The organism is Algoriphagus sp. NF (genome assembly GCF_028823735.1).
In the GTDB taxonomy this organism is placed as follows: domain Bacteria; phylum Bacteroidota; class Bacteroidia; order Cytophagales; family Cyclobacteriaceae; genus Algoriphagus; species Algoriphagus marincola.
Window position 1 is genome coordinate 1 of record NZ_JAPEIB010000018.1, and the last position, 57,671, is coordinate 57,671.

At 41.9% G+C, this 57,671-nt stretch carries 55 protein-coding genes (1 of these 55 running past the window's edge); 29 read left to right on the top strand and 26 right to left on the bottom strand.

The features are described 5' to 3' along the window. The 3 genes from OU792_RS10130 to OU792_RS10140 all read left to right on the top strand — a co-directional run. Positions 1-764: glycosyltransferase family 4 protein (locus OU792_RS10130; RefSeq protein ID WP_274670096.1), on the top strand; the 764-nt coding region annotated here is incomplete at its 5' end. Between the two features lie 161 nt (positions 765-925). Continuing rightward, positions 926-2,146, top strand: coding sequence for a hypothetical protein (locus OU792_RS10135; protein WP_222583664.1), 1,221 nt, complete (start codon positions 926-928; stop codon positions 2,144-2,146). 1,255 nt (positions 2,147-3,401) lie between these two features. Next, on the top strand, positions 3,402-4,373 hold the full coding sequence (locus OU792_RS10140; protein WP_274670097.1) for a polysaccharide deacetylase family protein: 972 nt from the start codon (positions 3,402-3,404) through the stop codon (positions 4,371-4,373). A 10-nt stretch (positions 4,374-4,383) separates the two neighbouring features. On the opposite strand, the gene OU792_RS10145 is transcribed toward OU792_RS10140, so the two are convergent. Next, positions 4,384-5,718 carry a glycosyltransferase gene (locus tag OU792_RS10145; protein WP_274670098.1) on the bottom strand — a complete coding sequence of 445 codons (1,335 nt, stop codon included), beginning with the start codon at positions 5,716-5,718 and terminating at the stop codon, positions 4,384-4,386. Between the two features lie 1,429 nt (positions 5,719-7,147). On the opposite strand from OU792_RS10145, the gene OU792_RS10150 reads away from it, so the two are divergent. Beyond that, positions 7,148-8,341, top strand: coding sequence for an ATP-binding protein (locus tag OU792_RS10150; RefSeq protein ID WP_133391067.1), 1,194 nt, complete (start codon positions 7,148-7,150; stop codon positions 8,339-8,341). Between the two features lie 672 nt (positions 8,342-9,013). Here the strand turns inward: OU792_RS10150 and OU792_RS10155 are convergent. Beyond that, positions 9,014-9,271 carry a hypothetical protein gene (locus OU792_RS10155; protein WP_274670099.1) on the bottom strand — a complete coding sequence of 86 codons (258 nt, stop codon included), beginning with the start codon at positions 9,269-9,271 and terminating at the stop codon, positions 9,014-9,016. Positions 9,272-9,605: 334 nt separating this feature from the next. Between OU792_RS10155 and OU792_RS10160 the strand changes: the two genes are divergently transcribed. Beyond that, positions 9,606-10,760 carry an ATP-binding protein gene (locus OU792_RS10160; protein ID WP_274670100.1) on the top strand — a complete coding sequence of 385 codons (1,155 nt, stop codon included), beginning with the start codon at positions 9,606-9,608 and terminating at the stop codon, positions 10,758-10,760. Positions 10,761-10,989: 229 nt separating this feature from the next. On the opposite strand, the gene OU792_RS10165 is transcribed toward OU792_RS10160, so the two are convergent. Together OU792_RS10165 and OU792_RS10170 are read right to left on the bottom strand one after the other, a co-directional pair. Beyond that, positions 10,990-11,115, bottom strand: coding sequence for a hypothetical protein (locus OU792_RS10165; protein WP_262709487.1), 126 nt, complete (start codon positions 11,113-11,115; stop codon positions 10,990-10,992). Between the two features lie 292 nt (positions 11,116-11,407). Continuing rightward, a complete protein-coding gene (locus OU792_RS10170) occupies positions 11,408-12,340 on the bottom strand; it encodes a GNAT family N-acetyltransferase (protein WP_274670101.1) in 933 nt (310 codons plus the stop codon). Positions 12,341-12,619: 279 nt separating this feature from the next. On the opposite strand from OU792_RS10170, the gene OU792_RS10175 reads away from it, so the two are divergent. Genes OU792_RS10175 through kdsB form a run of 3 tightly spaced genes read left to right on the top strand, consistent with a single transcriptional unit; the run spans position 12,620 to position 16,656 of the window. Next, entirely contained in the window at positions 12,620-13,450 is an 831-nt protein-coding gene (locus OU792_RS10175) for a polysaccharide biosynthesis/export family protein (protein ID WP_026947204.1), read from the top strand. Positions 13,451-13,455: 5 nt separating this feature from the next. After that, on the top strand, positions 13,456-15,915 hold the full coding sequence (locus OU792_RS10180; protein ID WP_222583661.1) for a GumC family protein: 2,460 nt from the start codon (positions 13,456-13,458) through the stop codon (positions 15,913-15,915). Between the two features lie 12 nt (positions 15,916-15,927). Beyond that, positions 15,928-16,656 (top strand): 3-deoxy-manno-octulosonate cytidylyltransferase, encoded by a 729-nt coding sequence (gene kdsB, locus OU792_RS10185; RefSeq protein WP_274670102.1) that lies wholly within the window; start codon positions 15,928-15,930, stop codon positions 16,654-16,656. Positions 16,657-17,319: 663 nt separating this feature from the next. On the opposite strand, the gene OU792_RS10190 is transcribed toward kdsB, so the two are convergent. After that, positions 17,320-19,995, bottom strand: a complete 2,676-nt coding sequence (locus tag OU792_RS10190; protein ID WP_134203104.1) for a putative LPS assembly protein LptD — start codon at positions 19,993-19,995, stop codon at positions 17,320-17,322. A 106-nt stretch (positions 19,996-20,101) separates the two neighbouring features. On the opposite strand from OU792_RS10190, the gene OU792_RS10195 reads away from it, so the two are divergent. The 3 genes from OU792_RS10195 to OU792_RS10205 all read left to right on the top strand — a co-directional run bounded on the left by OU792_RS10195 (position 20,102) and on the right by OU792_RS10205 (position 24,387). Continuing rightward, on the top strand, positions 20,102-20,902 hold the full coding sequence (locus OU792_RS10195; RefSeq protein WP_026947209.1) for an N-acetylmuramoyl-L-alanine amidase family protein: 801 nt from the start codon (positions 20,102-20,104) through the stop codon (positions 20,900-20,902). A gap of 826 nt (positions 20,903-21,728) precedes the next feature. After that, on the top strand, positions 21,729-23,354 hold the full coding sequence (locus OU792_RS10200; protein WP_222583659.1) for an acyl-CoA carboxylase subunit beta: 1,626 nt from the start codon (positions 21,729-21,731) through the stop codon (positions 23,352-23,354). A gap of 190 nt (positions 23,355-23,544) precedes the next feature. Continuing rightward, on the top strand, positions 23,545-24,387 hold the full coding sequence (locus OU792_RS10205; protein WP_222583658.1) for a transglutaminase-like domain-containing protein: 843 nt from the start codon (positions 23,545-23,547) through the stop codon (positions 24,385-24,387). Here the strand turns inward: OU792_RS10205 and OU792_RS10210 are convergent, their stop codons facing one another. Together OU792_RS10210 and OU792_RS10215 are read right to left on the bottom strand one after the other, a co-directional pair. Then, positions 24,388-24,957 carry a redoxin domain-containing protein gene (locus OU792_RS10210; RefSeq protein WP_274670103.1) on the bottom strand — a complete coding sequence of 190 codons (570 nt, stop codon included), beginning with the start codon at positions 24,955-24,957 and terminating at the stop codon, positions 24,388-24,390. A gap of 1 nt (position 24,958) precedes the next feature. Next, positions 24,959-25,588, bottom strand: a complete 630-nt coding sequence (locus OU792_RS10215) for a 4'-phosphopantetheinyl transferase family protein (RefSeq protein WP_100629644.1) — start codon at positions 25,586-25,588, stop codon at positions 24,959-24,961. A 34-nt stretch (positions 25,589-25,622) separates the two neighbouring features. On the opposite strand from OU792_RS10215, the gene OU792_RS10220 reads away from it, so the two are divergent. The 5 genes from OU792_RS10220 (at position 25,623) to OU792_RS10240 (ending at position 29,269) form a co-directional block, all read left to right on the top strand. Beyond that, complete coding sequence (locus tag OU792_RS10220; RefSeq protein WP_274670104.1) at positions 25,623-26,546, top strand: WD40 repeat domain-containing protein; 924 nt, start codon at positions 25,623-25,625, stop codon at positions 26,544-26,546. Between the two features lie 103 nt (positions 26,547-26,649). After that, complete coding sequence (locus OU792_RS10225; RefSeq protein WP_274670105.1) at positions 26,650-27,588, top strand: DivIVA domain-containing protein; 939 nt, start codon at positions 26,650-26,652, stop codon at positions 27,586-27,588. After that, positions 27,588-27,953: a dihydroneopterin aldolase gene (gene folB, locus OU792_RS10230; RefSeq protein WP_026947216.1), complete on the top strand. Its 366-nt coding sequence runs from the start codon at positions 27,588-27,590 to the stop codon at positions 27,951-27,953. The genes OU792_RS10225 and folB overlap by 1 nt, the downstream gene beginning before the upstream one ends. Further along, a complete protein-coding gene (locus OU792_RS10235; protein WP_274670106.1) occupies positions 27,946-28,809 on the top strand; it encodes a ChaN family lipoprotein in 864 nt (287 codons plus the stop codon). The genes folB and OU792_RS10235 overlap by 8 nt, the downstream gene beginning before the upstream one ends. 1 nt (position 28,810) lies before the next feature. Beyond that, on the top strand, positions 28,811-29,269 hold the full coding sequence (locus OU792_RS10240) for a DUF4268 domain-containing protein (protein WP_274670107.1): 459 nt from the start codon (positions 28,811-28,813) through the stop codon (positions 29,267-29,269). On the opposite strand, the gene OU792_RS10245 is transcribed toward OU792_RS10240, so the two are convergent. Further along, positions 29,266-29,766, bottom strand: a complete 501-nt coding sequence (locus OU792_RS10245; RefSeq protein WP_274670108.1) for a DUF6265 family protein — start codon at positions 29,764-29,766, stop codon at positions 29,266-29,268. The two genes, OU792_RS10240 and OU792_RS10245, sit on opposite strands and share 4 nt — an antisense overlap. A 34-nt stretch (positions 29,767-29,800) precedes the next feature. Then, entirely contained in the window at positions 29,801-30,115 is a 315-nt protein-coding gene (locus tag OU792_RS10250; protein ID WP_024283086.1) for a HesB/IscA family protein, read from the bottom strand. A 113-nt stretch (positions 30,116-30,228) separates the two neighbouring features. On the opposite strand from OU792_RS10250, the gene OU792_RS10255 reads away from it, so the two are divergent. The 5 genes from OU792_RS10255 to dtd are packed head-to-tail and all read left to right on the top strand — an operon-like array spanning position 30,229 to position 33,015. Further along, on the top strand, positions 30,229-30,753 hold the full coding sequence (locus tag OU792_RS10255) for a DUF7935 family protein (RefSeq protein ID WP_026947221.1): 525 nt from the start codon (positions 30,229-30,231) through the stop codon (positions 30,751-30,753). 5 nt (positions 30,754-30,758) lie between these two features. Further along, positions 30,759-31,172 (top strand): YkvA family protein, encoded by a 414-nt coding sequence (locus OU792_RS10260; RefSeq protein WP_026947222.1) that lies wholly within the window; start codon positions 30,759-30,761, stop codon positions 31,170-31,172. Between the two features lie 37 nt (positions 31,173-31,209). Further along, positions 31,210-31,839 (top strand): thioredoxin family protein, encoded by a 630-nt coding sequence (locus OU792_RS10265; RefSeq protein WP_222583656.1) that lies wholly within the window; start codon positions 31,210-31,212, stop codon positions 31,837-31,839. Continuing rightward, positions 31,836-32,561 (top strand): oxidoreductase, encoded by a 726-nt coding sequence (locus OU792_RS10270; RefSeq protein WP_222583655.1) that lies wholly within the window; start codon positions 31,836-31,838, stop codon positions 32,559-32,561. The genes OU792_RS10265 and OU792_RS10270 overlap by 4 nt, the downstream gene beginning before the upstream one ends. Position 32,562: 1 nt before the next feature. Then, the gene (gene dtd, locus OU792_RS10275; RefSeq protein ID WP_222583654.1) at positions 32,563-33,015 is read left to right on the top strand and encodes a D-aminoacyl-tRNA deacylase; all 453 of its coding nucleotides are present in this window, start codon (positions 32,563-32,565) and stop codon (positions 33,013-33,015) included. 51 nt (positions 33,016-33,066) lie between these two features. Here the strand turns inward: dtd and OU792_RS10280 are convergent, their stop codons facing one another. Next, positions 33,067-34,167, bottom strand: coding sequence for a leishmanolysin-related zinc metalloendopeptidase (locus tag OU792_RS10280; RefSeq protein ID WP_051260854.1), 1,101 nt, complete (start codon positions 34,165-34,167; stop codon positions 33,067-33,069). A gap of 323 nt (positions 34,168-34,490) precedes the next feature. Between OU792_RS10280 and OU792_RS10285 the strand changes: the two genes are divergently transcribed. Both OU792_RS10285 and OU792_RS10290 read left to right on the top strand, forming a co-directional pair. Beyond that, positions 34,491-35,900, top strand: coding sequence for an ATP-binding cassette domain-containing protein (locus OU792_RS10285; RefSeq protein ID WP_246628778.1), 1,410 nt, complete (start codon positions 34,491-34,493; stop codon positions 35,898-35,900). Positions 35,901-35,974: 74 nt separating this feature from the next. Beyond that, positions 35,975-37,219, top strand: coding sequence for an aminotransferase class V-fold PLP-dependent enzyme (locus OU792_RS10290; protein ID WP_274670109.1), 1,245 nt, complete (start codon positions 35,975-35,977; stop codon positions 37,217-37,219). Here the strand turns inward: OU792_RS10290 and OU792_RS10295 are convergent. Both OU792_RS10295 and OU792_RS10300 read right to left on the bottom strand, forming a co-directional pair. Beyond that, complete coding sequence (locus tag OU792_RS10295) at positions 37,202-37,588, bottom strand: iron chaperone (protein ID WP_274670110.1); 387 nt, start codon at positions 37,586-37,588, stop codon at positions 37,202-37,204. The two genes, OU792_RS10290 and OU792_RS10295, sit on opposite strands and share 18 nt — an antisense overlap. A 1-nt stretch (position 37,589) precedes the next feature. Next, complete coding sequence (locus OU792_RS10300) at positions 37,590-38,630, bottom strand: zinc-dependent alcohol dehydrogenase family protein (protein ID WP_274670111.1); 1,041 nt, start codon at positions 38,628-38,630, stop codon at positions 37,590-37,592. A gap of 82 nt (positions 38,631-38,712) precedes the next feature. Here OU792_RS10300 and OU792_RS10305 point away from each other — a divergent pair, with 82 nt between their 5' ends. Then, entirely contained in the window at positions 38,713-39,060 is a 348-nt protein-coding gene (locus OU792_RS10305; RefSeq protein WP_208325326.1) for a nucleotide pyrophosphohydrolase, read from the top strand. Between the two features lie 509 nt (positions 39,061-39,569). Here OU792_RS10305 and OU792_RS10310 read toward each other — a convergent pair. From OU792_RS10310 to OU792_RS10340, 7 genes are all read right to left on the bottom strand, one after another. Then, on the bottom strand, positions 39,570-39,806 hold the full coding sequence (locus tag OU792_RS10310; RefSeq protein WP_274670112.1) for a YdcH family protein: 237 nt from the start codon (positions 39,804-39,806) through the stop codon (positions 39,570-39,572). 212 nt (positions 39,807-40,018) lie between these two features. After that, a complete protein-coding gene (locus OU792_RS10315) occupies positions 40,019-40,918 on the bottom strand; it encodes a hypothetical protein (RefSeq protein WP_274670113.1) in 900 nt (299 codons plus the stop codon). Positions 40,919-41,014: 96 nt separating this feature from the next. Next, the gene (locus tag OU792_RS10320) at positions 41,015-42,562 is read right to left on the bottom strand and encodes a M81 family metallopeptidase (RefSeq protein ID WP_274670114.1); all 1,548 of its coding nucleotides are present in this window, start codon (positions 42,560-42,562) and stop codon (positions 41,015-41,017) included. 74 nt (positions 42,563-42,636) lie between these two features. Next, on the bottom strand, positions 42,637-43,029 hold the full coding sequence (locus tag OU792_RS10325; protein ID WP_274670115.1) for a hypothetical protein: 393 nt from the start codon (positions 43,027-43,029) through the stop codon (positions 42,637-42,639). Between the two features lie 310 nt (positions 43,030-43,339). Further along, the gene (locus OU792_RS10330) at positions 43,340-44,044 is read right to left on the bottom strand and encodes a 2-phosphosulfolactate phosphatase (protein ID WP_274670116.1); all 705 of its coding nucleotides are present in this window, start codon (positions 44,042-44,044) and stop codon (positions 43,340-43,342) included. After that, a complete protein-coding gene (gene gcvT / locus OU792_RS10335) occupies positions 44,041-45,135 on the bottom strand; it encodes a glycine cleavage system aminomethyltransferase GcvT (RefSeq protein WP_134203093.1) in 1,095 nt (364 codons plus the stop codon). The genes OU792_RS10330 and gcvT overlap by 4 nt, the downstream gene beginning before the upstream one ends. Before the next feature lie 285 nt (positions 45,136-45,420). Then, on the bottom strand, positions 45,421-45,747 hold the full coding sequence (locus OU792_RS10340; protein WP_026947238.1) for a HesB/IscA family protein: 327 nt from the start codon (positions 45,745-45,747) through the stop codon (positions 45,421-45,423). Between the two features lie 91 nt (positions 45,748-45,838). Between OU792_RS10340 and mce the strand changes: the two genes are divergently transcribed. The 5 genes from mce (at position 45,839) to OU792_RS10365 (ending at position 50,052) form a co-directional block, all read left to right on the top strand. Beyond that, on the top strand, positions 45,839-46,243 hold the full coding sequence (gene mce / locus OU792_RS10345; RefSeq protein ID WP_274670117.1) for a methylmalonyl-CoA epimerase: 405 nt from the start codon (positions 45,839-45,841) through the stop codon (positions 46,241-46,243). 97 nt (positions 46,244-46,340) lie between these two features. Next, complete coding sequence (gene thiL, locus OU792_RS10350; RefSeq protein ID WP_274670118.1) at positions 46,341-47,369, top strand: thiamine-phosphate kinase; 1,029 nt, start codon at positions 46,341-46,343, stop codon at positions 47,367-47,369. A 113-nt stretch (positions 47,370-47,482) separates the two neighbouring features. Beyond that, complete coding sequence (locus OU792_RS10355) at positions 47,483-48,484, top strand: radical SAM protein (protein WP_274670119.1); 1,002 nt, start codon at positions 47,483-47,485, stop codon at positions 48,482-48,484. Between the two features lie 67 nt (positions 48,485-48,551). Beyond that, positions 48,552-48,977, top strand: a complete 426-nt coding sequence (locus OU792_RS10360; RefSeq protein WP_274670120.1) for a heavy-metal-associated domain-containing protein — start codon at positions 48,552-48,554, stop codon at positions 48,975-48,977. Positions 48,978-48,984: 7 nt separating this feature from the next. After that, positions 48,985-50,052 (top strand): hypothetical protein, encoded by a 1,068-nt coding sequence (locus OU792_RS10365; protein ID WP_274670121.1) that lies wholly within the window; start codon positions 48,985-48,987, stop codon positions 50,050-50,052. Between the two features lie 104 nt (positions 50,053-50,156). Here the strand turns inward: OU792_RS10365 and OU792_RS10370 are convergent, their stop codons facing one another. The 7 genes from OU792_RS10370 to OU792_RS10400 form a co-directional block, all read right to left on the bottom strand. Beyond that, complete coding sequence (locus OU792_RS10370; RefSeq protein ID WP_134203099.1) at positions 50,157-51,062, bottom strand: peptidoglycan DD-metalloendopeptidase family protein; 906 nt, start codon at positions 51,060-51,062, stop codon at positions 50,157-50,159. Positions 51,063-51,188: 126 nt separating this feature from the next. Further along, entirely contained in the window at positions 51,189-51,584 is a 396-nt protein-coding gene (locus tag OU792_RS10375; protein WP_134203100.1) for a response regulator, read from the bottom strand. After that, positions 51,581-54,250 (bottom strand): ligand-binding sensor domain-containing protein, encoded by a 2,670-nt coding sequence (locus OU792_RS10380; protein WP_274670122.1) that lies wholly within the window; start codon positions 54,248-54,250, stop codon positions 51,581-51,583. Before OU792_RS10380 ends, OU792_RS10375 begins: the two co-directional genes overlap by 4 nt. Before the next feature lie 212 nt (positions 54,251-54,462). Further along, on the bottom strand, positions 54,463-55,422 hold the full coding sequence (locus tag OU792_RS10385) for a 2-hydroxyacid dehydrogenase (protein ID WP_274670123.1): 960 nt from the start codon (positions 55,420-55,422) through the stop codon (positions 54,463-54,465). Further along, the gene (locus tag OU792_RS10390) at positions 55,419-55,910 is read right to left on the bottom strand and encodes a VOC family protein (RefSeq protein ID WP_274670124.1); all 492 of its coding nucleotides are present in this window, start codon (positions 55,908-55,910) and stop codon (positions 55,419-55,421) included. Before OU792_RS10390 ends, OU792_RS10385 begins: the two co-directional genes overlap by 4 nt. Positions 55,911-55,915: 5 nt before the next feature. After that, the gene (locus tag OU792_RS10395) at positions 55,916-57,079 is read right to left on the bottom strand and encodes a mandelate racemase/muconate lactonizing enzyme family protein (protein WP_274670125.1); all 1,164 of its coding nucleotides are present in this window, start codon (positions 57,077-57,079) and stop codon (positions 55,916-55,918) included. Then, on the bottom strand, positions 57,076-57,671 hold the 3' portion of the coding sequence (locus OU792_RS10400) for a sugar phosphate isomerase/epimerase family protein (RefSeq protein ID WP_274670126.1). The gene runs 292 nt beyond the window's last position; only the last 596 of its 888 coding nucleotides appear in the window; the start codon falls outside the window, past its right edge; the stop codon is at positions 57,076-57,078. The genes OU792_RS10395 and OU792_RS10400 overlap by 4 nt, the downstream gene beginning before the upstream one ends.

Sequence of the window (57,671 nt, forward strand, 5' to 3'; positions counted from 1 at the left end):
CCAATATGATGAGTCCTTTTGTTAAGAGTACTTGGCAAAAAAAGTATTACCGTTTTTTACTGAACCATACCGATGCGGTGATTTCGGTGGCAGAGGCAACACGCTTGGATTTAATTGATTTTTACGGATATAAGAACGCCACAAAGACCATCTCGATTGGAATAGACCCTTTTGAAATTGACAGGTTAAAAAATCAAAGTGTAGACGTTGGTCTACCCCAAAACTTTTTACTTTTTATGGGAGGCTTTGTACCTGAGAAAGATCCCGAATGGCTTTTAGATACTTTTTTTGAAAACAAGAGGATTTGGCCTGACCTGAATTTGGTTTTTTTGGGCAAAGGTATTTTGGAAAATAGCATAAAATCAAAAATCAGGGAGTATGAGCTGGAGAATCGTGTTTTTATTTTTCCCAACCAATCCAATCCCTTTCCGATTTTAAAGCAGGCTGCTGCATTGGTATTGCCATCCCAAATTGAAGGCTTACCAGCAGTGGTTTTGGAAGCCATGTATTCCAAAATTCTGGTAATCGCCAATGAAGTAGGGGGAATTCCGGAAGTACTGAAAACTGGAAAAACCGGCTGGTGCATTACTCCGCAAGATACCCAAGCCTTTATTCAAGCCATTCAGGAAGTCATGACCATGCCCAAAGAAGCCAAACAAAAAATCCTCGACCAAGCCCATCAGCTCGTTTGTACTCACTATTCCCTCCCCCAAGTCACCCTGCAGTTCGAACAATTCTACCAATCCCTCCTCAAGCAAAATTGAGTACTGTACATTGAACTTTAACCAACAGTTAATCAATTCATCAATTCCACAGTCCCCCAAATCCTCAACCCAAAACGTAGAACTACGAACTCTTTAACGCTTAACCTTTAACACTTAACGTTCCTCTTTTTATATTTGATAATCACTAACCCAATGTTTCCTTGCTCGGCGCAGTCCTTCTAATTCTTTTTCTATTCTTTGCTTCACAGCCTGTTCTGAACAACCTTCAGAAAGAACACAAATGGCTAAAGGCAGGGCTATTGAATCAACTTTACTGGTATCATATGTTCTTTGGATTGGTCTATTGGACCTATGCACAGTTTAACCGTTCGGATTCTTTACATTATTATCAGAAAACTCAGTATTTGTGGAAGAATTGGTTTGATGCTTTTTCCGCAGGTACTGATTTTATTGAGTGGCTTGCTTTTCCTTGGGTTAGATTTTTAGGATTTAATTATGATATGATGATGTTCCTATCCACTTGGTTGGGGTATTGGGGCTTCGTTTATTTTTATTGTTTTATGAAGGAGAATTTGCGTTTCAATCCAAAATTTGAGGGTTGGGATGCGATTACCATTTTTATGTTTTTGCCCAATATGCACTTTTGGACAGCATCATTAGGAAAGGGTGCAGTTATTTTTGCTGGAATTGGATTTTTGACATATGGATTATCTTGGCCAGGAAAGCGAATACCTCATTTAATTTTTGGAGGGTTTTTATGTTATATGGTCCGCCCACATATTCTATTTGCGGTTATGATTGGAATGGGGGTAAGTTTTGTTTTAGGAAGAGAAAAGGTGCCCGTATATCAAAAGTATCTTGTCGCATTTGCTGGTATTGCTGTTTCCTTATTTGTATATGAGGATTTGATCACTTATCTAGGTTATGATCCTAATAACCTTGTTGAGAGCTTTGAAGAGGAGTCGGCTTTGAATGCCCAAAGACTCCAATCAGCAGGTTCAGGTGTTGATATGACTTCTTATAGCCTGCCCATGAAGCTCTTTACTTTTTGGTTTAGACCCTTATTTATAGATTCTCCGAATGCACTTGGGTTGGTAGTTTCCATTGAAAATGCTCTCTACATCTACATGTTCTCCAGGATTTTTAAGAAAAGCTTTATTGATTACATCCGCATTGCTCCAGCTATGGTGAAGATGTCGGCGGTGGTTTTTATCTCTATTTCCATCTCCATGACCTTTGTGATGTCGAATCTGGGAATCATCATCCGTCAGAAATCCCAGATTATGTACTTTATGCTTTTTGTGATCGTGGCCTTTATGGACTGGGAAAAAACCAACCGCATCAAAAAGCGCGCTGCCATCTACAATCGCATCGTCGAAGAAGAGCGGAGGAAGCGGGAGCTCGCCGAAGCAGCTACCTAACCTTTGAGGTCTGGAAGAACTCGAAGGTTATTTTCCCAATAACCGAACTCCTATCCTAGGATTTGTATTCCAAGGAATATTTCATTCAATCCTAAAAACCGTCTTCATCTTGCTGGCATTTTATATTCATTTCCATATTAGGATTATGGGCCAGCGCTAAAAACTTCGCTATTCATTCAAATCCGGGGGTTGTGGTTCGATAAGCTCACCAACCTACCCTCGGCTATTGAGATGTTTGACCCCGATGGGGTCATTTTACCTGCTTATCTCTAATAGGCTGATATAATTGGCGTCCACCAGAGCGGACGGGCACTACAGCGCTTTTATTAACTTTATAGGATAGGTTTTTCTTGAGTATGTAGGATGGCCTTCGGGATTTTCGGTTTTTGGAAGGCAAGGAAATCGTCAAAAAATGGGCTAGTCCCGAACTTGTTTCGGGAATCCGCCCATTTTTAGATTTCTGAGCCTTTCAAAAATCAAATCGTAACGGAATCTATATCTAAAGAATATCCATAGGCGATTTGAAGAAAAGACTGGGCCAGAGCCTTTTGGATACTTTTTGGCTAAAAAGTATCAAGAAAAAGCTCGCAAAAATCAACCATGTCGGGTTAAACTGAAAAAGGGCTTTGATAAACTCATCTAGCGCAAGTCTCAAATTATAGCCGCCATTCCTACCTGCCTTCGGCAGACAGGTCTCCACGCACAGCATTTATTCACGGTATTATGTCCTCTTGCTGGCACAGAATATTCATTTCCATATTAGGATTATGGGCCAGCGCTGGTTAATCTGGCATATTCTTTTTCCCCGGGTTGTACCCGGGGTTATTCACAGTTCGACGCCTTCAGCGTCTCTTTCATTTTTTCGAATTTTTCTTTGTGGCTTTGAGGAAGAAAAAAACCGTACTTCGTCTCTGTCTTTGTGTGCCTTCAGCACTCTTTGTTCAAACATACATTTATCCAGTTTATTTCATCGAACGAAGAGAGGTGTATCTTAGAAGGCAAAGCCAACTTTATTTCTCCGACCCACGGGAGGTGTATTTCTCAAAGTGTATTTCACCACAGGTGTATTTCTTATTAGTGAGAGAATAGATCATCGCCCTGTCGAGTATTATAAATGGTTCTAAAATTCCTCATTCCTCATTCTTCATTCCACATTAAAATCGCCGTATTTCGTAAATCGTACTTCGTAAATTTAAATGCATCAAGGTGTATTTCTTATATTTCCCTATCTTCATTGTTAATTGCAAACACCACCATGCCCGGAACTTTTACGATCTCGCTGGACTTCGAACTCCTTTGGGGAATTTTTGATAAGGTTGGAGCCAACTACCGGCCGGAATACTTTTCCAATACGAGAAAGATTGTCCCTGAAATGCTGGAGCTCTTTGGTAAAAATGAAATAGCAGTTACCTGGGCCACAGTAGGAATGTTATTTGCCGAAAATGAAGAGGAGTGGGAGCATTATGCGCCGGATAATTTACCCTCCTATCGAGACAAGAAACTATCCGCTTACCAATGGGCAAAAGATCATGGGATTCGACCAGAAGTTCACTTTGCACCTGAATTGATCCAAAGAATCTTGGATACACCCTATCAGGAATTGGGTTCTCATTCCTATGCACATTACTATACTTTGGTGAGGGGACAAAGTCCAGATCAGTTTCGATGTGATTTGACGGCTACCCAAAGAATAGCCCAAGAGAAGTTTGGAGTAAAGCTTCGTTCCTTAGTTTTTCCTAGAAATCATATCAATGAGTTGTACCTGCCGATTTGCCTAGAGGAAGGCTATGAATTCGTAAGGGGAAATCCCAAGAATTGGTTCTGGCAGGAAACCCAACACGAAAGTTTGAGTAAAAAATGGTTCCGTTCTGCGGATTGCTTTATTCCTACGGGAGAGAAATCAACTTTTAGGAAAGAGGATATTTTACGATTTCCGAATGAACCTGTGATCATTCCTGCCTCTAGAATCCTCAGGCCTTACGCCTCCGGAGTACCTTTGATCAATCAGGCTCGGCTCAACCGTATTCTTGGTGAAATGGACTGGGCAGCAAAAAATGGAGAATTCTATCATTTATGGTGGCATCCCCACAACTTTGGAAATAGTCCCGAAAACAGCATGAAGGAATTAAAACTCATTATTGAAACTTTCCATCAGTTGAAAGATAGCTACGGCTTTCAATCTAAATCCATGCAAGGGGTAGGGGAGACCATATTGGCGAAAGCTTAAATAGAGCGGTTTAAATTCCTTTTTCAGGCTTAAAATTCTTGTTAATTACCTCTAAATAAATCCTTTCCAAATCAGCTACCATCCTTTTCATACTAAAATACTTTTCTACTTGCTCTCTGGCTGCCTTAGCCATTTTAATATGCAATTCATCATACTCAAGTAATTGCAGGCAATAGCCTTCCAGCTCCTCCCAATCGTCAATTCCAGACAAAAAACCCTGCACTCCATGCTGAATCACCTCACCGATTCCTCCTGCTCGTGTAGCTACAACGGATACTTCACAGGCCATGGCCTCAAGCATGGCAATGGGTAATCCTTCAAATTCCGAACTGCTCAGGTAGATATCCATCAGGTTCAGATAAGGAATGACCTCCTTTTGAACGCCGACTAAATGAAAGTGCCGTGCCTTGCCGGATTCTTCTATTTGCTTTTCAAGCCTAGCTCGCCATTCCCCATCACCGACAAGAAGGAAATGAACGTCATTTCGTTTTTTTAAAATTCGAAGGGCTAGTTCCACCCACAACCAAAGCCGCTTTTGCGAACGAAAAACAGCCACCTTTCCAATCACTTTTGCCCCTTCAGGAATGCCTAAATGGACTTTTAATGAATCGGGGGAAAGAAATTGAACAATCTCTTCTGTATTTTTTTTACCATCATCAATTTCAAAGCCTCCATTCTCCAAACTACTGTCTCCAGGATCTACGATCTTGCTCCTGATAGCTATCGTGATTGCTTCTTGATACTTAGTATTTGGTAATTTGTACGTTGTACTTGGTTCAACTCTCCTAAAGACTTCAGTATTTACTCCATTCTGCACGACCCGAACGCTTGGCTTTTCTCCTCTACGATAGGGGTCCCACATGGAGTTTAGCTGCATGGAAAGGGCGACTTCATTGGATACGGCAATGGCTACATCCTGCTTTTTGAAGGTCAGTCGATTTCCCCAATAAGAAACTTTATTGTACCGGTCCCAAGTATTGTGTTCTGTGTAAACGATAGGAATAGAAACTCGGCTTCCAACTGCTCTAGCCAAGATTCCAGCCCAGGGAAGGTGTGCATGGATAATTTGAAAGCCATTGTCTTCGATAAACTTTTTGACTTTTCCAACTTGGAAAAATAAGCCCAGGTTTCCGGATGGGATTAGGTGTACTTGGATTCCGGCCCTTTCCAATTCATCGACTATATTTTCTTTTTGGTGATAAAAATAAAGGCAATGAAACTCAAAGCGACTTTGATCATGGACGAGTGCTGTTTCCGGGATCAATTTTTCAGCTCCTCCCCGTCCAAGGGATTTGATCAAGTGGAGGATTTTGATTTTTTGGGTCACTTTGGTTTTAGCTTGCATGCAAACCTAAGGAAAGGTGACCTTAGAATAAAATAAATGGGGTTAAAAGGTATAGTGCTCCATAGATTCCAAGGATGGATTCATGATATATCGAGATTGATAACCCAAATGAATCTAAATCAATTAAAATAGCTTTTGAGCTTCACGGAACTATCTCCCTCTCCTTGAGGAGAGGGTCGGGGTGAGGTAGCAAAATTCCGGACTCCTTATCCAAAGATTTGCAATCCGGACAAACCAAAAATGTCCTATTGATTCCAATCGGTCTCGCCGCCGTTCTTGCCTACCCTTCGGTAGACAGGTCATCACGCACGGCATTTATTCAAGGTTTTACGTCCTCTTGCTGGCACAGAGTATTCATTTCCATTTTAGGATTTTGGGCCAGCGCTAAAAACTTCGCTATTCATTCCAATCCGGGGGTTGTGGTTCGACAAGCTCACCAACCTACCCCCGGCTATTGAGATGTTTGACCCCGTTGGGGTCATTTTATTCTTTTTTCTTCTGGAGACGCAGTCCGCTTACCAAGCCCTTATGTGTGGCCACAATCTAGCCGCAAGTCAATGTTCTATTTCCTAAAAGAATAATTCAAAATCTATTATTACTCACGGATCCATCTCCCTCTCCTTGAGGAGAGGGTCGGGGTGAGGTAGTAAAATCCAGGATTCCTTATCCAAAGATTTGCAATCTGGACAAACCAAAATGTCCTATTGATTCCAATCGGTCTCGCCCCCGTTCGTGCCTGCCGTCGGTAGACAGGTCTCCACGCACAGCATTTATTCAGGGTTTTACGTCCTCTTGCTGGCACAAAGTATTCATTTCCATTTTAGGATTTTGGGCCAGCGCTAATAACTTTGCTATTCATTCCAATCCGGGGGTTGGAAACCCCCGGCTATTGAGATGTTTGACCCCGATGGGGTCATTTTACCTGCTTATCTCTGATAGGCTGATAGAATTGGCGTCCACCAGAGCGGACGGGCACTACAGCGCTCTTTTTTTCACTGACCGAAGGGAGATGTATTTCCTGCCAGGGCATGCAGGCGCGAAGCATATTTCGCTACAAGCGTATTTCACCGCAGGTATATTTCGCTGCAAGTCTATTTCACCGAGGGTATATTTCTTTATTAGTGAGAGAATAGATCATCGCCCTGTCGAGTATTATAAATGGTTCTAAAATTCCTCATTCCTCATTCCACATTAAAATCGCCGTATTTCGTAAATCCTAATTCGTAGATATTTCACCGAACGAGGAGAGGTGTATCTTAGAAGGCAAAGCCGACTTTATTTCTTTGAAAGTGTATTTTTTTGTAGTGGGCCTAAACCGTTATGTATTCACAAGCATAAAAATTCGAAATCAAATATTTTGCGCTAACACTAATAATGCTTAATATGGTAAGCAAAATTAAAATATATTTGCTTAATAGAAACAGCAGAAATGGAATTCTTATTTGAGAAATTCTTCAAGAAACTCGAGTTTGTCACACTAAATTTTAAGAGAAGTTTGATGGACGAAATCGATTGGAATAGTCGCTTGATTGGGATAAAGGGTGCTAGGGGAGTTGGGAAGACAACCTTGCTCTTGCAATACATCAAGCAAAATTTGCCGATGGATGGTTCTACCCTATATATGAGTTTGGATAATGTCTGGTTTGCAGAAAATAGATTAATTGATTTGGTAGATTCCTTTGCAAAGAGGGGAGGGAGGTATTTGTTTTTGGATGAAGTACATAAGTATCCAAACTGGTCACAAGAGCTAAAAAATATTTATGATGATTACCCTGAGCTAAAAGTAGTTTTTACCGGTTCTTCCCTTCTTGAAATTCTAAATGCACGTGCGGATTTGAGCAGAAGAGCAACAGTTTATTTCATGCAGGGACTTTCTTACAGAGAATACATTGAGATGGAGACCGGGCAAGTCTTTCCACATTTTGAGCTTGAGGAAATTTTGACCAATCATCTTGCCTTAGCACATGAAGTCAATAGGAAGTTGCAGCCTTTGAAATATTTTATGGATTATCTCCAAAGCGGTTATTTTCCTTTTTATCAGGAGGGGCGCTCACTATATCATCAGCGTATTGAAGAGGTAATAAACATGACTCTAGAGATTGAACTCCCTTTGCTGCGGAAAATTGATGTTTCCTACGTGACAAAACTGAAGCAATTGATGCAGATTTTATCTGAATCAGTTCCTTTTGTTCCCAATGTCTCCAAGCTTTCTGAGCGGATTGGAATCAACAGAAACACCTTTGTGACTTACTTGTATTTTCTTCAAGAAGCACATCTGACAAGAAATCTTTACAAGGACTCTAGAGGTATTACCCAATTACAAAAACCTGATAAAATCTTTTTAGAAAACACCAATTTCAATTTTGCTTTAGCCCCAAAGTCTATTGAAATAGGCGCTATTCGCGAGTCGTTTATAGTCAATCAGTTAAGCTATAAAAATTTGGTTGAATACGGAGAAAAGGGTGATTTTTTAATTGACAGAAAATACATCTTGGAAGTAGGAGGTAAAAAGAAAGGAAAGAAGCAAATTGAGGGCTTGTCAGATGCCTTTGTCGTTTCTGATGATATAGAGTATGGAATAGGAAACAAAATCCCAATTTGGCTATTTGGTTTTCTATATTGATGATTTCTTTGCCACCGTTCGTGCATACCTTAGGAAGACAGGTCACCACGAACGGCTTTTTTATTCAAGGTTTTAGGTCCTCTTGCTGGCACAGAATATTCATTTCCATATTAGGATTATGGGCCAGCGCTAAAACTTTGCTATTTATTCCAATCCGGGGGTTTCCAACCCCCGGCTAGTATATTTCGTGCCTTCAGCACTCCTTAATGGTTCATTTTCCGAGGTTATTGTTTTTTGGGCGCGGTGGGTTGACGCAAAAGCGGGCCAGCGTTCGGCCTTGAGCGTTGAAGCCTGTCTGCCTCAGGCAGGCTTTTTTGCGTCGAAGGCTTTTGGCTACTTTTGGCCTTCAAAAGTAGTAAAGGGTAAAATTTGCATAGAAGTTATAAAGATTCTAAGGCCGTTTCTTTTGCCGCCGTTCGTGCCTGCCATCGGTAGACAGGTCATCACGCACGGCATTTATTCAAGGTTTTACGTCCTCTTGCTGGCACTTAGTATCCGTTTCCATTTTGAGATCAAGGGCCAGCGCTAAAAACTTCGGTATTCATTCAAATCCGGGGGTTGAAACCCCCGGCTATTGAGATGTTTGACCCCAATGGGGTCATTTTACGTGCTTATCTCTGATAGGCTGATAGAATTGGCGTCCACCAGAGCGGACGGGCACTACAGTGCTGTTTATTTCATTGACGGAAGGAAGTTGTATTTCCAGCCGGGGCCTTTAGGCGCACAGCCTATTTCACCAAAGGTGTATTTCGCAATGCGTATTTCGCGAAGCCTATTTCGCTGAAAGCGTATTTCACCAGCTGTGTGTTTCCTGCCACAGCAGACAGGCGCTAAGCTTATTTCACCGACCGAAGAGAGGTGTATTTCCTGCCAGGGCAGACAGGCACAAAGTGTAATTCGCGAAGCATGTTCAAAAATTCCACAATTCATCACAGGAGACAACTTTGAATAATTTTCCAATTTTTCAATTATTCAATCATTCGACATTAAAACAGCCGAGAGACAAGAAGACTGTTAAGGGGATGATTTCAAGTGAATTGAGACATCAACGCCGTATTTCGTACTTCGTAGATATTTCACCGACCGAAGTGAGATGTATTTCATAAAGTTTATTTCGCTACAGGCCTATTTCTTTTTTATAGAAGACTGAAGTTTTAACAACGTTGCACCATTATAAGTACAAAAACTCAAATTTGATGTGTCACTTCATTACTCAACAAAATAAATCATGTATATTGGGAATAATATTCCCATTTTGCATAAAATGATTAAACGTCAACTTTCTCAATTGCTCGTAGAGATGGCTATGAAAATGCCAATTATCTCTATTATGGGACCTCGGCAATCAGGTAAAACAACCTTAGCAAGGTCGATTTTTCCAAATCATCATTACATCAATTTTGAACTTCCGGAAAATAGACTGAGAGCTGAATTAGATCCCCTCCAACTCCTCAAATCCTACCCTCAGGGATTAATTTTGGATGAGGTACAACGTGTGCCTGAGCTTTTCTCTTTTATTCAGGTAGTAGCAGATGAGTGGCGTGAAAATGGAAAATTTATCTTGACTGGATCTCAAAACTTTCTTTTGAATAAACAAGTCTCACAGAGTCTGGCAGGAAGGGTGTTTGTCAGCAAATTAATGCCTTTTTCTATGAAGGAAGTTTATCTTTCCGGCGAAGCAACCAATAATTTCGATAGGTTTATTTTCAAAGGAGGGTATCCAGCCATTTTTGATAGAGATATTGACCCGTCCCTATTTTTTCCTTCTTATCAGCAAACCTATCTGGAGCGTGATGTACTGGATATGATTAGTTTGAGAAACCTGAGCAATTTTCGAAGACTAATAGGATTACTTGCTGGGAGAGTCGGACAATTACTTAACCTTTCTAGTCTTGGAACAGAGCTAGGTGTTGATCACAAAACCGTTCAATCTTGGATTGCAGCATTAGAGGCTTCCTATGTGATTTTTCTTCTACGTCCTTATCACAAAAACTTCAGTAAGCGAATTATCAAAAGCCCCAAAATTTATTTCTGGGATACAGGTCTGGCTTGTAATCTACTTGGAATACAAAATGAAAAACAGGTAGACACTCATTGGGCAAAGGGCTCGCTGTTTGAGAATTTAGTCATAGGAGAGAAAGCAAAATCTTATTTAAATCAAGGAAAAGAGCCCCCATTGTATTTTTGGAGGGATTCAAATGGGGTTGAGGTAGATTTGATTGTCGAATCTGTAGAAGGACTGGAGGTGATTGAGATTAAATCTGGTCAGACTTTTCATAGAAGTTTCCTCAAGAATATAGAGTTATTTGGAAAAAATGCTTCAGCTATTCAGGTAAATGCTCAGGTGATTTATGGTGGAAATGAATCATGGGAATCGGGGGGAGTTTCAATAATTTCATGGCAGAAGTTGATTGGATAGGTTTACTAAATCTTCGCTATTCATTCAAATCCGGGGGTTGTGGTTCGACAAGCTCACCAACCTACCCCGCTGTTCGGGATTTGTAAACCCGAACACTTATCGTAGGATTTACAATCCGGATAGTATTACACGTTCCTTGCCCTAGCATCGAATTTTCATCTCCTAACAAAGATCAAGGCCCAGCGCTGGTTAATCTGGCATATTCTTTTTCCCCGGGTTGTACCCGGGGCTATTCACAGTTCGACGCCTTCAGCGTCTCTTTCATTTTTTCGAATTTTTCTTTGTGGCTTTGAGGAAGAAAAACCCGTACTTCGTCTCTGTCTTGCTGTGCCTTCAGCACTCTTTGTTCAAACATGCATTTATCCAGTTTATTTCACCGAACGAAGAGAGGTGTATCTTAGGAGGCGAAGCTGACTATATCTTTCTGAGCGAAGTGAAGGGTATCTTTTAAACCCAGAGAAGATTTTTTGAAAGATAGCTACGCAGATAAAGAAAGATATGGCTGCGCCAAGAAATAATGGCCTATCTCACCGAACGCAGTGAGGTGTATTTCACAGAGTATATTTCGCTGCAAGCGTATTTCCCCGAAGGTTTATTCCGAAAAGCGTATTTCCCCGAAGGTATATTTTTTTACAAGAGCCAAATAATCAAAAAAGCTCCAAATCCCCCAAACTCCACTTCCAGTTTAAATCCTTTGGGTTGAGATCCTCTCGAAGCTTACGCAGAGTGACCAATGGACCTCGATCTAAAATAGGAACTAAGCCAAGGTTTAATATATCCGAGTCATAGTTTAAACCTGAAAAACTTACCCAAATGGTTCCTGAATACTTACAGATTTGATTGAATTCATTTCTTAAAAGTTCCCTTTGGTTTTTCCCAAAATCCGAGTGATGGAATAAATCGACGATCCGAAGTTCCATACCTTTTTTTCCTTCTTTCAGTCGATAGATCATCAAATAGGTTTCTCCATCACTTGCAAACTGATAATCGACAATCGGACAATCCCGGTAGCGCCAATCAATATATCCCGGAACTAGGCTTGTTCGCACTCCCTCTGTCCACGGAGGACTGTTTTCAATCCTTGCGATCAAACCTGCTATTTCTTCCCAGTCCTTTGTTTTTGAAGCCTTTTCAGATTTGTTGGGAACTTTGAGCTTTACTTTTAAAGGTAGTTTGCCCCATTTCTCCCAACCCATTTTCAGGTAGCCGGGAAGACTTTTTTCATTTGGTGTATTAAAAATCAGGTCAAATCCTTCTTTTTTCACCTCATCGATTAATTGGGTAGTGAGTTTGGTGAAGAGCCCCTTTCCTTGATAGTTTGGATGTACAGCCGTATCCACCGCTCTCAGGGCTTGGTATTTCTGATTTCCTTCTCGATACTCCCACCTGAGAAATGCCCTCACTCCAATAATTTCATCAGCTTCGCAAGCCAGCAAGACTGGTGATTCGCCAAATGGGTTTTGTAGGTGCTTCCAATTCCAAAACTCTACTGACTTGGGAAGTAAGGATTCTCCTAGGGAGCTTTTGAGCAAGGAAATAATTTTTGGAATGTCTTCTGATGAAGCTCTGCGAATTTGCATGCTTGAAAATAACTCAATTGGATTAAACTTATCATTTTAAGCTGGCTGAATATTTAATTTTAGCCATCATTTTAATGAAAAATACTTGGCCTATCCTCAATCGAGACTACAGGCATAGAGGTTTAATTTTTTTTGGATCCAAATCAGGTTCGACCTCGAAGGAAAACAGTTCAAATTTAGAATCCCTTGATTCGTCAGTTTCTAAATACCTTTTTGGTCTTGCAGCGAGTTAAATCGACAATTTATCTATATTTGAATCTTCTGGGCATTCATCTGTTTATGAGAAGACTATTACCTATTTACTTCCTTCTTATTCTTTTTTCGAGTAGCTGCATTAGCAATAAGCGAATTACCTACCTTCAGAATCTATCGGATTCCACTTCTTACGATTTGAATGAATTCATTCCCTTTGCAGAAGTAGATTATGAGTATATCCTTCAGCCATATGATATGGTAGAGATCGATTTTGCCACATCGGATGAGGAACTTACTGAGGCATTTACCTTTATGGGAGGACAGCAAGGTGGTGGAATGGGAGGTATGGGTGGAGGAATGGGTGGTGGAGGTGGCTCAGATCCACTCTACTTTAGAGGTTTTGCAATAGATAAAGACGGTATGGTGGAGGTTCCCAAATTGGGGAAGATCGAAATCGCCGGACTTACGGAAGAGCAAGCAAAACAGAAAGTTCAAAAGGCAATCAATGAGTACTTCAAAGAGGAGGTTTATGTACGCTTACGAATAGCAGGTATCCGCTACACCACTTTAGGAGAATTCAATAGCGTAGGGGTTCAGGTGATTTTCAAAAATAGAGCTACCATCTTTGATGCTTTGGCTAATTCAGGTGAAACAACCCTTTTAGGAAAAAAGAATCAGCTTTTTATCATTCGGCAATACGATGGGGGAGTGAAAATTCATCAAATCAATTTGAATGACCGGGCCTTGCTGGCCAGTCCTTTCTATTTCATCCAACCCAATGACATCCTTTATATGGAGCCGATGAAAATTCGACAGATAGGCACCGCAGATAATTTGACCGCTTCACTAGCACTTTTTGCAGGATTGCTGGCATCCACTTTGTTAATCATTAACTTAGTAACAGGAGGGAATTAATTCAAATGGAGAAGCTTGATCTCAGCCAATTAGATAACGAAGAAAAAGCGCTGGAAATACGCTACGTAGTGGCTAAGTACATTCGCTATTGGCCTTGGTATGTGCTTTTTACTCTAATTTTTTTAATTGCAACTTTTCTCTTCCACCGCTATACGGTAGATGAATACGAGGTTCGTGGATCCATGGTGATCAAGACCAATAATTCGCCTGAAGCCAGAATTTTGGACCGCTCCAATATCTTTAATTCGGGTATCAATCTGGAAAATGACATTCTTCGTCTACGCTCAAAAAACTTGGCCCGTGAGGCACTAAAAAAACTTCATTTTGATGTAGAGTATTTTGCAAAAACTACGATTAAGGATATTGAGCTTTATGACCGTTCTCCTATTCGAATTGTAGTGGATTGGGATCATCTGCAGGTGACAGATGCACAGGTGGAGTTGCAGATTTTATCCGATGAGAATTTTAAACTAGTCCCACCAGAGGGAAGTATTTTAGACTTCAATCCTGCCCAGGCAGCAGGAGACGAAAGTATTTTCAATAAGACTTACACTTTTGGTCAAGAGATCGAAACAGCCCGTTCCAAGTTTACCGTTCACCTTGTAAATCCTGGAAGGGTTGGAGATGTTGTATTATTCAAATTGGTTAATCCAGCTTCTTTGGAGGAACAATGGGCCAAGAAAGTGAATGTGGTTCTTGAAAATCAGTTTAGTTCTGTATTGAATCTTACAACTACCACAAAGGTGGTGGAGAAGGGTCGAGACTATATCAATGCCTTGATGGAGTCTTATATCGAGTATGATCTGAATGAAAAGAATAAGATTCAGGAAAATACCATCGCTTTTATTGAGGAGCAGTTAGGGTTTTTGGAAGATTCCCTCAAACAAAAGGAACGGGAGCTTCAGAATTTCAAAGTCGAAAACAAGTTGCTGGATGTCTCTGCTGAGTTTTCCAATATACTGGGGAAAATGAATTCTTTGGATGAAACCAATGCGGAATTAGAATACCAACTCAACTATTTCGAAGAAATCAGGCGGTACATGGAGATGAAAAGCAAAGACTTTTCAGATGTCATTGCTCCATCAGTCATTGGAGTACCTGACCCGCTTTTAAATGGCTTAATTCAAAATCTCGTCACCCTTTCTCAGGAGCGTAGAAAGCTTTTGGCTACTGTCAACGAAAATCACCCGGAAGTGATCAAGATCGATGTGCAAATGGAAAAAATCCAGGATGCACTTTTTGAAAATGTGGTCAATCTGATTGATAATACCCGTAAAAAGCAGCGAAATATTCAGTTGGAAATCGAAGGATACGATGCTGAATTTGCGACCCTTCCAGAATCTGAATCTCAATACACGGGGATTTTCAGAGAGTTCAAACTTCGGGAATCGCTCTATACCTATTTATTGGAAAAGCGGGCTGAAGCGGGAATCGCAAGGGCTTCCAATGTGTCTGACAATGCCATCTTGGATGCCGCCAAACGTGGAACACTCGTATTTCCAAAGAAGCAACAAAACTATGCTTTAGCAATTGCCCTTGGCTTATTACTTCCATTCGGATTCATTGTAGTCCGGGACATGTTTGATGATAGCATCAAAGATCAGCGGGACCTGAAAAAGCACTTTATGATTCCTCAGTTGGGAGTAATTGGATATTCGACCAAAGACACTAATAAAGTCGTATTAGAACACCCAAAGTCAGCTGTGGCGGAATCATTCCGCTCCCTAAGATCGGCTATTACTTATCTAGCTAGCGGTAAGAATACAAAAAGAATTCTGGTGACTTCCTCGGTGTCGGGTGAGGGCAAGACCTTTACCTCCCTCAATCTGGCCTCTGCGATGGCTTTGGGATCAAAGAAAACCGTGGTAGTTGGTGGGGATTTGCGCCGTCCTAAACTGGCTAAGTATTTTAATCATTCTGATAAGGTTGGTTTATCTACTTATTTGATTGGAAAAGTGGAGGCATCAGAAATAGTAATCCCTAGTCAGCAAGAAAACCTCTTTTTCGTGCCTTCGGGGGTTATCCCACCTAATCCAGCAGAACTTCTACAGACTCAGAGGCTCAAGGACTTTCTAAATTATCTGGATGAAAATTTTGACATCGTTGTCTTCGATACTCCTCCGATGGGTTTGGTTTCTGAGACTATTGACTTGATGCGTCTTTTCGATGTTAATCTTTACGTAGTAAGGCAGAATTACACCGTGAAGGATCACTTGGTCATGATCAATGACCTCTTCAATAATAAGCAGGTGACAAATGTTTATGGTGTTTTCAATGGCATCATCAATTCCGGATATCACTACGAAGGGTACAATTATGGGTATGGCAATACCTATCTCTATTCTCAGAATAATAAGTACATGTATAATTATTATGGGGAGGATGTAGAGACGAAAAAAGATAGGATAAAAAAGCAAAAAGATTCCTTGGGTAAGAAGCTCAAGAAATTGTTTAGGACGCGATAAGAAGAAAGACTTTTGAAAACCGCAGCCCTTATTCCCGCTCGCTTTGCATCCTCTAGACTGCCTCAAAAATTGGTGCAGGATCTGGAAGGAAAATCAGTTATCCAAAGAACTTATCTCAGTACCCTAGCTACCGGAGTTTTTGATGAAGTTTGGGTGGTATGTGATCACGAATTGATTGAGGAGCAGGTGCTTGTTGTGGGAGGCAAAGTCTTTCGAAGCCAAAAAGAACATGAAAGTGGTTCGGATCGAATAGCAGAGGCTCTGCCCCATGTAGATGCTGATTTGATTGTCAATGTGCAGGGGGACGAACCCTTTCAGGATGCCAAGTCTCTTCAGGATCTAGTGGCAGTTTTTTCTGATTCATCAGTAAAAATGGCATCCCTATATTTCAATATTTCTCCCGCGGAGGCCGCCAATCCCAATGCGGTCAAAGTGGTTTTGGATCAGAATAGCGATGCACTTTATTTTTCAAGATCTCCCATCCCTTTTGACCGAGAGGGTAGTGGGGATTTTTCTTACAAAAAGCACGTGGGGATCTATGCCTATCGAAGGGAGCTCTTGCTAGAATTCACTACCTGGCCCAAAGGGGAATTGGAACAATTGGAAATGTTGGAGCAGCTCAGAATTCTAGAACATGGGGTGAAAATACGCATGGTAGAAACTTCCCATCAGGCCATAGCTATTGATACAGCAGAGGATTTAGAGCGGGCAAGGAATTTCTTGAGGGAAAATCAAGTTTAAAGCTTTTTCACAAATACCCGGTTCCAAATAAAAAAATCAAGGCAGTCCCTAAATGGCGCAGGCCCGCCTGTCGGATGGGAAGGTCTCATGATTTACCTACCTCTGGTAGGCTTGTGCCTAAAGCAAGGCATTCTTTAGACTACTTTTTTATATACGTTTCTATCTTGCTGGGACCTAATTCCCATTTCCAAACCAAAGATCAAGGCCCAGCGCTGGGATGGTGTTGTGTCTTTTTTACCCAGCATTTCGCTCATCGTTCCTCTTCGCTTATACTGGGCTAAAATATTTCGTGCCTTCAGCACTCTTTATTCATATAAAGTATTTCCCCGAACACAGTGAGGTGTATTTCACAGAGTATATTTCCTGCCACGGCAGACAGGCGCGAAGCCTATTTCGCTGAAAGCGTATTTCACCGAAGGTATATTTCGCAAAGCATATTTCGCCGAAGGAATATTTAGCTGAAAGCGTATTTCGATATTTACTCTAAACTAGAATCGAACCTGGACTTCGACATTCGACATTCAAAACCTGCTTGCAGCAGGCAAGTTCATCATTCGACATTTAAACGGCCGAGCGAGAGTTTCCGTCCAGAGGCTTCTTTTTGCTTCAATTGATATAAAAAAACACCGTACTTCGTAAATCGTACTTCGTCAATTCAAATTCTTATTGATCAAAGAAAGATCGGCGACGCGAAACTTTTAGATCCTGCAAAATACTTGACTTGACCCGGATATCGATGTTGTAAGAAGTGAAGCGTCCAAAAGGAATCCAATTGACATTCATCTGCCAGCAATGCAAATCGCGGGCAATTCCAATCATGGATTGCGTGATTACCTGATCCACCAAGTTAATACCTGTATTGAAGTTTATTTTCCACTTTTCAGAGATGGACACATCTCCGGATAGCTGCACGGCCGAAGTCACATTGCTACTTCCACTTGTTGGTTTGCTGTAGGCAAGATTATAGCCGATTGATAGGTTCCAGGGAATATTCCAATCGATATACTGGCTTGGATCAGTGACGATTTGATTGATTTGGCTTTCTACAAATTCATTCATGATTCCACCTTGCTGCATAAACTGATTGGTCAGCTCATCCCGCACCTCACCCGGGTTTTGGGCATTACTAGGGTTGATGGAGGCATTGAGGTTAAAGGATGCATTTCGGATGGTTCCAAGTCCCTGTCCATTTTTCCAGGCAAATTGATTAATCCTCCGAATAGTCTCTGTTCCGGTTCCATTATCAAAGGCTGAAGTGGCATAGGGATCCACGGTAGCACTCATATTGACAGAAACCCTTCGGTCAAAAAAGCTGGTTCGGGCACTGATCCGCACAGGTGCCAGCTGAAATGAGTCCGCAGCAAAATTGTATGATGTGTTGATGTCAAAGTTTTCGATCAAAGGAATCTTTTTGGTGCTGTTTTCGGCAGTAGAGTCCTCATCGGTTAAAATCTTTCCTTCCAAAACAGATCGGATTCCCATAGTCAAAGCCCTGGATTCTCCAGCAGGCGCTCCCCCGTATACAAATCCCTGGTGCCTATTATATAGTCTGGTATCTCCCGCTGCGTTGGTTTGAACCTCCTGAAAGTAACCGAAATTATCAGTGGTGAAATCCGGCGTGTAGCTAAAGCCAAAGGTGGGCTGAATATGGTGTCGGATCGTCTGCAGCTTTCCTTTTTTGAAATTATAAAAGCCATAGACGTTGGTCTGCATGCTGAAGGAGGTATTGTAAAAAGTCACCCGGTTGAATCCATCTTCAACAATCTGATCCACTCGCTCCGATTCGGGATTGTAGAAAAAATTCAATCGCTGCAAATACCAAAGCTCCGTGATATTGGCTGAGGCGGTTCCGGTGAAATACTTAAATAAGGTGAAGTTGGTGCTGACAGGAATTCGGTGTTGAGCACCATTATTCGCGTTTTTCAACAAGAGGCTGAAATTCTCAGGAGTAAATGGAATTAGCTCAGGAGTGGTCGTGCCTCCCAATTCTGGATCAATGGGAGTAGGGGACTGAATCCGGTTGCTGATGGAGTTTTGAAGGTCAAAGTTCCAGGCAATATTGAGTGTCTTTAGTGGCTCAAATTTCACATTCCGAAAGGGATTCTGCCGGTTCATTGAAACGTTGAAAGAAGGTAGTCTGAGCCTCACTTCTCCCGTGGAAACTGACTGGGAATGCTGGGCAGAAGCAGACATGGAAAAAGGTGTGCCCGAAAACTGCTTGGTATAGTTGATGTTCGATTGTAAATCCGAGGTGACGTTATTTTGGAAGTTGGTCGGATTGATCACATTGTTGAAATAGGAAGTACTTCCTGCATTCACGGAAGCAGAAAAGCGACCCGTACCCCGGCTCTCAGGGGTATGAGACCATGTTACGCGGAAGGTGTTGTAGTCAACTGGGTTGAGTTCGGTTTCAGGTGACTGAAATTTCTGAAAATCCACATTGAAGGAACCGCTAAAACGATAGCGTTTTTTATAGACAGATTGGGCTTTGGCACCCCAGCCTCCTTTCGAATAGATATCTCCTGTGACCCGGGCGTGGATAAAGTCATTGAAGGCGAAGTAATATCCAAAGTCACGGAGGAAGAGACCTCGCACCTGTTCCTCTCCATAGCTTGGGAAAATGATTCCGGAGGCTTTTTCTTCAGGAGTATTTGGAATAATGCCGAATGGAAGGCCTAGTGGGGTAGGAATACCATTGAAATACAGGTTGAAAGGTCCGGAGACGACTTGTTTTCCCTCAATGGACTTGAGTTTGTTGGAAGAAATATGCCAATGCGGTTCGGTGAGCTTGCAGGTGGTGTAGTAACCATGGTCTAAATAAATACTCCCATCATCTGTCTTTTTGATGGTTTCTCCTCGAAGAATACCGTCTTGCTGCTCCGTGACGACATCTTTTATGATGGCTTTTTGGGTTTTGAAGTTGTAGCGCATCTCCTTTCGGATTTCATAGACCTGACCTTGGTCTTTGAAAAAGGGATTGCCTTCAATATTTCCCAAGCTATCGGTGACTCCACTGGCATAGAGTTCGTTGTTTTTCCAATCAATGATGATGCGGTCTGCATCCAGTCGCATTTCCCCGTATTCAAACCAGGCACCTCTATAAAGATAGACCTTATTGGTTTCGAAGTCCGTGACTATACTATCCTCAGCAAAATAGTTGATTTCGCTCATGATCGCGCTCTGAGGCACAATATTTGTCGTATCATTGGTAGGAATTGAGTCCGCAGGAATTTTCAGTGAATCGAGCACAGATCTTTCGGGAAACTGCAGAGTATCCGGCACAGCAAGCCTTCGTTCTTGCCTCTCCGTAGTCTCTTGTGCTAAGGCCAAAAATGGCATTAGTAAAACTGAAAATAAACTCAATAGGAGTTTGAAATGCTGCACAGTCGCTCGTTCCTTAACTAGTATGTACGAAATTACGCGTAAAGTTAATTTTATTGCCCTCATGAGAAGATTCAAAACCCAAAAATTTGTTAATTCTCTTCTATTACTGATACCTTTTCTTTTCGGTGGTTTTATTCCCAATGAAACCATGATGCCTGCTTTCCGGATGAAAAAGATCGTCTTAGATGCCGGTCACGGTGGAAGAGATCCTGGAAATCTAGGTTCACGCTCCCGAGAGAAGGATATCAATCTTGCAGTTACGCTACTGGTAGGAAAGTATATTGAAGAAAATCTTCCTGATGTGGAGGTGATTTATACCCGCAAGGATGATAGTTTTCCTTCGCTGAAAGAAAGACCTGTCATCGCCAACAAGAACAAGGCTGACCTTTTTGTTTCGATTCACTCCAATTCCGCTGCGAATAAATCAGCTTACGGAACAGAGACTTTTATCATGGGGATGAAGCACTTCGAATCAAACTTTGATATCATCAAGCGGGAAAACTCTGTGATGATGCTGGAGGATGGCTATGAAGAAAAATATGAGGGTTTTGACCCATCATCTCCCGAGTCTTACATCATGTTCAACTTGATGTCTCAGGCTTTTTTCGAAAATTCACTTTCCTTGGCCGATCAAGTAGAAAAGCAGTTTAAAGATCGAGTAGGCCGAAGAAGCCGAGGAGTGAAGCAGGGACCATTTTATGTACTTTGGACTCCTTCCATGCCTTCTGTACTAATTGAATTAGGCTTTTTATCCAATTCCAACGAGGAAAGATTTTTGATGAGCAAGCAGGGGCAGGAGTACATGGCTTCTGCAATTTTCCGGTCCATCCGTGACTATAAAAATCAGATTGAGGGAAGGTGAGGAGCTGGAAGAGGGGAGTTGGAAGTAGGAAGCTGGAAGTAGGAAGCACGAAGTGACCGTCATCGAGATCCCGAGAATCGGGAGAAGCGATCTCAATGATCAAGTGTTGAATTCGGGGTAGGAAGGGGGAAGTTGGAAGCACGAAGTGGGAAGAGAACCTAGACTCCGACATTCATCATTTGCCATTAAAACGTTCGAAAGGTAAGAAGATCATCAAAGGTCTTGTTTGACTTCAAATAATGTAAAAACGTGGTATTTCGCGCAGCCTATTTCATCGAAGGTATATTTCGCGAAGCGTATTTCTATTTATTCTTTTCATAATTTTTCGTCCTCTTGCTGGCATTTAGTATTCGTTCCCATTTCGAGATCCAGGGCCAGCGCTGGAATTGGATGTTTTACCCTGGGTTGCGCTGCGTCTCGTGCCTCGACTTGCTTACCCAGAGGGCTATTAAAGCTTTGACCTCTTCAGGGTCTTTTGGTTTTCAAAACAATTTGTTTCTTGAATTCATTACTCAAGCAAGAGCTGTATTTCGCCGACCAAAATGAGGTATATTTCACGTAGTCTATTTTACCAAAGGTGTATTTCCTGCAAGGGCAGGCAGGCGCAAAGCGTATTTCGCTGAAAGCCTATTTCACCTTGGTATATTTCGCGAAGCCTATTTCGCTGCAAGCGTATTTCACCGAAGGTGTATTTCTTTACTGGAGACCTAAATAGATTTTCACCAATACATACTATAATCAGATCACTTTAACAGCTTTCTTTTTCTGAAAACCAAACTTCCTTTTGTAGATTCGAGTTTGAAAACATATAAACCCAAATAACTCCATGAATTCAACCGAATCAAAAAACAAAAGTCTGGAAACACTCCTGACTGAGTTGTCAGAAAAGTACCAAGTAGTCAAAAAAGGTGGCGGTGACAAACGTATCGCCAAAGAACATGATAAAGGAAAACTGACGGCAAGGGAGCGGATTGATTACTTGAGAGATGAAGGTTCAGATTTTTTGGAAGTTGGAGCTTTCGCAGCAGATGGAATGTATGAGGAGGAGGGAGGATGTCCTTCTGCAGGGGTCGTCACAGGAATTGGATTTGTGAGCGGTCGTATGTGTATGATCGTTGCGAATGATGCCACTGTGAAAGCCGGAGCTTGGTTCCCGATGACTGCCAAGAAAAATCTTCGCGCCCAAGAAATTGCCATGGAGAATCATCTGTCCATCATTTATTTGGTGGATAGTGCAGGTGTCTTTTTACCCATGCAAAATGAAATATTTCCCGATAAGGAGCACTTTGGACGGCAGTTTCGCAACAATGCTAAAATGTCTGCCATGGGGATCGTGCAAGTTGCTGCCATCATGGGGAGTTGCGTGGCTGGAGGGGCTTACCTACCCATCATGTCGGACGAGGCTCTGATCGTAGATAAAACGGGTACTATCTTCCTTGCAGGCTCATATCTGGTAAGGGCAGCCATCGGGGAATCTGTAGACAATGAAACCCTTGGTGGGGCTACCACGCATTGCGAAATATCAGGCGTGACAGATAATAAATTTGACACGGATCAGGATTGCTTAGATGCTATCAAGCGGATTTTTGATAAAATGGGTGCCTCCGAGAAAGCAGGCTTTGATCGGGTGGAGGCGAAGGAACCCGCGATTTCTGCTGATGAAATGCTCTCAAAATTCCCAATCGACCGAGTCAAGCCATACGATATGCTTGAGGTGCTCAGAGGACTGGTTGATGGTGGAGAAATCGATGAATACAAAAAGGACTACGGAAAAACCCTGATCTGCGGAACTGCCCGAATCGATGGATGGGCTGTTGGAATCATTGCCAACCAGCGCAAGGTGGTCAAAAATGCCAAAGGCGAGATGCAAATGGGAGGAGTGATCTACTCAGATTCTGCCGACAAGGCAGCGCGCTTTATTATGAATTGCAATCAGCGGAAGATTCCTTTGGTTTTTCTTCAAGACGTGAGTGGATTTATGGTAGGGTCCAAAGCCGAACACGGAGGTATCATTAAGGACGGAGCCAAAATGGTCAATGCAATGTCCAATTCAGTGGTTCCGAAATTCACCATCGTTCTTGGAAATTCCTATGGAGCAGGTAATTATGCCATGTGTGGAAAGGCCTATGATCCACGCTTAATTTACTCTTGGCCTACCGCCCAAATGGCCGTGATGTCAGGAGCTTCGGCAGCTAAGACCCTGCTTCAGATTAAGGTTTCATCTTTGAAAAAGGCCGGTAAAGAAATCAGTCCTGAGGATGAAAAGGCACTTTTGGAAGAAATCACCAATAAATACAATGAGGAACTTAGTCCCTTCTATGCCGCAGCCAGACTCTGGGTAGATGGAGTGATTGATCCTCGGGAAACACGAAAGGTCATTTCCATGGGAATAGCCGCTGCCAATCATGCTCCTATCACAGAGCGGTTTAATGTCGGGGTCATTCAGACTTAATTTGACTATTTCAAATTCAGCTAAAATTAAATTTAGAATAGCTTTATGTGAATAGTAAGTGGTTAATTTGTCTTGGGTGAGAAATCCATCACAAATTCCACTTACTTTTTACCATTTACCTTTCAGAATTCACCTTAGAAATTTCACCTCACAAACTCAATCCTTCATATATTTTTTTTAAATTAAATCAATGAGCGAACTCAGTCCTTCTGAATTAAATGCTTTGGTCACCCTCTTGGATGATAGCGATCAGGAAGTGAAAAACCACGTCCGTGATCGAATTATTTCTTTGGGAGCTGAAATCATCCCTTTTTTGGAAAAGAAATGGGAAAATAGCTTTGATCCGGGTATACAGCGGGAGATTGAGTTTCTGGTGCATGAGCTTCAGTTTTTGCAACTGAAAGAAAGGCTGGAAGAATGGAAAAAGTCTGAAGATAAGGACTTGCTGACAGGACTTTGGATCATCAACACCTATCAATATCCTGATTTGGAGTTTGAAAAGCTAAACGCGGACATGCATCAGATTTACTTTGAAGTTTGGACAGCTTTTAAGTCGGATTTGGGTCCTTATGACCAAATCCGGATCATCAACAATGTCTTGTTCAATTCTCTGAGATTTTCCGCCAATACCAAAAACTTTCACTCTCCGGCCAATTCCATGCTTTCTTCAGTTTTGGATACTAAAAAAGGAAACCCCATTTCTCTTTGTGCGATCTACATGCTAGTTGCTCAGAAATTAGGTCTGCCAGTTTACGGAGTTAACCTTCCCAATCTTTTTGTATTGACATACAATTCTGCTGATATCACTTTTTATATCAATGCCTTCAACAAGGGCTTGATTTTTAGAAGGCAGGATATCTACAATTATTTAGAGCATTTGAAAATCGCACCCAAAGAAGAGTTTTTTGAGCCCACTGATTCCCATCAGATCGTGATGAGGTCTCTTAGAAATCTAGCCTTTGCTTTTGAAAAATTAGGTGAAGCAGAGAAGGTGCTGGAAATCCAAGAGCTTCTTCAGATTCTTGAAAGCTGATTAGAAACTTCTCAGGTTACAGCCTGTCGCCCGAACTTGAGCAGGACTGGGCAGGTTTCCTCCCAAAAACTGATTGATGGCACGCTCGAGAAAGCGCTCGCTGACTGCATTTTCCGCTTGGGGATTATTATCGATCGCGCCATGGTAAATGACGGTAGGGATGTCCTCCTGTTTGCTGATCAAAAAAGCTTCTGGGATTTTCACTACTCCCAATCCTTGATTCGCCTCAGTTCCTGATTGTAAAAAGAATGGCATATTCATGCCGGAGGAATCGATGTAGTTTTTAAGTTCTTCTGCTGATGCCTTTGAGTCGGAATGAATCAAAGCGAAGCGGAAGCCTTGATTACTGAATTTAGTCCGAAGTGCCTTGATCCTTCCCTCATACATTTTGGTAAAAGGACAATTCAGGTCAAAATAGATCAAAACCAATCCTTTCTGATCGGTAAGGTCTGCGATGGTTTGTGTCTTGCCTGTCACTGCATCTTGAAGCGAAATGTCTCCTAGACTCTGTGCGACTATGGTCTGAGAAATGATAAAAAAGGAAAAAGCGAAAAGTATTTTAAGGTTCATGCTACCAAATGGTGTAAGTGAGAATGACGTCCTGGATTTTTTCCACTCGAACTTGATAATGGTGATCCGCAAATTCCGTTCCTCGAATTTTTCCCTTGATGAGTTGCGCATCCGGCTCGAAAGGTTCCAATAGAATGTTTTCCCTGAAAGAAACTCCTTTTTTCCCCTGACACTTGAAAATGGATTCTTTGGCAGACCAGGCCATGGTGTAGTGGACGGGGTCCTTTTTCAGGAAATCCAGTTCCTTTTGATCTAAGAATCGAAAGCCGATCCGGAGGATTTTTTCCCTGACCAAATCCATATCAATACCTACGGGAAGATCTCGGTGAAAAATTGCTCCTGCATAGCCTTGAGTATGACTTAAGCTCACTTGGCCTCCTCCTTTCATGACTTGGGATTTGCCATGCTCGTCTTTGAAAAAGCCCGGATAAGGGATGTTTAGAGCGTCCATGGCTTCCTTGATGGCCATTCGGGAAGATGCCCATTCTTTCCGTTTTTCATGATGAGAAATATTGGCATAAGATAGCTTTTCGCGGAAGCTGAGGAAATCCAATTGATCCATAGCTTGGTCCTGAATATTCTTTAGAACCAAGACCGATTGGGAATCAATTTTTTCTATTTTTGTTTGCATAGGCCGAAAGGGCATTCCTATTAGAAGCCAATATATGTCAAAAATCCAAGTTTATAAATTACACAGTCTCACCGGGCACAATGACTGTATCTATGCTTTGACCGAAGGATCCGATCCTCGGTACTTTTATACTGGTGCAGGTGATGGAATGGTGGTAGAGTGGGACTTGGACAATCCTAAGGATGGTAAACTCATCGCCAAACTTCCGCATTCTGTCTATTCGCTTGCGATCGATCATCAGCGAAATTACTTAATCATAGGACATAATTTTGAGGGAATTCACGTCATTGATCTGAACGAAAACAAAGAGATGTGGTCCCTGAAAATGACGGAATTTGCCATTTTCCATATTACTGTGGTCGGTGACCAAATTCTTGTAGGAGATGGAGATGGAGTTTTAACGATTGTCGATATTTCTTCCCGCGCTGTGAAGAAGCATATCAAGCTGAGTTCGAAGAGTATTCGTGTGATGGATGTGGCCGTTGAAAAAATGCATCTTGCTCTCGGGCTTTCTGATCACAGTGTTAAGATTTTGGACTTAGCAGAGGATTTCAAGCCGATTGCCAATTTAAAAAGCCATGTCAATTCGGTTTTTGCCTTGCGTTATTCTCCGGATGAAAGCTACTTGGTCAGTGGTTCTAGAGATGCCCATTTGAAGTTTTGGAAAACTGATCCCTACGAATTAGAAGAGGATGTAGTAGCTCATATGTATGCGATTAATTTCCTGGATTTTCGGGAGGATGGGCAGCTTTTGGTGACTTGTTCCATGGATAAGTCTATCAAAATATGGAATCCGGAAGAAAGAAAATTATTGAAAGTCATCGATAAGGCACGGAATGCCGGGCACGGAACCTCAGTCAATAAGGTCATCTGGAGTAGTTACTCGAATGATATTATCTCCATTTCTGATGATCGGACCATTTCCATTTGGAATCTTGGATTAGAACAAGAAATATGAAGTGCCCTTAAAATACATTCTCCCAAAGTGGATGTTTAAAGAAATTCCACTCTACCTAAATGGTACTTAAGTGGATTTTGCCGATAAAAAAGACATTAAAAAAATGAAAATATCACCTACCGAAATACGCAAGAAATCCTTCGAAACTGGCTTCCGAGGTTACGAAAAAAAACAAGTAGAGGAATTTCTAGAGCAAGTGAGTCAAGCTTATGAGCAGCTCAATCAGGAAAATCTTGAATTGAAAAGTAAACTTCAACAGACAGAAGCAGAAGCCAAGCGCCTGAAGGATGTAGAGGATTCGCTTTTCAGGACTTTGAAGACCGCTGAGGACACAGGAGCTAGTATTATCGAAGAGGCAAATGCAGCAGCCGATCAAATCATCGAAGAGGCAAATGTCAGCGCAAAGAATGCGAATGATTACGCAGATAAGATCATCGGCGAAGCAAAGAAAAAGGCCGATGCGGATGCGGCAGTCATCATCGCAGCTGCTGAGAGCAAAGCTAAAGACACGATCGTGGAACTCAGAGAAAGCATGCAAGGCTTGGTCAGAAGCTACGAAAGCTTGGTCGAGCAGCGGGAACTTTTGGTCAAAAGTCTTCGCAGAATATCGCAGGATATGCTGAATCAGATTGATCTTTCTGACGCACATTTCAATCGGATCGACGCCAAGGCTCACGCTCGGGCAGTGGATGAACTGAGTCGCTCGCAGGCTTTTACATTTGCCAATCTTGAATCTTTATCTGAACAGCTTTCCCAATCAATGGGCAATACTCAAGTGAAAGTAGAAGAGGAAGTGGTAGAAGATCCATTGGAGGAAATGGAAATCATCGAGGAGGAAATCGAAATCGAAATCCACGATAGCACCCCGGATGTACAGCCTGAAATGGATGTAGAGGAAGAAGTTTCGGATCAATCTGAGGAGGCGCAGGATGAGGAAGAGGAGCCTAAAAAAGTGGAGATCAAAAATCAGCAAGCTCCGCCTAAGCCGCAGCCAAAAGACGATGCAAATCAATCAGGATCATTTTTTGACCAATTCGACTAATGGGAAAAGTATCACTGGAAGGAATTGAATTCCATGCCTATCATGGAGCCTATCCGGAGGAGTCTATTCTCGGAAATCGCTTCACATTAGATCTCGAATTAGAGACCGAATTTCGGGATGCGATGCTGCATGATGATTTAAAAGCCACCGTTGATTACTCCGTACTTTATCGAATCATCAAAGGAAGAATGGATGTCAAAGTGAAGCTTCTCGAGCATCTGGGACACCTGATCGTGCAAGATATTTTGGAGGCCTATCCAAAAACCAAGGAGATTCGACTGACATTGAAAAAACATGGTCCTGCTCTCGGTGGGTTGGTGAAGTATTCAGCTGTTCAAATTCAATACCCGGAAGATTATGCGTAATTCCATTTTTGCTCTTACGATTTTCATTTTGTCCCTCCAGTCCTTAATGGGACAGGGAGTTCCATATCAGATATTTGATTCCAAAGGCAAAGCCATAAGTTTCGAAAAGATGGCGAAGGAGTCAAAAAAAGCTGATCTTGTATTCTTTGGAGAACTACATAATAATAGTCTTGCTCATTGGCTACAGCTACAAGTTTTTAAGTCACTTTCAGAGGAAAATGATCGCCTTGTGTTTGCCTCCGAGTTTTTTGAGCGAGATGATCAGCTTTTGATCGACGAGTGGATGGCCGGAAAAATCACGGATAAGAACTTTGAGACGGAGGCCAAGCTCTGGAATAATTACCTCACTGATTACAAACCCCTGATGCTTTTTGCTAAAGAAAATCAAATCCCATTCATCGCCTCAAATGTACCAAGGCGCTATGCATCGCTGGTCAGCAGGGGAGGTATTGAAACTTTGGATTCCTTGAGCGATGAAGCCAAAGCCTATTTCGCTACACTTCCAGTCGCAATTGATATGACGCTGCCGGGCTATGAGGCTATGCGAGGAATGATGCACGGGGCACCAGGTAATTCAGATTATATGATTCAGGCCCAGGCACTCAAAGATGCCACGATGGGGGAATCACTTTTTGAATCCTTAAAGCAGGGAAAACAAATCTACCATGTCAATGGCTCCTACCATAGCAAAGAAGGAGAGGGGATTCTATGGTATGTCAAAAGGAGTTTCCCGGACAAAAAAATCATCAATATCCATACAGTAGAGCAAGATCAACTGGATAGTTTGGATGAGTCCAATGCCTCAGGAGGAGACTTTATAATCGTATTGCCCAAGGACTCGCATAAGTCTTACTAAGATGTACACCAAAGCGGAACTTTCCCGAATCCGAAAAAGCTTCTGGACGGCTTTTGGTGCTTACATGCGTCCCATTCCCAATGCCCAAGGCCGCCGTGTCAACTGGCAGAATTATAAGACAGGGGTCAAGGAAATTTATTTTCGGATGAAAGCTGAGCGAGGCTTTGCCTCAATCGGAATTGAAATTACCCATCGGGATGAGGAGCTTCAGGAGTTGTTTTTTGAGCAGTTTGGACAGCTTCGCAAAATCTTGGAGCAAAATACCGGAGAAGCTTGGGATTGGAAACTACACGAACAAAATGAATTTGGTCAGGTGATTTCCAAAATCGAAAAAGTCAAACCTGGAGTCAATGTGCTAAATGAAGAAGAATGGCCTGAAATTATCAGTTTTCTTAAACCCAGGATGATAGCTTTAGATGAGTTTTGGGATTTGGTAAAGCCGGGTTTCGAGGATTATTAAAAATCCCTCTTTGTGTATTCAAAAGCAGCAATGCTCGATTGGTCCCCACTTTCCAATTCCACCCAAACAGTCAAATTTTCGCCTTCCCTCTTCATCGTCAATCCATCCAACCAAATCGTCTGATTCTCGATTTCAATTAGGCGGAATTCTACCCATTCATCTTTATCTTCCCAAGCTGTCAAATCTGCGCTGAAGTGCTTTAGCTTCAAGGTCATAGATCCATTTTCTTCACTTAGGAAAAACAACTCACTAAAGATGAGCTTTCCTTGATCAAAAAAACGAAAAGTCCCCATCATTTGCCCGTCTCTAGCAGGAAGCCAAACCTCCTCACAGTCACCACCCAAGCCGGGACCTGACCAAAATCCTTCTAGCCAACTTACCTGAGAAAGGTTTCCCTTTCCGGGAGACTGTCCATCCTCAAGTCTTTTTACCTCTTGAGCATTGGCTGCAAAGCAAAGGATGCAGAGGAATGAAAGAATAAAATGCTGTTTCTTCATGGCTTAGGTCTTTCCATGAATTTACAAATAAAAGCTATTGATCGTGTCTTTTTGGCAGGTCTGGATTGACAAAAGTGAATCCCCGAGCTTCATCTCCTTCAAAAAAGTCAATCTGCATTCCCATCAGAAACATGTAATGACGTTTTTCGATTAAAACGGGTATGCCATTGATTTCGAATTTTTGATCCTCTTCCTTCGGTTTGTCAAAGCCTAAAGCATAGGACATACCCCCACATCCGCCGCCTTTGACTCCCACTCGGAGGAAATAATCCAAAGGAATATTTTTGTGCTGAATGATGTTTTTGATTTCAGCTTCTGCTTTTTCGCTAATACTTATCGGGGTGAGCATGTATTTCGAATGTTTTTGGCAGGAAATTGGTTCGAAGACTTTACAAATTTACACAAGGATACGTTTATAAGGCCGGATAATTTTAGGATATTCGGACATTCTAGATCTGATTTATGGACTATTTAGTAGAATTACTCAAAATTGTACTCCCTGCAGGAGTAGTACTCTATGGCATGTACTTAGTCATCGTGTCATTTATCTCCAAAGAGCGTGAGAAAATGCTCATTGAGTTGAAAACCCAAAATTCACAGACTATTTTACCAGTAAGACTTCAGGCCGCTGAGCGCTTATGCCTGTTGCTGGAGCGTATCACTCCAAATAATCTGGTCCGACGTGCCAATGCCTCAGGGATGACTGCTGCAGAGTTGCATTCCGTGCTTTTGTCTGAAGTGCGGGAGGAGTTTAGCCATAATTATTCCCAACAGGTTTATTTCTCAGAGGAAACCTGGGAAGCTGTCAAAAGAGCGATCGAGGAAGTCACGACCATTATCAACCTAAGTCGACAAGGCCTAGGAGAAGAGCAATCAAAGGGTATGGATTTGGCCAAAGCCATATTCGCTTTGTCCTTGGAGCGAAAAAATGACGCCATTGCTTTTGCTTTAAAACAGGTCAAGTCAGAGATCAATATTTATTTCTAATAGCCATGTCAAAAATCAGCGATAAAGCCCATCAGCTACTCGATCAAGCAAAAGCTCTATTTGGCAAGCAGGTAGAAGGCTTGGCCCAAAAAGAAGGAAAGATCAAAGAATTGATTGCTGGAGTAAAGCAAAAGCTGGTAGACTTTGGGGGTAATCCCCGTGTCAAGAAGTTAGTGGAGCCGATTTCCATTTTTATTCGTATGCTCAAGGCTCATTTCTCCGGTGTCAAAAAGCTCTCGAGCTCAACCTTAGGCTTGGTTGTATTGGCCTTGGTTTATTTTTTATCTCCTATAGATATCATCCCGGATTTTCTGGGAGTTTTTGGCTTTGCTGATGATCTTTCGGTGATTTTGGCTGTCTTTGCCAAGCTCAAGGATGAAGTGGAGGAGTTTTTGGACTGGGAACGAACTCAGCTGTAAATCCTGCTGTTAGTCTCACAAATCCATCCAACCATCTATGCTGGAACAAGTGACTAAAACGCAAGCAATCACCGCCGATACCATTGCCGGGGCGATGACTTATCAAGAGTATAAAGATCTGGCTGATAGACTTTTTGCTCAAGGCAAAACGACAGGAGAGAATCAATCCCAGGCTTATATCGATTACACTCGTATTGCCATTCAACGAATGCGTAAATGGGATAAAATCGCCAAAGTTTCTGATCGAATGGTAGAAAAGGTTAAGAAACTTCCTCCTCAGATTTGGCTGATTATCACGGAGGCTTGGTGTGGAGATGCCGGTCAAAACATTCCTTACATCTATAAACTTGCAGAATTCAACCCAAAAATTCAGGTAAGATTGATCCTTCGGGATGAAAACCTGGATATCATGGATGCTCACCTTACAAACGGCGCTCGATCCATACCAAAATTGGTCGCTTTGAGCCCTGGATTGCAGCGAGAGTTTTTTACTTGGGGACCCAAACCACAGTATTTGATTGAAAAGCATCGTGACTTTAAAGAAAATCCTCAAGGAAAGACCTTCAAAGAATTTATTGAAGAGGTCCATCTTTGGTATGCCAAGGACAAGAATCAAACCTTGGAAAAAGAAATGGAAGCTTGCTTTGAAAATGCTTTTGGAATATGAACATAGCCCTTATTTCTGGTACTTCCGGGCTTATCGGAATGCAATTGTTACATCAATTGCTGAAATGTAATTCATTCGATTACATCATCAGCGTAGGTCGGAGGACGCTTGCCTTAAAGGATCCAAAGCTCATTCAGATTTCAGGTGATCTTTCAAAGATTCAGGATTGGGACTGGCAGAATGAAATCAATTCTAAAAGCCTTGGCGGGGAATATCAAGAATTAGTGAAGGCCATTGAGAATGAAAACTGTGAAATTTCAGCTTTTTGTTCTTTGGGGACTACCATCAAAAATGCAGGTTCAAAGGAACGTTTCTTTGAGATTGATCATGATTTGGTGATCGGCTTTGCAAAATGGGCAAAAAGCTTGGGAGCCAAATCCTTTCATTATGTATCGGCTACTGGGGCAGATGCAGATTCTTCTATTTTTTATAATAAAGTCAAAGGACAAACTGAGCAGGATCTAGAAAAAACCGGGTTTGATCGCTTGAAGATTTATCAGCCTTCCCTTCTATTAGGAAATCGCTCCGAATTTCGTTTTGGGGAGCAAGTGGCTACCATTCTGATGAAACCATTGGTATGGTTGAAGCTCTTCAAAAACTTCCGTCCTATCTATGACTATCAGGTAGCAAAGTCCATGGTTATGGTGGATTTAGACCCCATGAGAAAAGGACTTGAGCGAATCAGTTCGGGCGAGATGCAGGACCTAACAGCCAAAAAATAATATGATTGCAGTAATCCAACGGGTATCCGAAGCTTCTGTCAAAATTGAAGCCAAAATCAAATCTGAAATTGAATTGGGATTGATGGTTTTGTTGGGGATTGAGGATGCAGATACAGAAGAAGATATCGAATGGCTTTCGAAGAAAATCGTCAATCTTAGAATTTTCCCTGATGATCAGGAAGTGATGAATCGAAGTTTGCTGGATGTAGGTGGTGATATTTTATTGATTTCCCAGTTTACTTTACATGCGAGTACCAAAAAGGGAAACCGTCCTTCTTACATTAAAGCAGCCAAGCCTCCTGTAGCGATTCCACTTTACGAAAAGATGATCCAAGCTCTTGAAATTGAATTGGGAAAAAAGATTGGAACCGGTGAGTTCGGGGCCGATATGAAAGTTGCTCTGATAAATGATGGACCGGTCACCATCAGTATCGATACCAAGAATAAGGTATGAAAAAAGTGCCCAAAATCGAATTAAGGGCACTTTTTGAAGATTTGATTTAAGCTATTCTACCTTAATATAACCTTTTGGCTTGTATAGAATCTCTCGCTCAGCGATGTGAATTCCTTCACCTGCCTCTGTATTCAATCGAGCAACTATTTGATCTCTTACAGAATAAGGATCTCCTACTAATGCTACGCCATATCCAAGATCTCTAAGTGAACCAGCGGTAATTCGGCTGAGTGGATTGACACCTAGGTTTAAGAATCCTGTCATTAACTCATTATCGAGGATGTCTTCACTCCAATGAGAAAATGCTGTACCTGGTCCTGCTGCTGCACCTTCTATAGGAAGGGCATTCTCTCCACCCGCTGCTCTCCAGTGGATATTTCCAAACCTACCCGTAAAGAATGGGTTTTCTGGAGTGCCTGCTATAAGTTGCCTTTCAAAGTTTACCCCATCAAAAGTCAAATCCCAAACAGTACCTATACCTAATACATGCCCCATTTCATGAATAATTACTTCATCAAAAAGATTAAATGCTTCCAAAACTGCTAAGTCTGAGGTATCAAAGAACATGAATCCTGAAAGAGGTAAATTATCTGCAAATCGAATGAAATTAGGCCCTGCAGCTCCTAAGATATTACCTGGTCCATCAATATTTGTAAGTACAACTTCGATAACTATGTCATCCACTTGCTCTCCTGCAGGGATAACAAAGCCCCCAAAAGCACCAGGAATTGGACCTGAAATGTTGGGTACATCTTTGATAATGATTTGCTCCCATCTGGCAGCCGACTCCCTAAAGACTTGTTCTTGTGCGGCAGTCACTGGTGTCAAAAATTCTAATTGTATATTAAAACGGACACGTTCAGACCCACCGCCTCTCGTCCTTGCATTAGCATCAGCAAGAGATTCGTCAGCCTTAGGTACGGTGATGACTACAGGTTCTCCTTCTGGTTGTTGGGGTAACTCAAAGGTTCGACTCTGATCCACCGCTTGTGTTTGAACGACGGTATCCTGACTTAATTCAGAACATGCTGTGAAAGTCAGAAGTCCAGCTGCGGTAGCTAAGGTAAAACCTAAAGAGGACCTCCCAGGTAGTGGTTTAAAGAAGCGATTGAAACCAGAAGGAATCTCTCGCATTTTGGAAAATTTAAGCATAAGATAGTTGTTAGAATTAGTAAAAGATAAAGTTTAAAACTTAGGTCAATATAAAACCTGAAAATTATTATTAAAAATTAAAAAGGAAAAAATGTGATTATTTTAATTTAAAAATTGATTTAGTATCATTATAAATGCAAAAATGTTGCATTTAATAATTCTACTGGTATTCGGGATGAATTTGAATTTTTGGTTTTTTTCGTTAATTCAATCTCAATTTCCCTATTCCTTTTTGCTTTAAATATTCGATTTAATTGACTGCACCTCTCATAAAAATATCCACTGGACAAATAATTTTTAAAGGAAAAACCGCTTTTTCAGATTTGGATTTTTTTTGGGATTCAGGTGAAAGTTGGGCTATCCTAAGCGAATCTGGTTGGCTACAAACTGCCTTTCTGGAAACCCTCCGCGGGAATACAGTTGTCAAGTCAGGAACTGTCACTAGACCTTTTGCTGATCAATATTTAAGTGTAAAAAGACAGCAAAAGGAGGTGGCCAGTTTTCGTGACCTTATGGCCTATGTATCCCAGCGCTATGAATTCAGAAATAAATTCAATCAACAGAACTTTTACTTTCAGCAACGCTTCAATTCGGCTGAATCAGAAGAAACAGAAACAGTAGAAAAATATTTGTCAACTGTTCAGTCCAGGCAAGAGGGACCTTGGACTCTGGAAAAGGTACTTGAATTACTGTACTTGAAGGATCTACGTGAGGAATCACTCCTGAAACTTTCCAATGGAGAAACTAGGCGCTTGGCTATTGCAGCAGGATTGATGCGTCAACCCGATATTTTCTTGATGGATCATCCAACCACAGGACTAGATATAGAAAGTCGGGCGGCTTTTGGGGAGATAATTAATGCCATTCAAAAGGAAGGAGTGCAAATTTTGATTACTTGCAATCCTCAGGATATTCCTTCAGGTATTCAGAAAATTGGTCTTCTGGTTCAACATGGAATTACCAATATCTGGCATTCAGCGGATTTTTCACCCATGTCAAATCGCATCGGTGAAAAAGCTTGGGATTGGGAACTGTTTCAAAGTTTATTGCCTCAAAAAAATGCTAGTGATGATCCTTTGGTAGTTTTGGAAAAGGTGACCATCAGCTACGAGGAAAAGATCATCTTGGATGCGGTCAACTGGGAAATTCAGGCTGGAGAACGTTGGCTTTTAAAAGGGGTAAATGGATCTGGAAAGTCTACACTAATTTCACTTTTGATTGGTGAAAATCCGCAGGCCTATTCTCAAAATATTTGGCTTTTTGGTAGAAAAAGAGGAACTGGAGAATCTATTTGGGATATCAAGAAACCTACCGGATTTGTCGCTCCCGAACTAGTACGTTTTTTTCCATCCAATCAAACCTGTAGAAAAGTAATCTTGAGCGGTTTATTTGATACCATGGGTTTGTTTAAAAAAGTCAATGCTGAAGAGGAAGAACTGGCTTTAAAATGGATGAAAGTATTTGAATTGGAAAATGTGGCCGAGCATCCCATTCAAAGAATTTCATTGGACCAACAGCGGTGGGCACTTCTCGCCCGTGCCTTGATCAAAAAGCCAAGACTATTGATTTTGGACGAAGCTTCACAAGGTCTGGATCTCGCCCAACGGATGCTTTTTACCCAGACTGTTCAAAAGCTCTGTGAACTCTCAGGTATCAGTTTGATTTTTGTCAGCCACTATCCCGAGGATGTGCCAGTTGCTGTGGATCAGATTTTCGAATTACCATCAAAATAACCCTATATCCGAATTCAAAAGATCGAACTGCTTTTTGAATTAAAAGATGTATTTTATTTTTTCAAAATCATCGTATGAACTCGAGAAGAAGTTTCCTTCAAAAAATGGGTCTGGCTTGGATGGCTCCTGCAGCCTGGAATAGCTTGGAGTTTCCTGGTTTATCCATGCCTCTAAACCAACAATCCTGGGAGCAGATTCGCCTTCAATTTCCTTTGGAAAAAGATCGTATCTATTTGAATAACGGGACATTTGGACCTTCTCCTTTTCCTGTGCTCAAGGCGGTTCAAGATTCATTTGAAAAAACCAATCGCACCGGGAATTACGGGAATCCCGGATCTGGAAGGGAGAAAATTGCTGAGTTTTTTGGGGCAAAGCCAACTGAGATTTCCTTGACCCATAACACTACGGAGGGGATCAATATTATGGCACAGGGCCTTCCTTTACAAGCAGGTGATGAAGTAATTGTGACTACACATGAGCATGCGGGAAATGCTATCCCTTGGCTTAACCGCATGAAATTAGACGGGATTGTCTTAAGGGTATTTGAGCCAGAGGATACGAGTGAGGAAAATTTTGAAACGATCAAAAACCTAGTCTCTTCTCGTACCAAAGCTATAGCCATTCCTCACGTGACTTGTACGACGGGCACAGTCTTTCCGATTCGGGAAATTTCTGAATTTGCCAGAAAAAAGGGGATTTGGACGGCCATTGACGGTGCGCATGGTGCCGGCACTTTCGACTTAAATCTCAAAGATCTGGGTTGCGACTTTTATGCAGGTTGCTTTCATAAATGGATGCTTGGACCCAATGGTACGGGCTTTCTGTTCGTGCGAGAAGAACTGCTTGATACCTTACAAGCCTTACATGTCGGAGCTAAGTCCGAGAAAAGTTGGGTTTTGAATGACAAGGAGGTGCATTTCGGTGGCTATACCGATTCGGCCCATCGCTACGATTATGGCACCCAAAGTACTCCCATGCATGAAGGGGTGGTAGCTGCGGTGGATTTTCATCAGGAAATAGGAAAGGCCAGGACTGAAGCAAGAATTCGAGAGCTAAATGACTACCTCTATCAGTCATTAAGTCAGCTAGATACATTGGAAATACTCACTCCCGAAGAACGAGAGTCTCGGATTTCGGTAGTGACTTTTCGGATTCCTAACACTGATTATCGGGACATTGCGAAAGCCCTTGGACAGAAGAAGATCCGGATTCGTGGAGTTCATGAAGCAGGATTAAACGCCATCAGGGTTTCCACGCATATTTATAATTCCGAGTCTGAGTTGGATCTCCTGATTCAGGAGTTAAGGAGCCTTAGTTGATTTGGCTTTTTCAGCTACTTTTTGAAGAGCTTCTTCCTTGCGAAAAAGTGCTATTTTTTGGATAAGTCCTATAGGCAGATCTCCTTCATAAGGAAGCTGTACGACTCCCTTTGAAGTTGGGTAATCCTTCAGTTCCTCAGCAAAAGCTTTCACTCCGGAAGCAGTGGGGTAAAAGCCCAGGTGATTTTTCATAGCTGCATAGTAAACGAGGACTTCTGAGGTTTTGAATGCAGGCATGTGATAGCTGATGACCTCTTTTGCTTCAGGGAGAACCTCTTTAAGTGTTTGTCTTATTTGTTGGAGTTTTTCCTGCTTTTCGATTGGAAACCAGCTGAAATACTCTTCTACACTTTCTGCTTTTGGACCCATTTTAGAATTGATTGATGATGGTAATTCCTTGATTTTCAAATTTATTCATTTCAGGGAGTGCTTTTGTGGCTTCTTCGAGCGAAATGGTTTTCCCGATTAATAACTCTGGTTTTAGCTTTCCAGTTGAGATCATGTCCATCATTTCCTGATACCTCCAAGCTTGCATGCCATGACTGCCTAAAATCTCCAGTTCCTTGGCAATAACCAAATTCATGGGTAGTGCTGTGTCTTTTTCTGAATCCAAAAGAAGACCAACTTGGATATGTTTTCCTCTTTTTCTAAGGCTAGCCACCGAATCATAAGCCAATAGACTTTTACCCAAACAATCCAAAGAAACATGAGCGCCGCCATGGGTAATTTCTAGAATTGCTGTTGGGATTGCTGACTCAGTCAATGGGTTTAAAAGAACATCTGCACCAAGCTTTTTTGCTATTTGCAATTGTTTCTCGGAAATATCAATCGCAATCACTTGTGCCCCCAAAGCTTTGGCAATCATGATAGCGGATAGTCCCACTCCTCCGCATCCAAAGACAGCCACCCATTGTCCTCCAGATACCTTTCCCTGATCTACTACCGCACGAAAGGAAGTGGCGAAGCGGCAACCTAGGCTAGCTGCAGTTTCAAATTCCATGCTTTCTGGAATAGCTACCAGATTAGTATTTGCCCTGTCGATACGTACATATTCTGCAAACGATCCCCAATGGGTAAAACCTGGCTGAAACTGATCATCACAAACATGTTGGTTTCCTGAGGCACAGGTAGGACAGATTCCACAGGCGCAAACAAAAGGAACAGTCACCCGATCTCCGATTTTCCATTTTTTTACATTCTTACCTACAGCCGAAACAATCCCTGCAAACTCATGACCCGGAACGTGCGGTAATTCAATATCTTCATCATGCCCCATCCATCCATGCCAATCAGATCGACAAAGTCCAGTTGCTTTGACTTCGATCACCACGCCATTTTTCTCAGGGGTGGGATCTTTAACTTTCTGAATTTTTGGACTAGTTTGAAATTGTTCGTAGACCAATGCCTTCATATTTCCGATTTTTCTGAAAAGTAGCTAATCCCTTCTGTTTTTTCTTAGTTACTTTCGGAATGAAATTCGAAATTATTTCTTTATGGACTTAATTAAGCAAGAAATCACCTTGGCTGAAGCCCAAGAAAAAGTAGATCAGTGGATCAAAACAGTCGGTGTTCGCTATTTCAATGAACTAACCAATATGACCATACTTATGGAAGAGGTGGGGGAGTTGGCCAGGCTTATGGCTCGTACTTATGGGGAGCAGTCATTCAAAGAATCGGACAAAGGAAAAGACCTGGGAGATGAAATGGCTGATGTACTTTGGGTATTGATCTGTCTGGCTAATCAGACGGGAGTCGATTTGACAGAAGCCCTTCGCAAAAACTTCGAAAAGAAGAATATCCGGGATAAAGACCGGCATCAAAAAAATGAGAAATTGAAATGAGGCTGTCTCAAAGGAAAGCTTGTCACATTGAGCAATTGCTAGTACTCTGGTAAGAATCTTACCACAAAAGGCAGGTAGTCGAAATGTCCTACGTTGGATACCGAGATTGACATTCGATGTCGAGACTGTAAGTTATCAAGCGCTACTAGAAATCTCATTTATTCCGAAGTTCAATTCTTTAAAACATAAAGTTAGTTTTAGATATATCAATCGCTTGCAGCTTCAATTAATCATTTTCTTTTTTCTTGTTGTTCTTTTGGCTTGAACCAAAAGAACCAAAAGTTCAAGACGCAGCAAAGCTCCATCCGCACAAGGCCGGACGCTGGCCCGCTGCTGCGCCAGCCTACCGCGCCCACACCATACAAGTTTTCGATAAAAACTGCATTTTATCGCAAAATGACAAAAGAAAAGTTTATTTTGGATTGCTCTGTCATCCCCTTATTCTGATCTTCGAAGATTATTTAATTCACAGACTTACAAAGAAACTAATTAGGAGATAGCCTTTTTTCTTAGTTTTCTTTCAAAAACTTATAAATCTCATCTTTTAGATGTAATCGCTTGATTCGAAGTTGATTTGCCGTCTCATCAGAAGCCGGCACAGCATCTGACTCTACGCGGTAGATTTCATGATCCACCTCATCGTATTTCTCAAACAACTTTTTGAAGTGCTCATTTTCCGTTTTCAAGTCGTGGATTTTTGCTTCAAACTCAGGGAATTCTTCTTGTAGTGGGTGCTTTTTAAACATGTTTTTCGGGTTTTGTTTCTACAAGAATAGGCTAAATCTCACCGAACTTTGATGACTAAAATCACTTTGTCAAAAGACTATTGTTGGCTTTTAAGAGCAGAAATCAATATTCTTAAAACAGACTTTTTTGTTTGAGATTTTTTAGAAAATTAAACTAAGACTCCAAAATGTTGCATAAAGTATTAGACAGCAGAAAGCAATTACTTTTTTGATTAAGTATGTTGTATGATATAGCAAACCATTTTAGATTCAGGATTCATGAAAATATACAAGTCCCCGTCACTCCAGAAATTCATTCGGTTTAGTAGATCTGCATAATAGCCTTCTGTTGGTAAATCCAGATTGGTTTTGGCAAGCTTTACGTCTAGACCGTATGAAAATTGGGCCACAAACTTCATGGTTTTATTTGTTTTAGGACAGTCTGGTATATCAGGGCCTTGAATCCACTGTGGGATTCCCAAATGACCGGGACTAGCTGAGCTTCCTTGATGAATCTCTGGCATTTCAGCCATTTTTTCTGTTTCCATGAATTTCTGCTCAAAAATAAGCTTTGTGTCATGCTTGACCCACTCATCTTCATAGCCGGTCTCTAAGTATTCCTCAGGATTCCAAACTTTTGGATTTAGGGGGTCTGAATAATCCATAAATAAACGGTAAAAGTTTCCATAGATTGGGACTGCTAAATGAAGATCAAAAGGCAACCATTCGAGGCCTACTGTTTCGGATGAAAGCGTTCCGAGGAATTGAAAAGAGGGGCGCTCTTCAAACTTTGGTAACTTAAAGTTAGTTGGGAGGTCGCCGCCGAGGTAGCTGCTACCAGTGTCACTAGTTTTGAAAATATAAAAATCATGAGGAACAACCGGAATATAAGCCATTCCTTTTTCCTCTAAAGTAAGTTCTACCTCATCTCGATCACCATAAGACCAGAAGAATTTTTGAGTTAATTTTCCTTCTTCAAAGACTAATTCAAGCGCATCTACACTTGTTTGGACCAATTCCTCTGAAATTGCTTGTGTCTTAAAAAAACGACGACATTGGTCGTCTCCGTTCAATTTTACTTCGTATCCTTCAAGAAAGACTTTTTGTTGCTGTGACTGGCAGGAAACACTCATAGTGAGCAGTAGAATTATGAAATAATAGGTTAGTCTCAATTTTTATTTTCGTTGAAATTGCTCCCAAATAAACTGAAAATAATTTAATTTAAAGAGTTAATTTTTGCCGGATATCCATCTAACTGACAAGTCAGGGTCTTCCATATCCTTATCCAATGGATACATTGGACGTATGATGCGTTTGTGTCCCAGTCTTATCAAATCCTGATCTACTCCGCCCGGTGTCAAGGCCATAATCCAGTCACCGCGGAGATCATATAGCTCAGGTACCAAGTACCCAATTTTTACTACCAAAATATCGGTGCCTTTTGGCTCCAAACCGAGGTCGGTAAAGTCTTTTTCATGATGATAAGGCTTTCTCTTTTCGGTAACGATCACTTTGATCGAACCCACTTGAAGGACGATTTCTGTTTTGGCGTCGGGATCTCCGTCTTTCAGAGCCAGTAATTTCCCCTTTAGCAAAAGGGGGGGAGCAAATCGATCATCTACCATCGCACCTACAAATCCTTCTATCAAAGAGCCTATTTCGGCCTCCTTAGCCTTAGCTATTAAGTCGGGACCTGGAATGGAAGCATAAATCAATTCAGGACCAGATTCGGATTGAAATTCAGATCTTTGAAGCAGTTCGTTTAAGGTCCATGTTACATCACCTGCACCTCCGGCGGTGGGATTGTCTCCCATGTCCGAGATTACAAAAGGCTTTTTGTCACTATTCAGGGCCATTTCCAAGCTCTCATCGAGATAGGCTACCGGAGCCACAAAATCAAATTCATGTCGAACATCCCAAAAACTCTGTGCTAAATATTCGGCACTTTCTTTCACTTCCTTTTCATCATCTCCTGTGACCATGACTACGGCATGATTGCGAGGCTCATCAGCCCAAGCGTAGCCGATCCAAATAGCTGCATCGATGACGCCTTCTTTCTTGGTTTCTGGATCAACTTTGGCATAAAGGGATTTTCCTGGTTCGATTCGGGTACTTGTTTTTTCTCCGGGAAGCAGGATGGGGACTGGAATCCAGGCTTTATAGGCTGGCTTTCCTTTACCGTTTTCCAACCTGTCCAGAAGATTCTCCAAAGCTCGTTGCTTGGATTCCAAGGCATCCTCATGTGGGGCCATCCGATAGCAGGTGATTAGGTCTGTATTTTCAGCTAATCGCTTGGAAACATTCCCGTGCAGATCCATGGAGGTGGAAATCAGGGTTTCATCGCCTACCACTTCACGGACTTTGATGATAAAATCTCCTTCGGGATCATCCAAGCCTTCTACACTCATGGCGCCATGAATGTCAAAAAACAAGCCGTCGTAGGGGAGGTTTTCGCGAAGCATTTCGAGGGTCAGATTGACCAACGAATCGTAAGCTTCTCGTGTAACCATCCCACCGGGTATGGCATGACCTCGAAGGGTTGGAAACCACTCGGCTCTGGCTCTATTTTCTGAATCGGCTGATAGAAAGGGATAATAATTGAAAATGTCCTCACCGATACGGGCTTTGAAGGATTCGGCGGTAGATCTGGCCGGAGAAAAAGTACTGGATTCGATGGCTAAGCCTGCAATGGCAACTCGGGGCTTTTCGGTTTGGGTGGAAGAATTATTACAGGAAAATAGAGAAATAGAAAGTAAGGCAATAAACAAGTATCTCATGCTGGTTTTGAATAATGATTGCTGAAAATACCTCAATTTTGCCTCCTTTAAAAAAATTGGAATGATTGCTTTTTTTATTCCTCAATTGCTACCATTAAAGGTTCTGTTCCTGGGCTATAAAACTCTAATCCCATAAGCGAATATCTCATTGAGCCTGTGACTTCTAGGCTATCTCCTTTTTGAATAACTCCGAAATGCTTCCATCTTCGTCCTAAAGTAAACCCACCTAGATAAGCTTCAGACTCGTGAGGAAGAATTTCCCCTCTCTCTCGGTGGGCAAAGTAATAGACATACAGATCGTTGGTTTTTGAGTAAGGGATGCTTTTTACTTTAGTTTTGTACCCATCTGGTGGAGTTATGGTCATTGTTTCTTGATTGGTAGAAGCAAGTGCTGCAAATAAACTTAGAACTCCAATCAAAAGAGGAGGAGAAGCTAGAATTCTTTGATTGTACGATAACGCTTTCATTCCTAATGAAAAAACTTTGAAGAAAAAGAAAAGGAAAGCAATAAAGAATATTAGGCAGAAAATACTCCAAAGAAAACCTATCATAACTCTGTCATTTTATTTACCTAAATAAGTAAATATTGTCGAAAAATAAAATCTAAGTTTAGGCGAATTTCCAACTTGCTATTTCTACTTCTATTAAGAAGTAAAATGCGTAGATCTGGGTTGATCTTTGAGGTTCAAATTCCGCAAGCTTCGGTCTTCATTCTTCCAGCTTCCAATCGGTTGAGCAAAGAAATCTAGGCTTAGGTCTGAATTAGGTCAGGTTCAATTAAATTGCCCTCAAAACCTGCCCATCAACCTTTCCCACCAATTCATACAAATCAAAGGTCAAGCAAAAATCAATGTCTTTTTCGATTCCGTGGTTTTGTAGTCGCTTGGCATGGGAGGCTTGGCCAAGGTATTTTTTAAGTTGATGTCCTTCTTTTTCGAAGAGACTTTTCATTGCCATGGCTCCATCATCACTGCTTTCATGTGTGGATTCCAAGGCCTTAGCCAATGCTCCTGCATAAAGGGAATCCTCCAAGTTGAACCGACCTTTCCAACCGGCACAATGGATAAGGACATCCCTGTCTTGGTCTTGGATGTACTTGACAGTGGCTGAAAAATTGGGAAAGGCCCCGATAAGAATTTCAGCTGCCCCTTCAGATTTGGAAATAGCCAGAGTCCCATTGGTGGTTGTCATGGCCAATTTCTGACCAGAAAAGCTGTTGTCCAGAAGAGCAACCGGAGAATTCCCAAGGTCAAAGCCCTCTACCGTTTGACCATTTCGCTCTCCTGCAATTAGATAACCTTTTTGCTTCATGGTCCGGCAGGTTTCCAAATCTGCAAAAGTCTCGATCTCTTCGATTCCGTTGGCAAGTGCCGCGACCATGGTTGAAGTGGCCCGGAAGATATCTACCACCACTACGATCTTTCCTTCAAGCTCGTGGAGGTGGATTATTTCTGGGCTAAAACAAACTTCTAATTGATTCATCCTTTCAAAAGAGGAAGCTTTTCTACCTGAGCTTTCAAGCTTTTATTTCGGATTTGGATAAAAATTTCAGTTCCTGCTTTGCTGAATTCTGTCTTGACATAGCCCAAACCAATACCTACTTCCATAGAAGGAGACATGGTTCCGCTTGTAACTTCGCCGATCAGTTCGCCGGAAGCATCCACGATTGGATAATGTCCCCGAGGAATTCCCCGCTCTTGCATGACAAAGCCCACTAGCTTTCTGGTCACTCCAGCCTCTTTTTGAGCTTTTAGGGCTTCGGAGTTGATAAAATCCTTGGTGAACTTGGTAATCCAGCCCAAGCCCGCTTCGATTGGAGAGGTAGTGTCATCAATATCGTTTCCATAGAGGCAATAACCCATTTCCATCCGCAAAGTATCGCGAGCTCCTAATCCGATAGGCTTGATGTCAAAGTCTTTGCCTGCTTCGAAAATGGCATTCCACACCTTTTCAGCATCCTCGTTTTTTACGTAAATCTCAAAGCCTCCCGCACCGGTGTAGCCAGTTCCTGAAATGATCACATCAGCCACTCCGGCAAATTCACCCACAGTAAAATGGTAGAATTTCACTTCTGAAAGATTGACTGGGGTCAGCGATTGTACGGCTTCAATGGCTTTCGGACCCTGAACGGCAAAAAGAGAAAGCTCATCTGAGATATTTTTCAGTTCAGCTCCCATGGTGTTATGTTGATTTACCCAATTCCAATCCTTCTCGATATTGGAAGCATTCACCACTAGCATGTATTTCTCGTCGGAATACTTGTATACGATTAGATCATCGACGATTCCCCCGGTTTCATTGGGAAAGCAGGAATATTGAGCCTGGCCTTCAACTAGTTTGGAGGCATCATTGGAGCAGACTTTCTGGATCAGTGCCAAGGCATTTGGTCCCTCTACCAAGAATTCACCCATGTGGGAAACATCAAACACTCCAACTCCATTTCTTACGCAGAGATGTTCTTCCTTGTCTGAACTGTAGCGAACAGGCATATTAAAACCTGCAAATGGGACCATTTTGCCACCAAGGGCAAGGTGTAGGTCATTCAATTGGATTTTTTTGATGGTTTCTTCCATGATTATTGGGCTATTTTTCTGTCGCCCAAAGGTAAGGATTGGAAGGGATTTTGGAGAAGGGATTTGTAGAAAATATGATTTTAAACCAATTGGTGATTTTTCTTCTCATTTTGGCTGGAACCGCCTTTGTGGACTGGTTGTCCGGTGTCAGATGTCCGGTGAAAAAGTAGAACCCAAAATTTTTGGTACATCCAAATCAATTCAAACCTAATTCAGTTGGCTCTTGATATTTAGGAAAATAAAAAAGCAACCCGAAGGCTGCTTTAGAATTATTCAATTTGCTGCTTAGACTGAGAAGCTTTCCCCGCATCCGCAAGTTCTGCTGGCATTGGGGTTCACAAATTGGAAGCCTTTTCCATTCAGACCATCGCTAAATTCAAGCGTGGTCCCGGCAAGGTAAAGAAGGCTCTTTCGATCTACGATGATTTTGATACCCTTGTCTTCAAAGACATGATCGGAATCCACCAAATTGGCATCAAATCCCAAATCATACATCAGTCCGGAGCAGCCGCCGCCTTTGACAGACACTCGGATGTTTTCATTTTCGGTACGCCCTTCCTCTCTTTTAAGCTCGAGGATGCGTTCTTTGGCCTTATCAGAAACGATGATCATATATTCTTAACTTTGCGTACTAGTTTCGGTTCAGGAGCATAAACAAGCCTTGGCTCCAAAAGATTCGATTACAAATATAAGAATTATAAAAATGAGAAAAATAGAGCATATCGGCATTGCTGTTTCTGATTTGGAAAAATCCAATGAGCTTTTTCATAAATTATTGGGAAAGAAACACTTCAAAACTGAGACAGTAGCAGGAGAAGGGGTAGAAACCTCCTTTTTCCAGGTAGGAGAGACCAAGGTAGAACTCCTTCAAGCGACCCGCCCGGATAGCCCGATTGCCAAATTTTTGGAAAGAAAATCAGAAGGTATTCATCACATCGCTTTTGACGTAGAAGATATCTATGCAGAAGTGGACCGATTAAAGACCGAGGGCTTTGAAATCCTGAATGAAACGCCTAAAGAGGGGGCAGACAATAAATTAGTGGTATTTTTGCATCCACGAAGCACGAATGGCGTGTTGGTAGAGCTCTGTCAGGAGAAATATTTATAAGTAGTAAATCGTAAATAGTAAAAAGTCCAACTTTAAAGATGCCAAGTCAAAAATATGCTTCTTGGTACTTTGGACTTAGTACTTTGTACAATAAGATATGTCAGAAAAAAGAACAGAAATAAGTGATTTGGGTGAGTTTGGCCTGATCGACCATTTGAACGAAAAGGTAAAACTTCAAAATGATTCAACGCTGAAGGGAATTGGGGATGATGCTGCCGTTATAGATGCAGGAGATCACGTCAAAGTAGTGACAACCGACTTGCTTTTAGAGGGAGTGCATTTTGACTTGGCTTATGCTCCTTTGCCACATGTAGGTTTCAAAGCCGTGGCCGTCAATGTCTCGGATATTGCGGCCATGAATGCGATTCCAAAGCAGATTACCGTCAGTATTGCGCTCTCCAACCGATTTTCGGTAGAAGCGGTGGACGCCTTGTATTCGGGAATTCGAGCGGCATGTGAGCACTATGGGGTTGATTTGGTAGGTGGAGATACGACTGCCTCCCGAAGCGGATTGGTGATCTCCATTACTGCAATAGGAGAAGCTCAAAAGGCACAGATCACCTACAGAAACGGAGCCAAGGAGAATGATATTCTTTGCGTGACAGGAGATTTGGGAGGAGCTTTGGTAGGATTGCAAATCTTAGAGCGTGAGAAGCAGGTATTTCTGGCCAATCCAGACATGAGACCTGACCTTGAGAAGTACACCATTGTCACCGGTCGACAGCTCAAACCGGATGCCCGAATGGATATTATTCATGAACTTCGGGAGTTGGGGGTAGTGCCTACCTCTATGATGGATATTTCCGATGGCTTGGCTTCAGAGATTTTTCATATCTGTAAATCTTCCAATGTCGGAGCCACTATCTATGAAGATAAATTACCGATTGATAAGCAGACTTTTGACACAGCGGTAGAGCTGAATCTAGATCCTATCACCTGTGTGCTGAATGGGGGAGAAGATTATGAATTGCTTTTCACCATTGATCAGAAGGATTTTGAAAAACTCGAAAAGCATCCCGATATCCATTTTATTGGTCATATTTCCAAGGCAGAAGAAGGGAAGTTTCTTGTGACAAAAAGCGGTACCGCTGTTACAATCAAAGCCCAAGGCTGGAAACATTTCTAAAAAAAGCCATTTCAATTTAGCCCAGGTGACCCGTGTGATCATCTGGGCTTTTTTTATTTCTAAATGATCCAATCAGCAGATCCTCTTCGTACTTCCTTTCAAATAAGGAAATCATGGAAAAACGATTGGTCACAACTCAGAAGAAAGATTTCGATTTTTTTCCCTCTTCGAAAGGAGATGGACAAGAGCTCGGCAAAATCGATTCTTTCCTTTCCCATCACGCGATTCCAGCTCCTCTGTCGTTTCGGAAGCTTCAGCTTTTTTTGGGAAAAGTCTGCAATCACTCTTGCAGTTTTTGTCCACATGATGCAAAGCCGGAGAGCTCGGAATTTATGCGTCATGAGATGGTACATCAGGTGATTAGACTGATCGAAGAGGAGCAGTTTGAAGAGATTTCTTTCAAAGGAGGTGCACCAGAAATGTCCCCATATTTTCGGTGGACCGTGAAACAAATCCGTCAGAAAAGTCCTCAAACCAGATTGGTACTTCATACTCATGTGACAGCCATGAAGGACCCGGGATACTTTCAAGCCTTACCGCGCTTTCTTCAAGAGCATCAAGTGGCTTTATCCGTTTATGTACCAACACTAGATGAGGTTCAAATGGATCAATTACGCGGTCCTAAAACCTTTAAGACTTTTTTATCGGTGGTTCGCTATCTCAACCGCCTGGGATATGCTTCTGAGGATTCTGATTTGGAGCTAAAGCTTATTTGGAAGCACTTGAAAGTTCCTAATTCCAAGTCATGCGAGGTGCATTTCGAAGAGTGGAAATCGAAATGGGGAATCCGATTCAGTGACTTTCAAGAAAAGATGTATTCACCCGTGGGAAGAATGATGAATTGCCTTTCAGATGAAGGTGATAAGATTAAGTTTTTCCAAGAGCTGCAGACAAAAATCGGAAGACATGATGATCAGCCTTTGCCTTGCAAAGACTCATTAACCATCGATTGGGAAGGCAATGTGTACAATTGTGAAAATCATATTTCTGCAAAAGATGGCCGAGTTAACTATCGCCTTTTTCACTTGAAAGATTGGACTTACGAAAGGCTTCAAAAGGTCCGTATTCAGCCTGCTTTACACTGCCTGAGTTGCCTTGCCTGCATTAAAAATTAAAAAAAATGGAAACTCAGTAAATCCAATTCTTGAACTCAGTTCGTATTTCAGCAAAACAGATAAAGTCATGATCAAGAAAATCATTCTCTCCATTGGTTCTATCCTCTTTTTGTTAGTCCTGGTTTTAGCGATTCATATCTACATGGTCACAGGAAAAGCGGTTCCCGAGGGACCCAATTGGTCTATGGGTAAAATTGAAGTGGCCAATCAGCTCGATTCGCTTTCAGTGAATGAAATCAAAAACGAGTTTCTTGAAAGATCATATATCCGAGCTTTTCGGGCAAACCTGGAGGATGGGCACTTCATTCTTTTATATGATCGCAAGCAGGTAAGTGGCGACGATTTAGCCGCTGAGCTAGGTTCAAAACTCAATTTGCAAGCTAGTCTCTATCGTCCCAGTGCTGAAGAACTGGCCAGTAGCTGTCCTGCCATTCCAAAGGACAGCTTCACATATCAATTAGGAAGTCTATTTCAATCCATCTTTACTAAATAAAACAACTATGAAACTCAAGAATTTATCTTTTAGCAAGCTTTGGGTATTCGGTGTTTTTGTCTTTTTCGCCTGCGGAGAAGATGATCCCACACCTCCCATGATGGACACCTCTTTCTATGCCACACAGTTGGGTGGAGAGTCGATGGTTCCTGATCCTGACAATCCAGGCCAAATGGTGGAGCAGGGTTTTTTGAATCTTCGGACGGTAGTGACAAATACTGTCTTAGAAATTGCTACCAATGAAGGGGGAACCTACAATGATTTACAACCCTATTTCTCTGTTTTATTGAACGAGGTAGGCAGAAATGAATTGTCGGGATTTACCACTTTGGTAGAGGATTTTACCATTTTTTTGGCTGAGGCTACCGGTGCACAGAATTTCCAGTATACGGGATTGAATATGGCTGAAGCGCATAATTCGACCAATCCAAGAATGAATGGTCTAATCAATGATGCTGATTATGACTTGTTTATTCAAGCGGTCGTGGCAGGTGCCGCTGAAGCTGGAATTACCAGCCCAGAGGTATTGGGCCCAGTTGGCGATCTTTTGGAGTCTGTTCGCGAGCCTATCGTACAGCGGCCTGATGGTGAAAATCTGGACTTGTATACACGCTTAGGTGGCTCAGGTCTGGTAGAGGATCCTGACAATCCCGGCACGCTGATCGAAGCGGGTTATCTTCCATTGAGAGCAGTGGTAACTTCTACCGTTTTGGTCATAGCAACCAATGAAGGTGGAAAGTATGATGATCTACAGCCTTATTTCACGGTTCTCTTGAATGAGGTAGGAGCTGGTGATACAAGTGGCTTTACCACCTTGGTTGGGGGCTTTTCCGATTTTCTTGCAGCCAATATCGGATCGACAAATATTGAGTACAATGGCTTAAATATGCGGGATGCACATGATCCAACGGTCAATTCCAGAATGACAGGATTGATCACAGCTGAGGATTATGACCTGTTTGTTCAGGCAGTCGTTGAGGGCGCCTTAGAAAATAATGTCCCTGAGTCTATCATTGGAGAATTCGGTGAATTGCTGAACAGCGAAGGATTACGAAATGCAATCATTCAAGCATAAAAAACTGGGCTTCGCACAAAATGGGGTGATGTGAAGTCCAAGTCCCCTGGGTTAGGCGACTTTTTTGGGGATGAAGGGGTAGCTTTCGGGCTATCCCTTTTCTTTTACTTCTTTCGATACTTTTTTAGCTCTTTTTTATCCATTTCTTTGATGATCAATTTCTCCGAATGGGTGGAGGTCAAATCATCTGCTGTCTCATCGCTTTTCAGCTGGGCATTTGCTGTTTCGAGATTTACAGGAAAGTTGACCCATTCCATACCTTTTTCACTAAAATCCCATCGGCTCTGGATCATTTTTATTTGATATTCGGAGCCATTTGTCGAATCGGAAAGTTCGGCGATGATTTGGCCGGGAATCACCATTTCACCTATTGAAACCTTTTCAGAGCCTTCTTTTAGTCCGCTTAGGCGGCTAAAGGTGCCGTCTTGATGGTAGATTTCGATAAAATTTTCTGATTCGAAGTCGGCTATTTCTTCTGAAGTGGTAGCTAGGTCCATTCTCATTTCCGAAACAATCCCCTTCCTCGGGGCGCAGATTTGGGTAGGGCTATCGGTAAAAAACAAGACACCGGTGTAGGGAAGATTTTCGACTGGAATCGCAGGATTTGCCTTCGGGATGATTCTGCGCATGCTGAAGGTCACTCCCTTCTCAAAAGGGACTAAATAGGGAAAGTCTGAAGTCGCATTTGGTAAATATTCGCCTTTGAATAGTTGGGTGCGATAGTTGAAGCTCGTTTTTTCATTGATATAGATCGATTGTAGGTTTACAAGGTTGGTTTTGCCCGGGCGAGCAACTTTGAAGATCAAATCTCCTTCGAGAGATTTTAGGTTTTCAAGGCTTACAAACTCGATTTGAATCGTGTAGGGGATTTCACTTGTATTGTAGGCGATTAGCGTGAGATTTTTCTCCATATCCTGATCAGCGACTATTTGAACTTGAGCTTGGAGAAGTCCTGCTGAGAAAAGGACAAGAAGTATTGCGGTGAATTTGAAGTATTGTAAAATGGACATTAGGAAAATAGGAACTTTAATAATCTGAATTTATAGATTAGTTAAAATAGCTGATTTTCTAAAAAATCCGCAAAAATTTAATCCATTGATGGGTGAAAAAGTGTCAACTTCAAGACGGTCAGTCGATTAATTCTCTAACTTTTTTATGAGAGACTTTACCTGCGCTTCATCCATTGGTTTTTCCCAAAAATCAATTACCATTTTGAAACGCTTAGACCTTTCCCGATCTCGTTTATCGAGTGAAGAAGTGACCATAATTACTTTGATGTCGCTTTCTCGAATAGTCGATGAAAGCTCCTCTAAAAACTCCCACCCATCCATTATGGGCATATTTATATCCAGAAAAATAAGGGCAGATTTACCTGTTTCATCTTCTGATTTCAGTAATTCCAAAGCTTCTTCAGCGTTCGAAAATGTATGGGGTTTGGGATGTAAACCTGCTTCTCTGACAATTATTTCATGTAGGAAAAGAATCCCCGTATCATCGTCAATGATTAAGACTTTTTGGAGGTTCTTCATCATGACTTCTTCAAGTTTTCGGATTTATTGAAAGTATCTTTCAGTATTTCATCCACCTGCTTCAATGAAGACAATAGCTCCTGCTCTAACTCTTCTTTACTCTTTTCCACCTTTTGGTATTTTGAATAGTTTAATAGCAATTGATTGATTCCAATAGCTTTTGACAAAGGAGCTCTCAATAAATGTGATTGGTTCCAGGTAAGTTCATGCAATACCTCTTTTTGCTTTTCTATTTCTTTTACGGCCTCTTTAAGCTTCTCGTTTGTTTGGCTGAGTTCCAAAGTACGTTTGGAAACTTTTGCTTCTAGTTGATTTTTCAACTTTTTATTCAAATAAAAGTTTAAAGCAAGGTATATCAAAAGTATAAGCGCAAGTCCCAGGCTTATTTTGAAAAATAAGGTTTCAAAAAAAGAAGCAGAGACCCTGATTGGTAAGGAATAGATTGCTTCTTGCTGTCCATAGCGGAGTATTTTTACTTTCAAGGTGTAATTTCCAGGCTTGAGACCATTGAAATACAGAAACCGTTGATCTTTTAGAGGGAGCCAGTTATCTGATTTGCTTTCGATCAGGTAAAAAACGGAATATTGTGAAGGGTTTTTGAAATCAATCAGGCTAAAAGATACCTGAAACATGCGTATCCCTTCTGGAATCGTTATTTCTTCATTGATCGTTTCCTTTTTATCTCCATATTGAAGTTCATCCCATTGAAAAACGATCTCTTCTTTTTCCAAGCCGGATTGCAAACTTGGGTCAATGATTCCTACTCCTTCCACTGTAGGAACCCAAATTCTCCCTTTAAAATCTCTAGCTACTGCTGGGAAAATAAGACCATTCGCCTCTGAATTGGGCATTCCCACACTTTGATCGTAAAGGGTGGATCCTATAAAAAATGAATCGTCGGTACTTTCTTTGAATAGATTGAACTCTTGGTAGGAAAAAAACTGGGCTCCAAAATTATTGGTTATCCAGTAGCCGTTTTTTCCATCATCCGTGAAACTATAGACAGCTTGGGTCTGAAGTCCATTCTGCTTTTTGAGAGATTTGAATTGACCATCTCTGAGCATGATTAATCCACCATGCGTTCCAAAAAATAGAGTCCCATCTTTATCCTCATGAATACAATAGATGATGTCTTCACTAGGAGTCAAAGGAAGAGGCTGATTTTCGATGAAAACACCATCTCTTATCCGAAATACCCCTCGACTCATTGAACCGACAATCATATCTCCATTTTTGCTTTCTAGAATGGAGACAAACCGTGTCCTTTCAAACTCGGCAGGTAGATCTGCTTGCTGAATTGTTCCATTTTCTTCGATATAATGAAGCCCACCATTCCTGGTTAGGATCCAGATCGTATTTTTTGAATCATTGTAAACAGCCTGTACATAATTGTTTTTCAGACCATTTTCTTTGGTAAAAAAGCTTTTGAATTTACCTGACCCAATATCCAAGATTGAGACTCCCTGACTTGAACCGATATAAACCTTATCCTCTTTTGTCGCTAGAGTAGTGATACCATTAGCTAGTAAACCGTCTTCCTCTTTCCAAGAATCAATTTTATTTCCAACTATTCGAAATAAACCGTCTGAGCGCGTTCCTATCCAAATACTGCTATCGCTGCCTTGAATCAGCGCCTTGATATTTTTCTTTTGAAGCTCTTCGAAATTGGGCTGTTTGACCCTTGCAGGTTTTACGATGGCCAGTCCTTTTCCTAATGTGCCCAGATACAGGGTACTTTCATCTTTGATTATCCCTCTGATGGGGTAATTATTCAGTTCGGGATAATTAAATCGATTAACTTCACCATTTTCGATAAAAATCAAGCCTCCTTCTTGTGAACCAGCCCAAATCCTATTCTCAGTATCCAAAGTAAGGCTACGAAAATCAATATCCCTGACCTCTTGGATTGGAATAGCTTCTTCTAACTGAAGATCTTCATTGATTCTGAAAATCCCTTCTTGAGGAGAAAAGACATAAGTAAGGCTGGAGTTGCCGAATACCTTCATCGCAGAGAAGCTACTTGGAGCTACCTCCGTTGATGTATTCTTCTCAAAATTTATTTTGTAAAGACCACTAGTAGTCCCTACCAGTAGCTCTGATTGGTTGATCTGGAAAAAGTCTTGAATTTCAAAATCAACCTCTGGTTTCCAGAACTCCAATGGGGCAAATTGTTCATTTTCAAATCGATAGATTTCTCCTTGGGAGTTTCCAATTAATAGTCTACCCTCCTGGTCTTCGAAAACTGCTCTGATCCGAGAGTCTTCCGAAATGCTGCTACAATCGATGACCTTGAGAATGCTTTTATTAAGAAAGGCAATACTTCTATCTCCTGAAGCCCAAATACCATTTTCGCCATCATAAAAAGTATAATAGGTCTGCTCCTTCATGATAGGGTAATTTTCCCTGTCAAATACTTTGGAAGATATCCCGTCGAGCCTGACCAAACCCTCTTCAGTGGAGACCCAAAGAAATCCGGACTTGTCCTTTTTCATTGCAAAAACTGCATTCTGGGGAAGTCCATTGGAATTGTCCCAGATTTCCATGACATAAATTTTCTTTTGGGAAGAGGAATCAGCCCAGAGATTTGTTGATTGAGCATAATTCTCCGATGATCCTAGGAAATAGGAGAAGGAAAGAAGTATGAAAAACAGGTAAGCTTTTGGTTTCAAAATTTGGTAATCCTCAATAAAATGCTCTTCAAAGACTGATTTTTAATTTTCATTTGTAATCCAATATTTCCCCCAAAAAATTATTGGAAACAGTGTGAATTCACGGCAGAAAATTAGGTTTTTTTTTGGGATAAAGACGATGTTGGACTTAATAAAAAATATAATTGTTAAATTTTAAGTTTTAGAGCGTAGTCTCTAGGTTCAAATTTTTTTTATCCCTTTAAGCTTTGTTGATTGAATATACAATTCTCCATCGGGTCTTTTCCTTGCAAAATCGCGAGGGTGTTTTCGACAGTCATTGTACACATTTTGGTGTAGGTCGTCTTGGTCAAACTACCCACATGAGCAGTGATTAAAGTATTGGGGTGGGTGACCAATGGCTCGTCAGCTTTTGGTGGTTCGTCTGCTAAAACATCAGCCCCAAAGCCACCTAGTTTCCCGGAGTTCAAAGCATTGATCAAAGATTCCTGGTCTATGATTTTTCCTCTTGCCGTATTGATGAGAATAGCTCCTTCCTTCATCTGATCAAAAGCTTCTTGACTAATTAGATTTTCTGTGTCACTCGTCAAAGGTAGATGGATGGTGATGACGTCTGATTTTTTCAAAACCTTATCAAAAGTCAGCATAGCATAGGAGACAGGTTCACGGTAGGCACTCCAATAGCAAACCTCCATGCCTAGCGCTTCAGCTATTCGGGCTACTTTCTTACCAATATTTCCCATTCCTAAAACTCCGAGGGTTTTTCCATGCAGTTCATCCCCGACATAATTTCCACGCTCCTTCCATCGACCCTCTTTGACCATATTGAAAGCATCGAAAAGGTTCCGTTGGAGATTCAGCATGAGGCTAATGGTATGCTCTGCAATGGTATTGGCATTGCTGTTAGGGGCATTAACAACTTTGATGTTTCTTTGGCTTGCCTCATCGACATCGATGTTGTCCAGCCCAACTCCCGCTCGGGCAATTACTTGCAGGCCAGGGATTTGGTCCATCAATTGACTCCTCACCTGCCCTTTGCCTCTAGTGATGATAGCCTGGAAATCCGGTTTTTCCAATGCCTTTTGTAGACTGGATTCATCCAAAGCAAAGACTATTTCCACATCTTCCGATGCGTTTAATAGCTCCATCGCTTCTTCTGCGAGGGTTTCCAAAAGAAGGATTCTCTGGCTCATTTATTTTTGTGATAAAGCGTCGCGTCCTTCGTTTTGTACCCTCGAAAATCATTTCTCCCCGATACATAAATGCCCGCCTTGAAAAGCTCATCCTCAAATATTTTGGGATCGATTTTGGCATCCGGAGCAGAAGAAAGTTCGAGCAAATTTCCGGATGGGTCTCTGACAAACATTTGAATTGGTCCATCGGGAAGCTGACGCACATGACCCCATGGCTTGATATCGATGACCCCCAATTCTTTCATCCGCCAATAAATGGCATTAATATCATCCACCTGCAGACAAATATGCCCCCTAAATGAAAAAACATCCTCCCATTCAGTCAGGTGTAATTGTTGGTCCTCGTTGATCTTGAAGAATGCCGTGGGATAGTCAAAAAGAAAGGCAGGAATAGCTTCCAAGCCTAGTTCTTTTTCATAGAATTGACAAGCTTCTTCCAAGTTTGTCACCACCAAGGCGACGTGATTGATATTGATTGCTTTTGCCATGATTTTTATTGTTTGAATTCTTTTACAAAATCCCAATTTGGTGTGAGTCCCAAACCGGGTTGGGTAGGTTGGGAAAGCATTCCTTTTTCATCTACACTGATCTTTTCTTTGACCAGTTCATACATCATAGGATTTCCTCCTAATGAAAACTCGATCACATTAGCCGAAGGTGAAGCAAAAGCTACCGAAAGTCCGGCCATAAATGAAAATGCAGATCCCCAGCAATGAGGAGCGAGTTCCAGTTGATAGGTATGAGCCAGTTGAGATACGCGCATGGCTTCAGTAATCCCTCCGATAATGGCACAATCCGGCTGTATGACGTCCAAGGCTTTTTCGGCTATCAAATCCCTGACATCGAAAGCCGTGTACTCGCTTTCACCAGCCGCAATGGGGATGTGAGTGCTTGCCCTGACTTCGGCTGTCCCGATTCGATTGTCCGGACTGATAGGCTCTTCAAACCAATACAAATTGCAATCTTCTACTCCTCGGCAAAACTGCTTGGCTTCCGGAACGCTAAAAGTGCCATGTGCATCAGTCATCAATTTGATATGGTCGGGTAGCGCTTCTCTTGCCGCGCGAACCCGCTTGATGCTTTCGGCCACCGTTTCATCCATAACGCCCACACGCATTTTCACTCCTGAAAATCCTTTTTCAGTATATCCTTTCAATTGCTCCCCAATCGCATCAGCACTTGCCCAGCCACCGCTGGCATATGCAGGCATTTTGTCTCGGCAGCTTCCTCCGAGAAGTTCTACCACGGGTACTCCCAAGGCTTTTCCTTTGATGTCCCAAAGCGCCGTATCAATGCCGCTTAAAGCAGAAATAGTCAATCCTCTTCTACCTAAGATGGGGAATTTTCGACCTCTGGAAAGCGCGTAATGATCTCGGGTACCGTTGTAGACAATTTCCCAGATTCGGTTGATTTGGCTGGCGTCTTGTCCGATGAGGGCAGGTTTTAACTCATTTTCCACGCAGCTCACAATGCTGGCGCAAGAACCCGAGGAGCCGACAGCAGCTTTGGCCTCGCCAAAACCCTGAAGGCCTGTGTCTGTGGTCACTACCACCAAGGTCATGTCAAAATTGGTCAAGAGCCCATAATCGGAGCGGTGTTGTTTTTCCTTTGGAATAGGGCAGCGAAGCCAAAAGGCCTCAATATTGGCTATCTTCATTGAAGGTAAGGTTTGAGTTGATCAATGGATCGCTGAGTAAGCATGGTGTAGAAATCCTCAGTCACGGCTGTACTTCCATGGTCTTGTAGGAATTTCAGCTGCTCGGGACTCAGACCTTCCGGTGCTTCATCGATGGAGTTTGGGTATGGATTGGCCGGAGTACGATCAATAGGTGGGCAAAATTCTACAGAAAGAATCTTGTCATAATCGATTTCTTTGAGCGTAGCCATAATTTTTTCCCAATTTAACTTACCCATCCCCGGAGCCAACCGGTTATTGTCAGCCACGTGGAAATTGACTAATCTTGAACCTGCCTGCCGGATCGTTTCAAACATATCAACTTCTTCGATATTCATGTGAAAAGTATCCAAACAGACGCCACAATTGGGCCCGACTGCCTCTGCGAGTGCCAAAGCCTGCGCGCCGCGATTGATGAAATAGGTCTCAAATCGATTGATCGGCTCAATTCCAATGGTGAGACCATTTGCTTCTGTGAATTCATACACTTCTTTTACTCCTTCCACAGCCCATTCCCATTCTTCCTCCGGACGGGCATCGGGGATGATTTTGCCTACCGTGGCAGGCACAAAGG

Excerpts from the sequence above, each read along its gene's own strand:
- OU792_RS10140 (WP_274670097.1), top strand. The coding sequence starts at position 3,402 with ATGCCCGGAACTTTTACGATCTCGCTGGACTTCGAACTCCTTTGGGGA.
- OU792_RS10145 (WP_274670098.1), bottom strand. The coding sequence starts at position 5,718 with ATGCAAGCTAAAACCAAAGTGACCCAAAAAATCAAAATCCTCCACTTG.
- OU792_RS10150 (WP_133391067.1), top strand. The coding sequence starts at position 7,148 with ATGGAATTCTTATTTGAGAAATTCTTCAAGAAACTCGAGTTTGTCACA.
- OU792_RS10155 (WP_274670099.1), bottom strand. The coding sequence starts at position 9,271 with ATGAATTGTGGAATTTTTGAACATGCTTCGCGAATTACACTTTGTGCC.
- OU792_RS10160 (WP_274670100.1), top strand. The coding sequence starts at position 9,606 with ATGATTAAACGTCAACTTTCTCAATTGCTCGTAGAGATGGCTATGAAA.
- OU792_RS10165 (WP_262709487.1), bottom strand. The coding sequence starts at position 11,115 with ATGTTTGAACAAAGAGTGCTGAAGGCACAGCAAGACAGAGACGAAGTA.
- OU792_RS10170 (WP_274670101.1), bottom strand. The coding sequence starts at position 12,340 with ATGCAAATTCGCAGAGCTTCATCAGAAGACATTCCAAAAATTATTTCC.
- OU792_RS10175 (WP_026947204.1), top strand. The coding sequence starts at position 12,620 with ATGAGAAGACTATTACCTATTTACTTCCTTCTTATTCTTTTTTCGAGT.
- OU792_RS10180 (WP_222583661.1), top strand. The coding sequence starts at position 13,456 with ATGGAGAAGCTTGATCTCAGCCAATTAGATAACGAAGAAAAAGCGCTG.
- OU792_RS10190 (WP_134203104.1), bottom strand. The coding sequence starts at position 19,995 with ATGCCATTTTTGGCCTTAGCACAAGAGACTACGGAGAGGCAAGAACGA.
- OU792_RS10195 (WP_026947209.1), top strand. The coding sequence starts at position 20,102 with ATGAGAAGATTCAAAACCCAAAAATTTGTTAATTCTCTTCTATTACTG.
- OU792_RS10200 (WP_222583659.1), top strand. The coding sequence starts at position 21,729 with ATGAATTCAACCGAATCAAAAAACAAAAGTCTGGAAACACTCCTGACT.
- OU792_RS10205 (WP_222583658.1), top strand. The coding sequence starts at position 23,545 with ATGAGCGAACTCAGTCCTTCTGAATTAAATGCTTTGGTCACCCTCTTG.
- OU792_RS10210 (WP_274670103.1), bottom strand. The coding sequence starts at position 24,957 with ATGAACCTTAAAATACTTTTCGCTTTTTCCTTTTTTATCATTTCTCAG.
- OU792_RS10215 (WP_100629644.1), bottom strand. The coding sequence starts at position 25,588 with ATGCAAACAAAAATAGAAAAAATTGATTCCCAATCGGTCTTGGTTCTA.
- OU792_RS10220 (WP_274670104.1), top strand. The coding sequence starts at position 25,623 with ATGTCAAAAATCCAAGTTTATAAATTACACAGTCTCACCGGGCACAAT.
- OU792_RS10225 (WP_274670105.1), top strand. The coding sequence starts at position 26,650 with ATGAAAATATCACCTACCGAAATACGCAAGAAATCCTTCGAAACTGGC.
- folB (WP_026947216.1), top strand. The coding sequence starts at position 27,588 with ATGGGAAAAGTATCACTGGAAGGAATTGAATTCCATGCCTATCATGGA.
- OU792_RS10235 (WP_274670106.1), top strand. The coding sequence starts at position 27,946 with ATGCGTAATTCCATTTTTGCTCTTACGATTTTCATTTTGTCCCTCCAG.
- OU792_RS10240 (WP_274670107.1), top strand. The coding sequence starts at position 28,811 with ATGTACACCAAAGCGGAACTTTCCCGAATCCGAAAAAGCTTCTGGACG.
- OU792_RS10245 (WP_274670108.1), bottom strand. The coding sequence starts at position 29,766 with ATGAAGAAACAGCATTTTATTCTTTCATTCCTCTGCATCCTTTGCTTT.
- OU792_RS10250 (WP_024283086.1), bottom strand. The coding sequence starts at position 30,115 with ATGCTCACCCCGATAAGTATTAGCGAAAAAGCAGAAGCTGAAATCAAA.
- OU792_RS10255 (WP_026947221.1), top strand. The coding sequence starts at position 30,229 with ATGGACTATTTAGTAGAATTACTCAAAATTGTACTCCCTGCAGGAGTA.
- OU792_RS10260 (WP_026947222.1), top strand. The coding sequence starts at position 30,759 with ATGTCAAAAATCAGCGATAAAGCCCATCAGCTACTCGATCAAGCAAAA.
- OU792_RS10265 (WP_222583656.1), top strand. The coding sequence starts at position 31,210 with ATGCTGGAACAAGTGACTAAAACGCAAGCAATCACCGCCGATACCATT.
- OU792_RS10270 (WP_222583655.1), top strand. The coding sequence starts at position 31,836 with ATGAACATAGCCCTTATTTCTGGTACTTCCGGGCTTATCGGAATGCAA.
- dtd (WP_222583654.1), top strand. The coding sequence starts at position 32,563 with ATGATTGCAGTAATCCAACGGGTATCCGAAGCTTCTGTCAAAATTGAA.
- OU792_RS10280 (WP_051260854.1), bottom strand. The coding sequence starts at position 34,167 with ATGCTTAAATTTTCCAAAATGCGAGAGATTCCTTCTGGTTTCAATCGC.
- OU792_RS10290 (WP_274670109.1), top strand. The coding sequence starts at position 35,975 with ATGAACTCGAGAAGAAGTTTCCTTCAAAAAATGGGTCTGGCTTGGATG.
- OU792_RS10295 (WP_274670110.1), bottom strand. The coding sequence starts at position 37,588 with ATGGGTCCAAAAGCAGAAAGTGTAGAAGAGTATTTCAGCTGGTTTCCA.
- OU792_RS10300 (WP_274670111.1), bottom strand. The coding sequence starts at position 38,630 with ATGAAGGCATTGGTCTACGAACAATTTCAAACTAGTCCAAAAATTCAG.
- OU792_RS10305 (WP_208325326.1), top strand. The coding sequence starts at position 38,713 with ATGGACTTAATTAAGCAAGAAATCACCTTGGCTGAAGCCCAAGAAAAA.
- OU792_RS10310 (WP_274670112.1), bottom strand. The coding sequence starts at position 39,806 with ATGTTTAAAAAGCACCCACTACAAGAAGAATTCCCTGAGTTTGAAGCA.
- OU792_RS10315 (WP_274670113.1), bottom strand. The coding sequence starts at position 40,918 with ATGAGTGTTTCCTGCCAGTCACAGCAACAAAAAGTCTTTCTTGAAGGA.
- OU792_RS10320 (WP_274670114.1), bottom strand. The coding sequence starts at position 42,562 with ATGAGATACTTGTTTATTGCCTTACTTTCTATTTCTCTATTTTCCTGT.
- OU792_RS10325 (WP_274670115.1), bottom strand. The coding sequence starts at position 43,029 with ATGAAAGCGTTATCGTACAATCAAAGAATTCTAGCTTCTCCTCCTCTT.
- OU792_RS10330 (WP_274670116.1), bottom strand. The coding sequence starts at position 44,044 with ATGAATCAATTAGAAGTTTGTTTTAGCCCAGAAATAATCCACCTCCAC.
- gcvT (WP_134203093.1), bottom strand. The coding sequence starts at position 45,135 with ATGGAAGAAACCATCAAAAAAATCCAATTGAATGACCTACACCTTGCC.
- OU792_RS10340 (WP_026947238.1), bottom strand. The coding sequence starts at position 45,747 with ATGATCATCGTTTCTGATAAGGCCAAAGAACGCATCCTCGAGCTTAAA.
- mce (WP_274670117.1), top strand. The coding sequence starts at position 45,839 with ATGAGAAAAATAGAGCATATCGGCATTGCTGTTTCTGATTTGGAAAAA.
- thiL (WP_274670118.1), top strand. The coding sequence starts at position 46,341 with ATGTCAGAAAAAAGAACAGAAATAAGTGATTTGGGTGAGTTTGGCCTG.
- OU792_RS10355 (WP_274670119.1), top strand. The coding sequence starts at position 47,483 with ATGGAAAAACGATTGGTCACAACTCAGAAGAAAGATTTCGATTTTTTT.
- OU792_RS10360 (WP_274670120.1), top strand. The coding sequence starts at position 48,552 with ATGATCAAGAAAATCATTCTCTCCATTGGTTCTATCCTCTTTTTGTTA.
- OU792_RS10365 (WP_274670121.1), top strand. The coding sequence starts at position 48,985 with ATGAAACTCAAGAATTTATCTTTTAGCAAGCTTTGGGTATTCGGTGTT.
- OU792_RS10370 (WP_134203099.1), bottom strand. The coding sequence starts at position 51,062 with ATGTCCATTTTACAATACTTCAAATTCACCGCAATACTTCTTGTCCTT.
- OU792_RS10375 (WP_134203100.1), bottom strand. The coding sequence starts at position 51,584 with ATGATGAAGAACCTCCAAAAAGTCTTAATCATTGACGATGATACGGGG.
- OU792_RS10385 (WP_274670123.1), bottom strand. The coding sequence starts at position 55,422 with ATGAGCCAGAGAATCCTTCTTTTGGAAACCCTCGCAGAAGAAGCGATG.
- OU792_RS10390 (WP_274670124.1), bottom strand. The coding sequence starts at position 55,910 with ATGGCAAAAGCAATCAATATCAATCACGTCGCCTTGGTGGTGACAAAC.
- OU792_RS10395 (WP_274670125.1), bottom strand. The coding sequence starts at position 57,079 with ATGAAGATAGCCAATATTGAGGCCTTTTGGCTTCGCTGCCCTATTCCA.